Origin of the sequence: Curtobacterium sp. MCSS17_011 (assembly GCF_003224275.1) — a bacterium.
Classification (GTDB): domain Bacteria; phylum Actinomycetota; class Actinomycetes; order Actinomycetales; family Microbacteriaceae; genus Curtobacterium.
Genome location: NZ_QKLE01000026.1, coordinates 1 through 49,657 on the forward strand (window position 1 = coordinate 1; position 49,657 = coordinate 49,657).

General features: G+C 71.4%; 50 protein-coding genes and 1 pseudogene. 34 read left to right on the forward strand and 17 right to left on the reverse strand.

The annotated features are described in order from the left end of the window. Positions 1–448: 448 nt before the first annotated feature. Both DEJ17_RS14330 and DEJ17_RS14335 read right to left on the reverse strand, forming a co-directional pair. A complete protein-coding gene (locus DEJ17_RS14330) occupies positions 449–1,051 on the reverse strand; it encodes a DUF1992 domain-containing protein (RefSeq protein ID WP_110894874.1) in 603 nt (200 codons plus the stop codon). Between the two features lie 46 nt (positions 1,052–1,097). Continuing rightward, the gene (locus tag DEJ17_RS14335; protein WP_110894875.1) at positions 1,098–2,918 is read right to left on the reverse strand and encodes a glycoside hydrolase family 15 protein; all 1,821 of its coding nucleotides are present in this window, start codon (positions 2,916–2,918) and stop codon (positions 1,098–1,100) included. A gap of 504 nt (positions 2,919–3,422) precedes the next feature. Between DEJ17_RS14335 and DEJ17_RS18100 the strand changes: the two are divergent. The 4 genes and pseudogenes from DEJ17_RS18100 to DEJ17_RS14350 form a co-directional block, all read left to right on the forward strand. Further along, positions 3,423–4,586 (forward strand): annotated as a pseudogene (locus DEJ17_RS18100) (RtcB family protein); the annotation flags it as partial. Between the two features lie 129 nt (positions 4,587–4,715). Beyond that, entirely contained in the window at positions 4,716–5,549 is an 834-nt protein-coding gene (locus DEJ17_RS18105) for a DUF1206 domain-containing protein (protein WP_258366831.1), read from the forward strand. A gap of 58 nt (positions 5,550–5,607) precedes the next feature. Then, positions 5,608–6,483 carry an SMP-30/gluconolactonase/LRE family protein gene (locus DEJ17_RS14345; protein ID WP_110894877.1) on the forward strand — a complete coding sequence of 292 codons (876 nt, stop codon included), beginning with the start codon at positions 5,608–5,610 and terminating at the stop codon, positions 6,481–6,483. 70 nt (positions 6,484–6,553) lie between these two features. Then, positions 6,554–7,630: an alpha/beta fold hydrolase gene (locus tag DEJ17_RS14350; protein WP_110894878.1), complete on the forward strand. Its 1,077-nt coding sequence runs from the start codon at positions 6,554–6,556 to the stop codon at positions 7,628–7,630. 79 nt (positions 7,631–7,709) lie between these two features. Here the strand turns inward: DEJ17_RS14350 and DEJ17_RS14355 are convergent, their stop codons facing one another. The 5 genes from DEJ17_RS14355 to DEJ17_RS14375 form a co-directional block, all read right to left on the reverse strand. Continuing rightward, positions 7,710–8,903, reverse strand: a complete 1,194-nt coding sequence (locus DEJ17_RS14355) for an NAD(P)/FAD-dependent oxidoreductase (RefSeq protein WP_110894879.1) — start codon at positions 8,901–8,903, stop codon at positions 7,710–7,712. A 31-nt stretch (positions 8,904–8,934) separates the two neighbouring features. Continuing rightward, entirely contained in the window at positions 8,935–9,735 is an 801-nt protein-coding gene (locus tag DEJ17_RS14360) for an SDR family NAD(P)-dependent oxidoreductase (RefSeq protein WP_110894880.1), read from the reverse strand. An 8-nt stretch (positions 9,736–9,743) separates the two neighbouring features. After that, on the reverse strand, positions 9,744–10,250 hold the full coding sequence (locus DEJ17_RS14365; protein WP_110894881.1) for a Dps family protein: 507 nt from the start codon (positions 10,248–10,250) through the stop codon (positions 9,744–9,746). 113 nt (positions 10,251–10,363) lie between these two features. Next, on the reverse strand, positions 10,364–10,876 hold the full coding sequence (locus DEJ17_RS14370; RefSeq protein ID WP_110894882.1) for a MarR family winged helix-turn-helix transcriptional regulator: 513 nt from the start codon (positions 10,874–10,876) through the stop codon (positions 10,364–10,366). Positions 10,877–11,032: 156 nt separating this feature from the next. Beyond that, complete coding sequence (locus DEJ17_RS14375) at positions 11,033–11,599, reverse strand: NAD(P)H-dependent oxidoreductase (protein ID WP_110894883.1); 567 nt, start codon at positions 11,597–11,599, stop codon at positions 11,033–11,035. A gap of 104 nt (positions 11,600–11,703) precedes the next feature. Here DEJ17_RS14375 and DEJ17_RS14380 point away from each other — a divergent pair, with 104 nt between their 5' ends. From DEJ17_RS14380 to DEJ17_RS14405, 6 genes are all read left to right on the forward strand, one after another. Next, complete coding sequence (locus DEJ17_RS14380; protein WP_110894884.1) at positions 11,704–13,350, forward strand: alpha-amylase family glycosyl hydrolase; 1,647 nt, start codon at positions 11,704–11,706, stop codon at positions 13,348–13,350. Between the two features lie 198 nt (positions 13,351–13,548). Then, positions 13,549–15,462, forward strand: coding sequence for a DUF11 domain-containing protein (locus DEJ17_RS14385; RefSeq protein ID WP_181421218.1), 1,914 nt, complete (start codon positions 13,549–13,551; stop codon positions 15,460–15,462). Positions 15,463–15,604: 142 nt separating this feature from the next. Beyond that, on the forward strand, positions 15,605–16,264 hold the full coding sequence (locus DEJ17_RS14390) for a DUF308 domain-containing protein (RefSeq protein ID WP_110894886.1): 660 nt from the start codon (positions 15,605–15,607) through the stop codon (positions 16,262–16,264). Then, positions 16,261–16,524: a hypothetical protein gene (locus DEJ17_RS14395; protein WP_027464979.1), complete on the forward strand. Its 264-nt coding sequence runs from the start codon at positions 16,261–16,263 to the stop codon at positions 16,522–16,524. The genes DEJ17_RS14390 and DEJ17_RS14395 overlap by 4 nt, the downstream gene beginning before the upstream one ends. Positions 16,525–16,617: 93 nt before the next feature. After that, a complete protein-coding gene (locus tag DEJ17_RS14400; RefSeq protein WP_017886488.1) occupies positions 16,618–17,157 on the forward strand; it encodes an RNA polymerase sigma factor in 540 nt (179 codons plus the stop codon). Beyond that, the gene (locus DEJ17_RS14405) at positions 17,147–17,944 is read left to right on the forward strand and encodes a hypothetical protein (protein ID WP_146239731.1); all 798 of its coding nucleotides are present in this window, start codon (positions 17,147–17,149) and stop codon (positions 17,942–17,944) included. Before DEJ17_RS14400 ends, DEJ17_RS14405 begins: the two co-directional genes overlap by 11 nt. 72 nt (positions 17,945–18,016) lie before the next feature. Here the strand turns inward: DEJ17_RS14405 and DEJ17_RS14410 are convergent, their stop codons facing one another. Beyond that, a complete protein-coding gene (locus tag DEJ17_RS14410; RefSeq protein ID WP_181421219.1) occupies positions 18,017–18,895 on the reverse strand; it encodes a LysR family transcriptional regulator in 879 nt (292 codons plus the stop codon). A gap of 81 nt (positions 18,896–18,976) precedes the next feature. Here DEJ17_RS14410 and DEJ17_RS14415 point away from each other — a divergent pair, with 81 nt between their 5' ends. Together DEJ17_RS14415 and DEJ17_RS14420 are read left to right on the forward strand one after the other, a co-directional pair. Then, the gene (locus tag DEJ17_RS14415) at positions 18,977–20,266 is read left to right on the forward strand and encodes an MFS transporter (RefSeq protein ID WP_110894889.1); all 1,290 of its coding nucleotides are present in this window, start codon (positions 18,977–18,979) and stop codon (positions 20,264–20,266) included. A 71-nt stretch (positions 20,267–20,337) separates the two neighbouring features. Beyond that, positions 20,338–20,940 carry a hypothetical protein gene (locus tag DEJ17_RS14420; protein ID WP_110894890.1) on the forward strand — a complete coding sequence of 201 codons (603 nt, stop codon included), beginning with the start codon at positions 20,338–20,340 and terminating at the stop codon, positions 20,938–20,940. Between the two features lie 116 nt (positions 20,941–21,056). Here DEJ17_RS14420 and DEJ17_RS14425 read toward each other — a convergent pair whose 3' ends face one another. Continuing rightward, positions 21,057–21,971, reverse strand: coding sequence for a cation diffusion facilitator family transporter (locus tag DEJ17_RS14425; RefSeq protein ID WP_110894891.1), 915 nt, complete (start codon positions 21,969–21,971; stop codon positions 21,057–21,059). A gap of 47 nt (positions 21,972–22,018) precedes the next feature. On the opposite strand from DEJ17_RS14425, the gene DEJ17_RS14430 reads away from it, so the two are divergent. Continuing rightward, complete coding sequence (locus tag DEJ17_RS14430; RefSeq protein WP_110894892.1) at positions 22,019–22,696, forward strand: DUF4166 domain-containing protein; 678 nt, start codon at positions 22,019–22,021, stop codon at positions 22,694–22,696. Next, the gene (locus DEJ17_RS14435) at positions 22,696–23,670 is read left to right on the forward strand and encodes an epimerase (protein WP_110894893.1); all 975 of its coding nucleotides are present in this window, start codon (positions 22,696–22,698) and stop codon (positions 23,668–23,670) included. Before DEJ17_RS14430 ends, DEJ17_RS14435 begins: the two co-directional genes overlap by 1 nt. Here DEJ17_RS14435 and DEJ17_RS14440 read toward each other — a convergent pair. Then, a complete protein-coding gene (locus DEJ17_RS14440) occupies positions 23,639–24,601 on the reverse strand; it encodes an EamA family transporter (RefSeq protein ID WP_110894894.1) in 963 nt (320 codons plus the stop codon). The two genes, DEJ17_RS14435 and DEJ17_RS14440, sit on opposite strands and share 32 nt — an antisense overlap. Before the next feature lie 72 nt (positions 24,602–24,673). On the opposite strand from DEJ17_RS14440, the gene DEJ17_RS14445 reads away from it, so the two are divergent. Beyond that, positions 24,674–25,588, forward strand: a complete 915-nt coding sequence (locus tag DEJ17_RS14445) for a LysR family transcriptional regulator (RefSeq protein ID WP_110894895.1) — start codon at positions 24,674–24,676, stop codon at positions 25,586–25,588. A gap of 141 nt (positions 25,589–25,729) precedes the next feature. Here the strand turns inward: DEJ17_RS14445 and DEJ17_RS14450 are convergent, their stop codons facing one another. The 5 genes from DEJ17_RS14450 to DEJ17_RS14470 all read right to left on the reverse strand — a co-directional run bounded on the left by DEJ17_RS14450 (position 25,730) and on the right by DEJ17_RS14470 (position 30,244). Further along, positions 25,730–26,536, reverse strand: a complete 807-nt coding sequence (locus DEJ17_RS14450; protein WP_258366829.1) for a L,D-transpeptidase family protein — start codon at positions 26,534–26,536, stop codon at positions 25,730–25,732. 2 nt (positions 26,537–26,538) lie between these two features. After that, a complete protein-coding gene (locus DEJ17_RS14455) occupies positions 26,539–27,753 on the reverse strand; it encodes a hypothetical protein (protein WP_110894897.1) in 1,215 nt (404 codons plus the stop codon). Positions 27,754–27,903: 150 nt separating this feature from the next. After that, positions 27,904–29,289, reverse strand: coding sequence for an adenylosuccinate lyase (gene purB / locus DEJ17_RS14460; RefSeq protein ID WP_110894898.1), 1,386 nt, complete (start codon positions 29,287–29,289; stop codon positions 27,904–27,906). Next, positions 29,286–29,798, reverse strand: coding sequence for a low molecular weight protein-tyrosine-phosphatase (locus DEJ17_RS14465; protein WP_017886476.1), 513 nt, complete (start codon positions 29,796–29,798; stop codon positions 29,286–29,288). The genes purB and DEJ17_RS14465 overlap by 4 nt, the downstream gene beginning before the upstream one ends. A gap of 47 nt (positions 29,799–29,845) precedes the next feature. After that, positions 29,846–30,244 carry a phage holin family protein gene (locus DEJ17_RS14470; RefSeq protein ID WP_110894899.1) on the reverse strand — a complete coding sequence of 133 codons (399 nt, stop codon included), beginning with the start codon at positions 30,242–30,244 and terminating at the stop codon, positions 29,846–29,848. 61 nt (positions 30,245–30,305) lie between these two features. Here DEJ17_RS14470 and DEJ17_RS14475 point away from each other — a divergent pair, with 61 nt between their 5' ends. The 6 genes from DEJ17_RS14475 (at position 30,306) to DEJ17_RS14500 (ending at position 36,830) form a co-directional block, all read left to right on the forward strand. Further along, positions 30,306–31,385, forward strand: coding sequence for a histidinol-phosphate transaminase (locus tag DEJ17_RS14475; protein WP_110894900.1), 1,080 nt, complete (start codon positions 30,306–30,308; stop codon positions 31,383–31,385). A 23-nt stretch (positions 31,386–31,408) separates the two neighbouring features. Further along, a complete protein-coding gene (locus DEJ17_RS14480) occupies positions 31,409–32,545 on the forward strand; it encodes a thiamine pyrophosphate-dependent dehydrogenase E1 component subunit alpha (protein WP_110894901.1) in 1,137 nt (378 codons plus the stop codon). Between the two features lie 86 nt (positions 32,546–32,631). Next, positions 32,632–33,591 carry an alpha-ketoacid dehydrogenase subunit beta gene (locus DEJ17_RS14485; RefSeq protein ID WP_110894911.1) on the forward strand — a complete coding sequence of 320 codons (960 nt, stop codon included), beginning with the start codon at positions 32,632–32,634 and terminating at the stop codon, positions 33,589–33,591. A 41-nt stretch (positions 33,592–33,632) separates the two neighbouring features. Next, complete coding sequence (locus tag DEJ17_RS14490; protein ID WP_110894902.1) at positions 33,633–35,228, forward strand: dihydrolipoamide acetyltransferase family protein; 1,596 nt, start codon at positions 33,633–33,635, stop codon at positions 35,226–35,228. Between the two features lie 159 nt (positions 35,229–35,387). Then, complete coding sequence (locus tag DEJ17_RS14495) at positions 35,388–35,969, forward strand: GNAT family N-acetyltransferase (RefSeq protein WP_181421220.1); 582 nt, start codon at positions 35,388–35,390, stop codon at positions 35,967–35,969. 126 nt (positions 35,970–36,095) lie between these two features. Beyond that, on the forward strand, positions 36,096–36,830 hold the full coding sequence (locus DEJ17_RS14500) for a GntR family transcriptional regulator (RefSeq protein WP_017886466.1): 735 nt from the start codon (positions 36,096–36,098) through the stop codon (positions 36,828–36,830). A gap of 76 nt (positions 36,831–36,906) precedes the next feature. On the opposite strand, the gene DEJ17_RS14505 is transcribed toward DEJ17_RS14500, so the two are convergent. Both DEJ17_RS14505 and DEJ17_RS14510 read right to left on the reverse strand, forming a co-directional pair. Continuing rightward, positions 36,907–37,359, reverse strand: coding sequence for a glucose PTS transporter subunit IIA (locus DEJ17_RS14505; protein ID WP_110894904.1), 453 nt, complete (start codon positions 37,357–37,359; stop codon positions 36,907–36,909). Next, positions 37,356–37,592, reverse strand: coding sequence for a PTS transporter subunit EIIB (locus tag DEJ17_RS14510; protein WP_110864962.1), 237 nt, complete (start codon positions 37,590–37,592; stop codon positions 37,356–37,358). The genes DEJ17_RS14505 and DEJ17_RS14510 overlap by 4 nt, the downstream gene beginning before the upstream one ends. 178 nt (positions 37,593–37,770) lie before the next feature. Between DEJ17_RS14510 and DEJ17_RS14515 the strand changes: the two genes are divergently transcribed. From DEJ17_RS14515 to DEJ17_RS14575, 13 genes are all read left to right on the forward strand, one after another. Continuing rightward, complete coding sequence (locus DEJ17_RS14515) at positions 37,771–39,039, forward strand: PTS transporter subunit EIIC (RefSeq protein WP_110858671.1); 1,269 nt, start codon at positions 37,771–37,773, stop codon at positions 39,037–39,039. 128 nt (positions 39,040–39,167) lie between these two features. Continuing rightward, positions 39,168–40,079, forward strand: a complete 912-nt coding sequence (locus DEJ17_RS14520; protein WP_110894905.1) for a metal ABC transporter solute-binding protein, Zn/Mn family — start codon at positions 39,168–39,170, stop codon at positions 40,077–40,079. A 47-nt stretch (positions 40,080–40,126) separates the two neighbouring features. Further along, complete coding sequence (locus DEJ17_RS14525; protein WP_051596603.1) at positions 40,127–40,972, forward strand: metal ABC transporter ATP-binding protein; 846 nt, start codon at positions 40,127–40,129, stop codon at positions 40,970–40,972. Beyond that, positions 40,972–41,910 carry a metal ABC transporter permease gene (locus DEJ17_RS14530; protein WP_110894906.1) on the forward strand — a complete coding sequence of 313 codons (939 nt, stop codon included), beginning with the start codon at positions 40,972–40,974 and terminating at the stop codon, positions 41,908–41,910. Before DEJ17_RS14525 ends, DEJ17_RS14530 begins: the two co-directional genes overlap by 1 nt. Further along, positions 41,907–42,332 carry a Fur family transcriptional regulator gene (locus DEJ17_RS14535; RefSeq protein WP_027464954.1) on the forward strand — a complete coding sequence of 142 codons (426 nt, stop codon included), beginning with the start codon at positions 41,907–41,909 and terminating at the stop codon, positions 42,330–42,332. Before DEJ17_RS14530 ends, DEJ17_RS14535 begins: the two co-directional genes overlap by 4 nt. A gap of 10 nt (positions 42,333–42,342) precedes the next feature. Then, complete coding sequence (locus tag DEJ17_RS14540; protein ID WP_110894907.1) at positions 42,343–43,038, forward strand: alpha/beta fold hydrolase; 696 nt, start codon at positions 42,343–42,345, stop codon at positions 43,036–43,038. A 60-nt stretch (positions 43,039–43,098) separates the two neighbouring features. Next, positions 43,099–44,586: a lipase maturation factor family protein gene (locus tag DEJ17_RS14545; RefSeq protein ID WP_110894908.1), complete on the forward strand. Its 1,488-nt coding sequence runs from the start codon at positions 43,099–43,101 to the stop codon at positions 44,584–44,586. 301 nt (positions 44,587–44,887) lie between these two features. After that, a complete protein-coding gene (rpmB, locus tag DEJ17_RS14550; RefSeq protein ID WP_027464952.1) occupies positions 44,888–45,124 on the forward strand; it encodes a 50S ribosomal protein L28 in 237 nt (78 codons plus the stop codon). Next, the gene (gene rpmG / locus DEJ17_RS14555) at positions 45,124–45,294 is read left to right on the forward strand and encodes a 50S ribosomal protein L33 (RefSeq protein ID WP_017886456.1); all 171 of its coding nucleotides are present in this window, start codon (positions 45,124–45,126) and stop codon (positions 45,292–45,294) included. The genes rpmB and rpmG overlap by 1 nt, the downstream gene beginning before the upstream one ends. 2 nt (positions 45,295–45,296) lie before the next feature. Beyond that, positions 45,297–45,602, forward strand: coding sequence for a 30S ribosomal protein S14 (rpsN, locus tag DEJ17_RS14560; protein ID WP_017886455.1), 306 nt, complete (start codon positions 45,297–45,299; stop codon positions 45,600–45,602). Positions 45,603–45,892: 290 nt separating this feature from the next. Further along, positions 45,893–46,180, forward strand: a complete 288-nt coding sequence (locus DEJ17_RS14565) for an HU family DNA-binding protein (RefSeq protein WP_017886454.1) — start codon at positions 45,893–45,895, stop codon at positions 46,178–46,180. 197 nt (positions 46,181–46,377) lie between these two features. Next, positions 46,378–48,423: a cytochrome c oxidase assembly protein gene (locus DEJ17_RS14570; protein ID WP_110894909.1), complete on the forward strand. Its 2,046-nt coding sequence runs from the start codon at positions 46,378–46,380 to the stop codon at positions 48,421–48,423. Beyond that, a partial coding sequence (locus tag DEJ17_RS14575) for an ATP-dependent RecD-like DNA helicase (protein WP_110894910.1) occupies positions 48,420–49,657 on the forward strand: 1,238 nt, incomplete at its 3' end. The genes DEJ17_RS14570 and DEJ17_RS14575, both read left to right, overlap by 4 nt.

Sequence of the window (49,657 nt, forward strand, 5' to 3'; positions counted from 1 at the left end):
ACGCCGTCAAGCGCGGCCTGCTCGTCGGCACCGCCACCATCACCGCACAGATCAAGTAACACCCCGCACCACCACAGCCGGCCCGGACCACGCAGCAGCGCGGTCCGGGCCGACTTGCGTTGTGCATCGTGCGCCGAGCAGAACCGGGCGTACCTGGCGGAACCGGGCGTACCTGGCGGAACCGGGCGTACCTGGTGAGTTCTTTCGACCAGGTACGCCCGTTCTTGCGAACCAACGCGCGCGCGATGGGAAAGAAGAGGCTGACGGACGGTCGGGAGGCCCGGTGCCGGCTGACACCGGGCCTCCCGTCCGTCGTGTGCTGACGCCGGGTGGGCAGTCGTCGCCACGGGCTGGGCGACACCTCACGCGGTCGCGGAGGCGTGAACTGTCGCTCAGCGCGAAATCTCGCCCCCGCACCGCACCGGACCCCACCGCGGCACCGCGCAGCTCAGTGCCGCCGCCACCACCGCCGCGGCTTCGCCTCGAGCCGCGCCTGTTCCGCAGCCTGCGCGGCCGAAGCCATGCGCACCTCGCGGCGTTCCCGCCAGGCCTGCACCTCGGCCTCGACGTCGCGCATCGGCGTCACCACCGGCGGCCCGCCGAGCAGCTGCCGCCGAGCCTCCTTCACCCGTGCGTTGAAGTCCACGAGGACGTCCCGCACGTCGGTCTCGAGCGACAGGGCGTCGAGTGCGTCGTCGAGTTCGGCGTCCTCGGTCCGCAGCGCCAGGGCCGGCGGCGCGATGCCGCGGATGTCCTCACGCTCGATCTTCGACTTGATCCACCAGTCCGGGTCGTGCTGCCCGTCGAGGCCCGGCAGCGGCTTGCCGTGGTAGGGGTTGCCCTCGAAGACCCCGCGTCGCTCGGCTTCCTCGATCTGGGTCCGGGCGTGCGCGGCGACGTCGGCGGCCTTGAGCAGCCGACGTTCTTCACGTTCCGAGCGAACCTCGTCGGGGTCGAGCGACCCCCGCTCGATCTCCTGGTCGACGAGCTGCTGGTAGCGGTAGCGGGCGGCCCTGCGGAGCCGGTCCATCCGTGCATCGACGTCGTTCATCGTCAGACCATGATGCCCCGCGCCCCCGACGGGCCTTCCAGTCCGGTCAGGACTCCGCTGAGACCTCTTCGATGGTCAGCGCGGCCTGGATGAGCGCCAGGTGCGACAGACCCTGGGGGATGTTGCCCATGAAGTCCCCGTCGACGGCGCTCAGCATCTCGCTGAACAGACCGACGTCGTTCGCCTGCGCGACCATGTCGTCCATCAGCTGCTTCGCGTCGTCGATGCGTCCGACGCACGCGAGTGCGGCGGCGAGCCAGAACGAGCACGCCACGAAGGGGGATTCCTCGTCCTGGATGCCGGAGTACCGGTACACGAGCGGGCCGTGCTGCAGCTGCTCCTCGATCGCCCGGATCGTGGACTCCATGCGCGGTCCACGGTCGAACGCCGACATCGCGTGCAGCAGGATCGAGCAGTCGAGCGCGTCGCTGCCCGGGTGCATGACGTAGTGGCCGAGCTCCTCGTTCCACCCGTTCTCGGCGACCCAGTCCTCGATGAGCTCGCGGTTCTCGATCCACTTCTCGCGTGGGCCGTCGATCATCCCCGCGTCGTGCAGCTCGACCGCTGCGTCGAGCGCCTGCCAGCAGCCGATCTTGCTCGTCGTGTAGTGCTGCGCCTCCTGCAGCTCCCACATGCCCGAGTCGGGCTCCACCCAGCGGTGGCACGCGTCGTCGGCCAGGTCCTGCAGCACCGAAGCCGTCTTGCGGTCGAGCACGTTGCCGGCTCGGACGTACTGGCGCATGATCTCGAAGACGTCGCCCCAGACCCCGAGCTGCAGCTGGTCCCCGGCCCGGTTGCCGATCGTGACCGGCCCGATGCCGTTCCAGCCCGGCACGTCGCGCTCCTCGACGGTGTCGCTCTTCGACCCGTCGAGTCCGTAGAAGATCGGCATCGTCTCGTCGTGCTCGGCGATCGTGCGCATCACCCACGACACGGCGGCGTGCGTCTCCTCGCGCAGGCCGAAGCGGGTGAGCGCGTGCACCGTGTACGCCAGGTCGCGGACCCAGGCGAACCGGTAGTCCCAGTTCTTCCCGCCGGTGCGGTCCTCGGGCAGGCTCGTCGTCGGCGCCGCAGCGATGGCGCCGGTAGGGGCGAAGATCAGGAGCTTCAGGGCGAGGGCGCTGCGCTGGACGGCGTCGGACCACGGTCCGTCGTAGCTGAACTCCTTCGACCAGGTCGACCAGTTCTCGATCGTTCGGTCGACCCCTTCGAGCGTGCGCTCCGGCTCCGGCAGGAAGATCGGTTCGTCGTACGTGCCGACGATGGTCAGGATCGACTTCGAGCCCTCGGTCGTCGAGAACCGCCCCGAGAACCGGGGGCCGTCGTCGTGCACCGGTTCGAAGCCCTGCTCGACGATCGCGATGGTCACGCCGTCGATCCCGATGACGGTGCCGTTGGCGGTGTCGAGTCGGCGGGGTTCCGCGGTGTTCAGGATCGTGCCGGGCACGACCGCCCACTCCATCTCGACCGAGCCGTCGACCCCCTGCACGCAGCGGCCGATCTCGGCCCACGGCAGGCGACCGGCCACACCGGTGACCATGGCGTCGGTCACGGTGGCGGTGCCGGACGGGGTCGTCCAGGTCGTCACGAGCACGTTCGTCCCCGGCAGGTAGGCGCGGGACACCTGCGCGTGGTCGTCCACCGGCCGCAGGGCGACGTGTCCGCCGTGCTCGGCGTCGACGATGCTCGCGAACACCGGCGGCGAGTCCATCGACGGGATCGGCAGCCAGTCGATCCGACCGTCGAGCGCGATGAGGGCGACCGTCCGACCGTCACCGATCGCGCCGTACGAACGGAGCGGGACGTACCCGTTCGTCCGTTCCTCGTTCTCCGTCGCGTCGGGGGTGTCTCGCGTGCGCTCGGTCATGCGTCCAGCCTGCCCCGGCCCCGGCGGCGACCATCAGGCGGACGTACCCCTCGTGGAGAACGCACGCCGGGCCTCCAGCCTGTGGAGAACCGCCGGAGCACCCCCGGAGCACCGCCGGAGAACCGCCGGAGCACCCCCGGAGCACAGCCGACACGCCCACGCGACTTGCGCATCCCGGGCGTGTCGCACTAGCGTCGTGCTCCTGCCGATCGGCAGACCGCCCGCCCCGGGCACACCGGAAGGACCACGCATGCACGCCGTGCAGCACAACGAGGAACGCGTCGAGCTCCAGCTCGACGCGACCGTCGTGCTGCCCGAGCAGCAGTGGTCCCTCCGCTATCCCGCGTAGGCACGCGACGTCCCACGACGCCTGCGTGCCCACCCGGCCCGGGGCGTTCGTCAGCACCGCCTCCTTCCGTCCGCCACGTCCGGCGACGACCAGGAGGCCGGGCGTGCGACCGTCTCGGACCGTCACCTCGACGCTCACGAAAGCGAGACGACACCATGAAGAAGATCAACGACCGGTTGCTCAGCTGGGCTTCGATGCTCGAGGACAACACCGAGCAGCAGGCCCGCACGACCGCGCGCATGCCGTTCGTGTTCCCGCACCTGGCCCTCATGCCCGACGCGCACCTCGGCCTGGGGGCGACCGTCGGGTCCGTCATCCCGACCCTCGGCGCCATCATGCCGGCGGCCGTCGGCGTGGACATCGGCTGCGGCATGATCGCGGTCCGTACGCAGTTCACCGCCACCGACCTGCCCGCCGACCTGCAGGGGCTGCGCGAGCAGATCGAGCGCGCGATCCCGCTGTCGGCCGGTGCGTCGAACCGGAAGATCGTGGCGACCGCCGCACCGCGGATCGCCGAGCTCGAGGCGATGGCCGAGACCGCCGGGTTCGACCCCGACGGTGTGCACGGCGGCTGGCGCAACCAGCTCGGCACGCTCGGGTCCGGCAACCACTTCATCGAGGTCTCGCTCGACGAGCAGGACCGGGGCTGGCTCTTCCTGCACTCCGGGTCACGAGGCGTCGGCAACAAGATCGCGCAGCGGCACATCAAGGTCGCCAAGCAGGCCATGGAGCGGTGGTGGATCCAGTTGGCGGACCCCGACCTGGCGTACCTGGTCGAGGGCACGCCGGAGTTCGACCGGTACATCGCCGAGCTCCGGTGGGCCCAGCACTTCGCGCTGCTCAACCGCGAGGAGATGATGGACCGCGTCGTCCGGCAGCTGTCCGAGGTCGTCGGCACGCCCGTCGACGAGCGCGAGCGGATCAACTGCCACCACAACTTCACGCAGCGTGAGACGCACTGGGGCAAGTCCGTGTGGGTCTCGCGCAAGGGTGCGATCCAGGCGAAGGCCGGTCAGCCGGGCCTGATCCCCGGGTCGATGGGCACCGCGTCGTACGTGGTCGAGGGGCTCGGCAACAAGCCGTCGCTCGAGTCGTCCCCGCACGGAGCAGGTCGGCTGTTCTCGCGGAGCGCGGCCCGGCGGACCTTCACCCACGAGCAGCTGCGCGAGGCGATGGCCGGCATCGAGTACCGCGACACCGACGCGTTCCTCGACGAGATCCCGGCGGCGTACAAGCCGATCGACCAGGTCATGGCGGACGCCGAGGACCTCGTATCGATCCGGCACACCCTGCGGCAGCTCGTCAACGTGAAGGGCGACTGGGACGCCCCCACCGTCGGACCGGAGGCCCGTGGCGGCATCACCACGGGCCTCCGGTCCGACAGGGGGCGGCACCACCACCCGGCGCGCCCCGGACAGGACGGCGCGCGTCGGGCACGCTTGTCCGTGATGAGCGACACGGCGGAGCACGCAGCGAAGGAGACCGGACGACAGGTCCGGCGAGCGGCGGACAGCCGGTGGTTCGAGATCACGGCACGTGCCGGGTTCGTCGGCAGCGGCATCGTCCACCTGCTGATCGGGTACCTGGCGATCCTGCTCGGCATCGGCAACGCGTCCTCGGGCGGTGAGACGGACCAGTCCGGTGCGCTGCAGCAGATCGCCGCGGTCCCCGGCGGGGTGTTCCTGCTCTGGCTGATCGCCGTCGGCACGGCCGCACTCACCGTGCGTCTGGTCGTCGAGGCGATCGTCGGCGGCCGATCCGACACCACCCGGGGCTGGCTCGCCCGGTTGAAGGACGTCGCGAAGGCCGTGGTCTACGGCGTGATCGCGTACTCGGCCGCCTCCTACGCGCTCGGCGCCGGGTCGAGCTCGAGCAGCTCGTCCCAGAGTGCCGCCGCGAAGACCCTGGCGACGCCGGGCGGGGTGTTCGTGCTGCTCCTCGCCGGGGCCATCGCGGTCGCGGTCGGCATCGGCCTCGTGGTGATCGGCTGCCGTCGGTCCTTCCGCAAGCAGATCACGCGACCGTCGGGCCAGCTCGACCGCGTGGTCACCGTGCTCGGCGTGGTGGGGTACATCGGCAAGGGCATCGCCGTGGTGATCGTGGGCGTGCTCATCGCCGTCGCGGGGCTGCAGAGCGACCCCGACCAGGCCACCGGCCTCGACGCCGCGTTCGACGCCGTCCGGAGCATGCCCGGTGGGGTGTTCGTCCTCGTCGCGATCGGCATCGGGTTCCTGGCCTTCGGCGTCTACAGCTTCTTCCGCGCACGGTTCGCCCGCCTCTGACCCGCGGACGCCGCCACGCCTGAGCGGGCACGGACCGCCCCCGCGGTAGACGGGGTCGATGAGCACCAACGTCACGACCGGCCCCGCGACCGTCTTCGCCGACGCCCGAGCGGTCCTCGCCGAGAGCATCGTCTGGGACCCGTCGGCACAACTGCTCCGGTGGGCCGACATCACCCTCGGCACCCTCAACACCGCCGAGGCCGACGGTGCCGTGCGGTCGAGCGTGCCGCTGCCGCCCCCGCTGGCGAGCTTCCAGCCCCGGGCCTCGGGCGGGTTCGTCGCGGCCCTCGGCGACACCGTCGTGGTGACGGACGAGCAGGGTTCCGTGGAGCGCGAGATCGCCCGCGTCACCCACAGCACCTCGGGCAACCGGTTCAACGAGGGCAAGTGCGACCCGTTCGGCCGGTTCCTGGTCGGCAGCATGAACGTGACCACCGGCGAACCCGACGCGGCGCTCTACTCGATCGAGGCCGACGGCACGACCCGGGTGCTCCGCGGGGGCTTCGGCGTGACGAACGGCATGGAGTGGTCGGAGGACGGCAGCACGATGTACGTCACCGACACCAGCGCCTCGACGGTCTTCCGCGGGTCGTACGGCCCGGACGGCGAGCTCGGCGAACTCGAGCCGTTCATCGTCGGTCACGCGCACGACGGCCTGGTCCGCGACGACGAGGGCTGCTTCTGGAGCGCGATCTACGGCGGGTCCCGCGTCGAGCGCTACGGGCCCGACGGCTCGCACCTGGAGACGGTGGAGCTCCCGGTCGCCAACCCGACGTCGGTGGCGTTCGGCGGACCGGACATGTCGACGCTCTTCGTCGGGACGGCCCGCGAGAACCTCTCCGAGGACGACCTGGAGCAGGCACCCCGATCCGGCGCCGTCTTCGCCGTGCCGACCACGGTGCACGGCTTCCCCGCGAACACCTTCAGCGGCTGACCACGTCGCCGCCGCCCCCGTGGCCGGCGGCCGGGTATCCTGGGCGACCGCCCGACCGGAGGAGACCCACGTGGACGACGAACGCCAGGCACCCCGGCCGGACCCGGCCGGCGAGCTCGCCCAGGCCGAAGACGCCGACGTCACGGTGCGGGTGGACCGGGTCGCTGTCGACGGCACCTACGTCCGGGTGAGCTCGATCGGCGAGCCGGGCGCGCGGGCCTTCGTGCTCGTCGCGGGCCTGGGCATCGCGTCGACCTACTACGAGCGGCTCGCCCCGCACCTCAACGAGAACGGTCCGGTGCACGCGCTCGACCTCCCGGGCTTCGCCGGTGTCCCGCGGTTCCGGGGCACGGTCACGATCGAGCGCTACGCCGACGCGGTCGAACGGGTCATCGACGACCTCGGGCTCCAGGACCCGGTCCTGGTCGGGCACTCGATGGGCACGCAGGTCGTCACCGAGGTCGCCGCCCGCCGTCCGGGGATCTCCGACCTCGTGCTCATCAGCCCGGTGGTCGACTCGTCGGCACGCACGGTCCGGCAGTCGGCCTTCCGGTTCCTGCGGTCGACGCTGCACGAGCCCGCCGCGGTCCGGTGGCACGGCATCACGGCGTACGTGCTGTGCGGGTGGCACTGGTTCCGGAAGGTCCTGCCACGGATGATCGCGTTCCCGATCGAGGAGCGTGCCGCGCACGTGCAGGCCCGCACCCTGATCGTCCGCGGGGAGCACGACGCGATGGTGCCACGCGACTGGGTGCGTCGGCTGGCGCGGGTGTTCCCCTACGCGGTCCTCCGCGAGGTCGTCGACGGCGCGCACTCGGTCATGCACGCACAGGCCGACGCCGTCGCGCGGCTCGCGGTGGCACACGTCGACCACCGGATCCCCGACCGGGGCGTGTCGTCGCTGCAGCGGGTGCGCGACGACTCGACGTCGTCGGACCTGGCGCGACTCAGCGCGGGGGACGCCTGGCTGCTGGTCAAGTCGCGGTTCATCGAGCTGTTCGGGATGGCCCGGAACGACGACGAGACGCTCGAGGCGGCCAAGTCCGCGCACGCCGTCGCGATGGCGGACGGTGACGACCTGCCGGTCGACCCGGCGGACCGCCGGGCGGTCGTCGACGAGGTCGCGCCGGAGACGAAGGAGCGGTGACCGCCTGGAGGCCCGGTGCCGGTCCTCGGAACCGGCACCGGGCCTCGAGAGCATCGCGACCACCGCGACGGGCGCGCGGTCAGGGCGTGATGCGGCCTGGCAGCATGTCGGGCGTCAGGGCGCTCGCCTCGGCGAGGACCTTGCGGGCCTCGTCGGTCTTGTCCCACACGTTCCAGAGCAGCACGCCCCGGACCGTGTCGTCGTCGTCCAGGTAGTAGACGACGCCGGTCACGGTGGGGTCCTGCCAGTCCTCGACCGTGCGGAGCTTCGAGCTGACCTGCCCCACGGCCTCGTACCCCATGTCGAAGACGTCTGAGTAGAACATCGGGGTGTGGTCGTAGGTCTCGTCGGCGTCGGCCAGGTTGCGGCCGGCCTGTCGACCCTGCTGCTGGGCGTTGTCGACGTGCTCGACCCGGCGGGTGCCGAGTATCCGGTCCGGGTACTCGGCGACGTCACCGGCGGCGAACACGGAGTCGTCGTCGGTGAGCAGCGTCGACGTCACCAGGATGCCGTCGCGCACCGTGAGTCCGGCGTCGGCGGCGAGCTGCGTCGCGGGTTCGATGCCGAGTCCGGCGACGACCGCGTCGGCCTCGACCACGGAGCCGTCGTCGAGCGTCAGCCGAACGCCGTCCGCGGTCTCGGTGCCCTCGGACACCCGCCGGCCGGTGCGGAGCTCCACACCGTGGTCGACGAAGCGCTGCTGGAACGCCCGTGCCAGGTCCTCGGGGAACATCCGTCCACCGACGACCTCGTCCGGGTCGACCAGTGTGACGCGCGCACCGTTCTGCACGATGCCCGCCGTGATCTCCTGGCCGATGTACCCGCCGCCGACGACGGCGACGTGTGCCCCGGCGTCCGCGAGTTCGCGCAGCCGGCGGTAGTCCGACGCGCTGCGGTAGTCGAGCACGCGTGCCGACGGGGACAGCCCCGGCAGCCCGCGGGGCTTCCCGCCGGTCGCGAGCAGGAGCCGCTCGTAGCCGTGGGTCGCGCCGTCCGCCGTCGTGACGGTCTTCGCGGCACGGTCGATCGCGGTCACCGTGGTGCCCAGGACGAACTGCGCCCCGGTCTCCTCGGTGTGCAGGTCGACCTTCTCGTCCCAGCTGAAGTCCGGGTCGGTCCAGAGCTTCTTCGACAGCGCGGGCCGTGCGTAGGGCCGGTCGACGTCCTCGCTGAGGATCCCGATCGACCCGTCGGTGTCGAGCTCGCGGATGCCGCGGGCAGCGGCGTCGGCGACCATCCCGCCGCCGACGATGAGGTAGCGGAAGTCGGTCATGACGCCTCCTGGCGGTGCTGTGGCGCCACGATCAGATCGTGGCGACCGAGCCGGAGTCGACCCGGTAGTTGGCGCCGTTCACGAAGCTGGCCAGCTCGGAGCACAGGAAGGCCACGACGTTCGCGACCTCTTCCGGCTCGCCGCGGCGCTTGAGCTCCATGTACGGCCGCTCTTCTTCGAGGAAGCTGCCGATGGCCTCGTCGAACGAGGTCCCGCGCTGCTCGGCCCGCTTGTCCATCATCGCGTCGGTCATCGGCGTGTGGATGAACGCGGGGGAGACCGTGTTCACCAGCAGGCCCTCGGAGGCGTAGGAGCGCGACAGGCCCTTCGCGAACGAGAGCACCCCGGCCTTGGCGGCGCAGTAGGGGAGCTCGTCGTCGTACGGCTGCGAGGCGTCCTCGGACACCAGGTAGACGATGCGGCCCCAGCCGCCCTGGCGCAGGTCGCCGATGAACTCGCGGGTGATCCGCACCGGCCCCATCAGGTCGATGTCGATCGTCTCCGCCCAGCCGGCCTCGTCGATCTCGTGGAACATGCCCTGGGCACCGGTGACGCCCGAGGACTGCACCAGGATGTCGATCTCACCGACGGCCTCGCGCACCCTGTCGTGCAGGGCGGCGAGGCTCTCGGCGCTCCGGACGTCGGCGGCGAAGGCGTGCAGCTTGCCGATCGGAGCCTCGAGCTGGTCGGCACTGGTGTCCAGACGGCTCTGGTCGATGTCGGTGACGACCACGGTCGCACCCTCTGCCAGCAGGATGCGCGCCGTGTTCCAGCCGATGCCGGAGTCACCGCCGAAGACGAGTGCGGTCTTCCCCTGGATACCGAGGTCCACCCGGGCCCCTACGCGTGCGCCGACGCGTCGGCGACGGCTGGCGTGGTGGCGGAGGCCAGCGGGGTGCTGGGCGCGCGGTTCTCGGCGGAGACCATCCACGCGAGCTGCTCGAGGCGCTCGATGAAGCCGTGGAGCAGGTCCGCGGTCGTCGGGTCCTCTTCGTCGACCTCGTCGTGGACGTCGCGCATGGTGCCGGTCACCTGGTACAGCCGGAGCGTGACCTGGTCGATGGCGTCGTGCGTGGTGATCTCGCCCGAGGGGAACGCGTCGAGGTGGCTGCCCGCGGCGACGGTCGCCGAGCGGCCGTCCGGCACGAGGTACAGCGCGCGCATGCGCTCGGCGGTGTCGTCGGCGAACTCACGAGCGGCGTCGACGATCTCGTCGAGCTGCAGGTGGAGGTCGCGGAAGTTGGTGCCGAGGATGTTCCAGTGGGCCTGCTTGCCCTGCAGGTGGAGGTCGATGAGGTCCACGAGGACCGCTTGGAGGTTCTTGGCCATCTTGTCCGAAGCGTGCATGGTTGTGGCTCCTTTCGCGTCGGTGTGACCGTTCCGGTCTACGCGGTGCCGCAGTGCACGCTCTCAGTGCGCTCGGAGGCAGCGTCCCCCGAGGTCGTCCGGTGCGGCGCCGCTCAGTGCGACGGCGCGGGGTCGACCTGGTCGACGGCTTCGCGCATCTGCTCCAGGAAGCCGGCGACGATCCGCGCCTCGGACGCGGGGAGTCCCTCGGCGATCGACATCATCCGGCGGTGCATCACGCCGAGCGTGGCGCGGACCTCGTCGTCGGTCTCGGTCGTCGGCGTGATGACGAGGGCCCGGCGGTCGGTGGGGTGCGGGTCGCGGCGGACGTGGTTCGACTTGACCAGGCGGTCGATGAGGATGGTCGTCGACGCCGACGAGATCTTGAGGTACGCGGCGAGGTCCTTCGGACTCACGGCGGTGCCGGAGCGCTGCGCCTGCAGCAGGTAGCGCACGGCGAGCAGGTCGGTCTCGCCCATGCCCATCGAGTCACGGGTCCGGCGGCGCATGGCCGTCTCGGCGGATCGGTACCGGCGCAGGGCGTTGAGCACCGCGACCCCGCGTTGGGTCGCGTCGTCGTCCGGGAACCAGTACCCGGACGCCTCGGTGATCTCCTGCGTCGACATGGCGTTCAGGGTAACCCGTCTCGTATCTCGGCCGTCTAGCGAACTCCCGGGTTCTGCGGTGACCGATGCGTCCGCACCGTCCGATGCGTCCCCACCTGACGGACAGGAGGCCCGTGGCGGGGTCGCCACGGGCCTCCTGTCCGACGGTCGGTCGCGTTACGCGGCTGCCTGCTCGTCGGTGCCGGCTGCGGCCTCGGCGAGCGCGGTGAGCGCGCCCTGCACGAGCGTCGTGACCTCGGCGTCCTCACGCGGGTGGGTCTCCGCGAAGCGGACGACCGACTGCGGGATGGCGACCTTGACGTCCTCCAGGACCTTCGCACCGGCGATGCCGGCGGCCTTGCGGGCGTCGTCGTGCGCCCAGACGCCGCCGTACTGGCCGAACGCCGAGCCGATCACGGCGAGGGGCTTGCCGGACAGCGGCGAGGCGCCGAACGGGCGCGAACCCCAGTCGAGCGCGTTCTTCAGGACGGCGGGGATGGTGCCGTTGTACTCGGGAGTGATCAGCAGGACGGCGTCCGCGGCGGCGACGGCGTCACGGAACGCGACGGCAGCGGCGGGCGGGGTGTCGCCGTCGATGTCCTCGTTGTAGAACGGCAGGTCGACGATGCCGTCGAAGGTGTGCAGCTCGATGCCCTCCGGCGCGTGGTGCGCGGCGGCCTCGGCGAGCTTGCGGTTGATGGAGTCGGCGCGCAGGCTGCCGACGAGGACGAGGACGTTCGTCATGGAGCTCCTTCTGTTGTTCGATGTTGTTGCTGGACGGAAAGGTGTCAGCGACAACCAATGCAATCGTCGGGCGCGCTATTCCCGACGCTGGGTACGGTGGCGTCGTGACCTCGCTTCGGACCCCGGCCAGCACGCCTCGAACCACCGACCCGGACTGGTGGCGCGACGCCGTCGTCTACCAGGTCTACCCGCGCAGCTTCGCCGACACGGACGGCGACGGGCTCGGTGACGTCGCGGGCATCACGAGCCGGGTGCCGTACCTGGCATCGCTCGGCGTCGACGCCCTGTGGCTCTCCCCGTTCTTCCCGTCGCCGCTCGCGGACGGGGGCTACGACGTCGCCGACTACCGCGCCGTCGACCCGAAGCTCGGGTCCCTCGACGACCTGGACGCGCTGGTCCGGGCCGCCCACGAGCACGACCTGAAGGTCATCGTCGACATCGTGCCGAACCACACCTCCGACCAGCACGAGTGGTTCCGGGCCGCACTGGCGTCCGCGCCGGGGTCGGCCGAGCGTGCGCGGTACGTGTTCCGCGAGGGGTCCGGCGCCTCCGGGGAACTGCCGCCGAGCGACTGGATGTCGAACTTCGGCGGCAGCGCGTGGACCCGGGTGCCCGACGGGCAGTGGTACCTGCACCTGTTCGCCCCCGAGCAGCCCGACCTGGACTGGTCGAACCCCGAGGTCCGCGCCGACTTCGAGGACACCCTGCGCTTCTGGTCCGATCGCGGTGTCGACGGGTTCCGCGTGGACGTCGCGCACGGGTTGGCGAAGGACCTGTCGACCCCGTACCGGTCGTCGAACGAGCAGGACCTGCCGCTCGACGGCTCCGACCCGCTGTACGACCGCGACGAGGTGCACGAGATCTTCGCCACCTGGCGCCGGGTGCTCGACGAGTACGACCCAGCCCGTGCCGCCGTCGCGGAGGCCTGGGCCCCTGCACCCCGCCGCGTCCTGTACGCCCGGCCGACGGAACTCGGGCAGGCCTTCAACTTCGACCTGCTCGAGGCGCCCTTCGAGCCGGATGCCTTCCGGCGGATCATCGAGCGCAACCTGGCCGCCTCGGAGCAGTCCGGCGCCTCGAGCACCTGGGTGCTGTCGAACCACGACGTCGTGCGGCACCCCACCCGGTACGGCCTGCCGGACGGCACCGACACCGACGCCTGGCTCATGACCGACGGCACCTCGCCGGAACTCGACCGCGCACGGGGGCTCCGCCGGGCCCGGGCCGCGACGATGCTGATGCTCGCACTGCCCGGCTCGTCGTACGTCTACCAGGGCGAGGAGCTCGGGCTGCACGAAGCCGCCGCGATCCCGCGCGACCTGCTGCAGGACCCGAAGTGGCTCCGTACCGGGCACACCGCGAAGGGCCGGGACGGCTGCCGGGTGCCGATCCCGTGGACGCGCTCCGGACCGTCGTTCGGCTTCGGGGACGTCGCACCGCACCTGCCGCAGCCGCAGGACTTCGGGGAGTCCTCGGTCGAGGCCGAGGACGGCGATCCCGACTCGACCCTGTCGCTGTACCGCGAGGCGCTCGCCGCCCGCCGTCGGCTGCAGCGGGGGGAGACACTGACGTGGCTGGAGGCCGGTCCCGAGGTCGTGGCGTTCGCCCGGCACGACGGATGGCGGTCGGTGACGAACTTCGGCACCGCGCCGGTGCCCCTGCCGCACGGGACGGTCGTCGTCGCGTCGGGACCGCTGGACGGGGTCGCACCGGGACTGCTGCCGGGTGAGACGACGGTGTGGTTGGCCTGAGCGGTCCGGTCCGGTTGCGTCGTTCTTCCTCCACAGCCGGGAGGCCCGTGGGGGCGTTCCACAGATCATCCCGCCACCGCCCGTGGGTGACGTCCCGGTCGCGAGCATCGGGGCATGACAGATCCCACTGCTCCTGCTCCTGCTCCTGCTCCTGCTCCACCTTCGGCCCCTGGTCCGCGATCGCTCCGGTCGCGGGTCGTGCGTCGCCTCGCCGCGGCCTGCGCCTCGCTGACGGCGCTCGGCGTGCTCGCGGCGCCCGCCGTCCTGCCGTCCGGGTCGAGTGCCGCCGCCCTCGACTTCCCGTACGTCAACCAGTTCTCCAGTGCGTCCGGCGGTGCCCTGCACGGTGACGCCGCCGTGACGGGCGGCCGGTTGCGGCTCACCGACGACGTCAAGAACCAGGCGGGGGCCTGGTCGACGAACGACACGTTCCCGTCAGACACCGGGCTCGAGATCGAGTTCACCTACGCGATGTACACGTCGAAGGACGACCCCGGCGCCGACGGCCTGTTGCTCTACCTGGCCGACGGCTCCGCAGCACAGGGCGTCGGGTCCTTCGGTGCCGGCCTCGGGTACGCCTGCCGCAAGGAAGCGACCGAGGGCGGCGGACGCGTGTGCGACCTGCCCGGTGTGCCCGGGGGCTTCGCCGCCGTCGCGATCGACCACTACGGCAACTTCTCGTCGCGCATCAACGGATCCGGTCCCGGAGCGCAGCCCGACCACGTCGTGGTCCGGGGCTCGGGCAACGGGACCGAGGGCTACCGGTACGTCGCCGGCGCCACGGCACCCGGCGGCACGGTGACCGCCGGTTCCGCGCCCCGAACGGTCCGCATCACCCTGCTGCCCGACGACGACGGCGGACTCTCCGTCACCGTCCGGCTCCAGGCCGGCTCGTCGACGCGCACCGTGCTCGACGCGGTCCCGCTGCACGGCGACGGGCAGGCCCCGCTGCCGAGCTCGCTGCGCCTCGGGTTCGCGGGAGCCACGGGCAGCCACGTCGACAAGCACGAGGTCGACGCGCTCCGGGTCTGGAAGCCGGCCGACCTGTCGGTCGAGCACGACCTGCCCGCGACCGCGACGGCCGGCGAGCCGCTCCGCTACACCGTGACGGCGCGGAACCCCGGCCCGAACGTCGCGGACCCGAGCCCGTTGCAGGTCGACGTGCCCGACGGCGTCGAGGACGTCACCTGGACCTGCACGGCCGCGGACGGCTCCGCATGCGCCACCGGGTCGGGCACCGGGGACGTGGCGACCGACCTGTCGTTGCCCCGAGGGGGTTCGGCCGTCGTCACGATCGAGGGACGGGTCGCCGAGGGCACGTCCGGAGCGCTGGAGAGCGTGGCGACCATCGCTCCGCCGACGTCGTTGTCCGACACGAACGAGGCCGACAACGCCTCGCGGGCGACCACCACCGTGACGGCCCCGGTGGTCGAGGCCCACGTCGAGACGGACAAGTCGGTGTCGCCGTCGACCGTGCAGCCCGGCGACGAGGTCGAGTACCTCGTGACCGCTCGGAACCGCGGGCCGTCGGTGGCCCAGCAGGTCGGTGCGGTCGACGACCTGCCACAGGCCATGCGGTTCGTGGGCTCCGACGACGGCTGCACGGCCGAGGGCCAACGGGTGACCTGTCGTTCCGAGGTGTCGCTGGACGTGGGCGAGACCCTGGACTTCCGGATCCGCGCCGTGCTCGACCCCGGGTACCAGGGGGACGGGTCCGACGTGGTCAACGTGGCCACGGCGACCTCGCCCACCGACCCGGACGGCGGGGATCCGTCGACCGGGGTCGCGATCGTCATCGGCCCGGACGACGAGGGGCCGGAGCCGACACCTGTGCCGACGACCGGACCCGTGCCGACGACCGGCCCAGCTCCGGACGACGGGGACGGCGACGCCGGTGGTGGCGTGTCCGGCCCCGACGGCGGTGCCGGCGACCCCTCAGGCGATCGTGGGCTGGCTTCCCCGGTCGGGGCCCTCGCCTACACCGGCGCCGACGGGCTCGGCGTCGCCGCCGCGCTCGCCGCGCTGGCCGCCGCCGTGGGTTCCGTGTGCTGGTGGCTCGCCCGACGTCGAGCCCGCCGGACCGTTCCCACCGACGACCCGCAGCGGTCCTGACAACGCCGGGACGGCACCGGAGGACGGTGCCGTCCCGGCTCACGGGTGTGGACGTCCACAGGGGTCGAGTCCGCTCCGGTCGGGCGCTCACCCCACCGGCGGTAGGATCGGATCCACGATCCGCATGCCCGAAAGAGGTCTCGTGTCCGACACCGTGGACGACGCCACCACCGTGGAAGACGCGACCCAGCGCGCGCGGTACTGGCCGATCCCGATCCTCCGGGCGGTCCCCGCAGCGGTCGTCGCGATGGTGATCACCTTCTCGACCAACCACGCCGCGGGCTACGGTCTCCTGCTGTTCGGCGGCTTCGCCCTGGTCGAGGGCCTCGTGCTCCTGTTCGCCGGGATCTCCCGACTGCCCCTCGACGGCCGTTCACGTCGCACGACCCTGCTGCAGGCCGTCATCACCCTGCTCGCCGCGGTCGCCGGGTTCGCGTGCAACGGGCTCGGGCTGCCGGCCTTCATCACGGTCATCGTCGCCTTCGCGGTGCTGACCGGAGCCCTCGAGCTGTCGCAGGGGCTCCGTGCCCGCAGTCGCTCGCCCTTCGCCCGCGACTGGTCCACGATCGGCGGTCTCACGCTGCTGCTCGCGGTCGCCTTCCTCGTCACGCCGCCGGACTACTCCCAGCAGCTCGGTGGCGTGGAGCAGGTCACCGGCACCCTCGACGCCTCGATCGTGCTCGTCGGCCTGCTCGGCGCGTACCTCGCCATCACGGCCGTCTTCCACGTGATCGCCGGCCTCTCGCACAAGTGGGGCACGGCCACGCCGGCCGTCGCCCCGGACGGAGCACCACACGCATGACCACCCCCAGCCGCCGTGACCGTCTGCGCCCGGTCGAGCTCCTCGGGATCTCCGCGATCGTCGCGGTGTTCACCGGACTCGTCGTGCTGTTCTCGACGCGGGAACTGCAGCTGGCCGTGATCTTCCTCGGCGTCGCGTTCATCGTGGTCGTCGTCGTGCTCGCGATGCTGCAGCTCGCCTCGTCGAGCGAGCAGGACGACAACGACATGCTCGGCGGGCACAAGACGCCGGGCGAGGGCGACGGCGACGACTTCCACTGAGGCTTGACACGCCCGAGGTCACGAATCCGGAACGGTCCTGTCAGGATCGCGGGTCCCGCCGACACCTCTGAGTGAAGGGGGTGGGATGTGGATGTGACGACCGGCACCGACACGGACGAAGGACTCGTCCGTGCGATGGCACAGGGGGACACCGGCGCGCTCGCCCGGGCGTTCGACCGGTACGCCGCCACCCTCACCCGCTACGCGTGGGCGCTGGTCGACGACCGGTCCGATGTCGAGGAGATCGTGCAGGACGCGTTCCTGACGCTCTGGCAGCGCGCCGCGACGCTCGAGCTGCCGGCGGACACGGTGCTGCCGTGGCTGCTCGTCGTGTGCCGCAACCACGCCTTCAACACCGGGCGCAAGCAGGCGCGGCGCCGCACGGACGAGCTCCCCGAGCACCTCGCCTCGCCCGCCGACCACGACGAGGCCCGCGAGACCCTCCGCTGGGTCCGGGCCGAGATCGCCGCGCTCCCCGACCTCGACCGCCGCATCTGCGAGCTCTGCCTGCTCGAGGGGCACTCGTACGCCGAGGCCGCCGAGCTCCTCGGACTCACGGTCGGCGCGGTCACCCAGCGGGTGTCCCGCAACCGTCGACGACTCAAGAAGGTGGTGATGCACGATGAACACTGAGCCTCCGCAGGGAGACGACCTGCAGCGCATGCTCGTCTCGATGAAGCAGAACGTCCTCGAACGTGCCACCCCGCTCCCGAAGCGTCGTCGTGGTCGGTCTGGGATCGTCATCGGCGTCGTCGCGCTGCTCGCCGTCGGCACCGCGACCGGCGCCGTCGCCCTGACCCTGTCGCAGCAGAACGCCGACCCGGTCGCCGCTCCCACCCAGACCCAGCAGCCCGAACCGTCGCCGTCCGCGACGACGCCGAGCTCCGCCCCGATCACGGGTGCCCCCGTCCCGAAGCCCACCCCGACGCCGACATCGTCCCCGACGGCCACGGCGAAGCCCGCTTCGAACGTGCTCATCCCAGGCGACTGCTACCAGCTCGTGCCGGACGCCGACTACGCCCGCTTCTTCGGCGCCGCGACCCACACCGCGACCGTCTTCGGCCCGGGGGCCACCCGCGAGCCCGACGGCAACGACCGCGTCCAGGGCCACCTCCGCGATCCACACGAGTGGCTGTACTGCACGTGGCAGAACTCCGGAGTCGAGGCGAACATCACGATCCGGGTCAGTCACACGGCGGACATCGCACAGGACACCCCCGAGGAGTACGCGGAGCAGGCCGGGACGTGCGCGGACGACCTCGGCGGTCGGATGTGCCAGTTCACGACCGGTGCGGAGCGCGTCCGACCGCTCACGGTGACGACGCTCGTGCGCGACGGTGTCACGATCCAGATCAACCAGACCGACTTCCCGACCGATGGGCTCCTCGCAGCGATCGTCGGGGAGATCTGGGGGGACTGACGGCCGGGAGGCACGCGGCGGACCCGCCCCGTGCCTCCCGTCCGTCGGTGGGGCTCACCGGCCAGCACAGGGTCACCCGAGCCGCGCCGCCACGATGTCGAGCGCCAGCGTCCGGACCGCGCGGCTCGGCTCCGGGGACGTCCGGACCGCCAGACCGATGCGGAGCGGGTCGACCTCGTCCTCCAGATCGAGCACCGCCCCGTCGTACCGCACGCCCGAGTCCGGCACGACCCCGACGCCGAGCCCGGCCGAGGCGAACCGGATCACTGCGGGCATGTCGTTCATCTCCGCGACGATCCGCCGACGGATGCCGAGCCGCTCGAGTGCCCCGTCGAGGATGATCCGGTTGCCGAACCCGTGCGCCGTGTCGACGAAGGGCTCGTCGGCGAGTTCGGCGAGCGACACCGACGACCGGCCGGCGAGCGGGTGGTCCGACGCGGTGAACACCCGGAACGGCATCTCCCGCAACGGCTCCACGACGACCCCGGCGGGCACGGTGGGCAGGCCCGTGTAGGCGATGTCGAGCCGCCCGGCGACCAGGTCCTGCACGAGGCCGGTCGTCCCCGACGGCGAGGTCATCAACTCGACGGCGACGAGCGGGTGCTGCCGCCGGAACCGCTGCAGCACGCCCGTCAGGTCGACGATGTCCATGCTCGTGAAGATGCCGAGCCGCACCCGGCCCCGCAGGTCGGCGTCGTCGGCGGTGGCGAGGTCGCGCATCCGGTCGAGCGTCTCGAGCACCGCGCGGGCGTGCGGGAGCAGGTCCTCGCCCGCGGGGGTCAGGACGAGCTGCCGGCCAGTGCGATCGAAGAGCCGCACCCCGAAGCTCCGCTCGAGCGAGGCGATCCCTGCGGACACCGTGGACTGCGCGGCCCAGAGCCGTTCCGCCGCCCGGGTGACGCTGCCCTCGGCGGCGACGGTGACGAACTGTTCGAGCAGTCGGGTCTCCATCGTCAGAGTATCGAGCAGATCGATCGTGCACATCAAGCGCATCCGTTGGACTCGATGTACCGCGAGCGCGATCATCGGAGCATGTCAACCGTCACCGACACCCCGACGGGCACCGTCCCCGCCACCACCGCGGCTCCCGCATCGGCGAGCGACCGTGTCGTCGCTCCGCGCGGACGCCGTGTCCACACCCGTCGGCGCCACGGTTTCGGCTTCTGGGTCGTCGCCTTCGCGTTCCTCGCGGTGATGGCCTTCGCGACCGTCCCCGCGCCGCTGTACGTCATCTACCAGGCCCGCGACGGGTTCCCGACGTTCACCACGACGGTGATCTTCGCGGCGTACGGGGTCGGCGTCGTCGGGTCGCTGTACCTGGCGGGACACCTCAGCGACGTGCACGGCCGACGCCCCCTCATCCTGGTGTCGATCGCGCTCGAACTCGTCGCCGCCGTGCTGTTCCTGCTCTGGAACGACGTCACCGGCCTCATCGTCGCCCGGCTCGTGACGGGCCTCGGCGTCGGGACACTGACCGCGACCGCGACGGCGCACCTCGGTGAGCTCCGGGTCCGTGCCACCGGCTCGAGCGACTCCGCGAAGGGCGCGAGCGTCGCCGCCGGGGCCGTGAACCTCGGTGGGCTGTCGCTCGGCGCCCTGGTCGGCGGCGCGCTCGCCGAGTTCGTCGGGCAGCCGCTCATGGTCCCCTACGTGGTGTTCGTGATCGCGCTGGCGATCGCCTTCGTGCTGGTGCTGGCCGCGCCCGAGACGGTCGACCGCCCCGAGCAGCCCGTGGCCTACCGCCCGCAGCGCATGCAGGCTCCCGAGGGACAGGGCGCCGCGTTCTGGGCCGCCGGCGCAGCCGCGTTCGCCGCGCTCGCCGTGCAGGGCCTCTTCACCTCGGTCGCGCCGAGCTTCCTCGGCACCACCTTCCACGTCACCGACCGCCTCGCCGCCGGCGCGACGACCTTCGGGGTCTTCGCGGCGAGCGCCCTGTCGCAGATCGTCTTCGCCCGACTGTCGCAGCGTGCGCAGATCCGACTCGGCATGGCGCTGCTGGTCGTCGGACTGGTCGTCCTGGCCGTCGCCGCGGTCCTGCTGCAGGTCGCCGGGTTCATCGGCGGCGGGGTGGTCGCGGGTGCCGGCGTCGGCCTGCTCTTCCGCGCCGCGATCGGCAGCGCCGCAGCCCTCGTCGGCCCGGAGCGTCGGGGCGGCGTGCTCGCCGCCACGTTCCTCATCGCCTACGCCGGGCTCACCGGGCCGGTCGTGGCCGTCGGGGCGGCGCTGCTGGTGATCCCGACGCTCCCCGTCCTGATCGGGTACGTGGTGCTCGTCACCGTCCTGGCCGTCGTCGCCGGCACCCGGCTGGCCGCGCGCGCCTGACGCGTGGCGGGCCTCCCGTCCGGCGCGCGCACCGGCCTGGAGGCTCGTCCCACCTCCGCCATACTGGGCCGGTGGCCCAGAAGAAGCGTTCCGTCATCACCGGCGTCGCGGCGGTGCTGGCCGCCGGACTCCTGGCCGGCGGCGTGTTCCTGACGGTGGAGCGGGGAGCCGATGACCCGACGCTCGGTGGCGGCCAGACGTCCGGGACGACGCAGCCGGCGACCGATGCCCCGGGTGACGGCACCGTCACGATCACCCGCACCGGGCCGGACATGCCCGGCAGCACCGCACTCGGCCGGTGCGACAGCACTGCCCAGGCGGCCGTCGCGCAGTACGAGACCGAGGCCCTCGGCCGAGTCACGCTGCAGTGCGGCACCGCTGCCCAGGGCTACGAGCACATCCGGGTGCGGCACACCGCCGACTGGCAGGACGTCGTCACCGGGCACGGCTCGCGCGACTGGGACGACGCCATGCTCACCGCGGTGCAGACGGCGCTCGAGGACCCGCGCCCCGGGTTCCCGCTCGACGCCGGTGACGGCAAGGTCTGCTACGCCGCACCCGTCCGGTTCGACGACGGTTCGCGCCCCGACGACGAGCCGTACGTGAAGGTCATCGTCTCGGCCACCACCGACCGGGTGATCACGGCGTACCCCACGCGCACCGACGACTGCTGACCCGGCGGGCGGCGGCGCGGGCGCGGACACCCGTTCTGCGACAGAGCACGCGTCGATCACCTGGTGGATCGTCGCGGAACCGGAGCGGCGACGCCCGCACGACCGAGCGCAAGACCCTACGCGTGCACCTCGTACTCGTGCCGCCGGTGCGACACCGGCTCCAACTGGAACGTCGAGTGCTCCACCGGCACGTCGAAGTGCTCCGCAACGCACCGCTGCAGCTCGTCGAGGATCGCCGGGGCGTGCGCCGTCGAGAAGCAGTGGTCGTCGACGACCACGTGCGCGGTCAGGTTCGGCACCCCGGTCGCCACGAGCGTCGCGTGCAGGTCGTGCACCGCGATGACGTGGTCGAGCTCGAGGATGTGCCCACGCACGTCGTCGAGGTCGAGCCCCGGCGGCGTCGACTCGAGCAGCACGTTCGCCGTCTCGCGCAGCAGCCGGATCGCCCGCGGCAGGATGAGCAGGCCGATCAGGATCGCGGCGACGGAGTCGGCCCGCTGCCACCCGGTGAGCATGAGCACGATCGCGGCGATGATGACGGCGACGGACCCGAGGGTGTCGTTGAGGACCTCGAGCCGGGCGGCGCGCGAGGTGAACCCCTCGCCCGACGCCCGCAGCAGCACCGCGTAGGCCACCAGGTTGCCGACGAGTCCGACGACGCCGAAGACGAGCAGCGGCCCGGAGTGGATCTCCTCCGGCACGAACAGCCGCTGGACCGCCGAGATGATCACGTAGACCCCGACGGCGAGCAGGATCGCGGCCTGCGCGGTTGCCCCGAGGACCTCGGCCCGCTGGAAGCCCCAGGTGCGCTGCGCGGTCGGCGAACGGCGGGCGAGCCGTGTGGCGACGAGTCCGATGCCGAGCCCGCCGGTGTCGACGACCATGTGCCCGGCGTCCACGAGCAGCGCGAGGGAACCGGTGACCACGGCGCCCACGACCTCGGCGAGCAGGATGCCCGCCGAGATGCAGAACGCGACCTGCAGGGCGCGCTCCGAGGCGTGCCCGACGCCGTGCCCGTGGTCGTGTCCCATGTGCGACATCGTAGGGATCAGCACTGACGACATGCCAGGATCGAACCGTGAGCCGGTCGCCCTACGAGCTGTCCGCACCACCCGAGGTGCTGGCCCGGCTGCACCCCCGGCTCCGGACGTACTTCGGCCCCGTCCCGCCCGGGCACGTCGGCCGCGGCGAGGGCGTGTTCAGCGTCGTCGGCACCCCGCGCCGCTGGCTGTGGCCACTGCTCGCCGTGTTCGCGCGCGACGGCATCATGTTCCCGGTCTGGGAGCGGGACGTCCCCTTCACGGTCGAGAACTGCGCGGCTCGCGTCCATCGTGGATCCGGCACCGGCCTGGAGGCCCGCCCCGCGGTCCGCGCGCACCGCACCTTCCACTTCCGCTCCGGGGTCCGAACGATGGTGGACGCCATCACCGCCGAACCCGACGGCCTGGTCGACCACCTGGGTCGCCACGGGCGCGTCAGCGCCCGGCTCCGGGCGCAGGTCGACGCGGACGGCCCGGACGCGGGCGCCCTGCGCCTGGTCTCCACGCGAGTGACGTTCCGTGCGCTGGGACGCGATCTGGGCCTCCCGGCGTTCCTGAGCCCGCGTGTGACGCTCACAGAACGATTCGATGACGAAGCGGACGTGCAGCGCGTGTCCCTGGTGCTCGCGGCGCCGGTGCTCGGCACCCTGTACCGGTACGAGGGGGCGTTCCGGTACGCCGTCGTGCCCGATGCCGGTCCTGAAGGGGGACGTTGATGGTCGAGCAGCAGAAGGTCGTGATCGCGGGAGCGAGCGGCTTCGTGGGGCGGTACCTGCGGGACGCCTTCGCGGAAGAGGGCTACCGGGTCGTCACCATCGGCCGGACCGGCGACGCCGTGTGGGGCAACACCATGCGCATCCGGGAACTCGTCGACGGCGCCGCCATGGTCGTGAACATGGCGGGCAAGAGCGTCAACTGCCGCTACGGACGACGCAACCGCGCGGAGATCATGCGCTCGCGGGTGGACACCACGCTCGAGCTCGCCGAGGCCATCCGCACGTCCGAGCACCCGACGCCGCTGTGGATGAACGCCTCGACCGCGACGATCTACCGGCACGCCGACGACCGCCCGCAGGACGAAGCCAGCGGTGAGCTCGGCGAGGGGTTCTCGGTCTCCGTGGCCCGCGCGTGGGAGGACGCCTTCTTCGGCGCCGACCTGCCCGGTACCCGTCGTGTGGCGCTCCGGATGGCGATCGTGTTCGGCGACGGCAGCGCGCTGCTGCCGCTCCTGCGGCTCGCGCAGGCCGGCCTCGGTGGGCCGCAGTACGACGGGCCGTGGGTGCCGACGAGCTCCCGGCTCCGCGCCGGCACGTACCACCACCACCGGCCGACACACGGACGCCAGCGGTTCAGCTGGGTGCACATCGCCGACGTCCTGGGGTCGATCCGGTTCCTCCGCGACCACCCGGAGATCGAGGGGCCGGTGAACGTCTCGAGCCCGAACCCGTCCGACAACCGCACCGTGATGGCGACCATCCGCGACGCAGTGGGGCGCCGGTTCGGGGTGCCGACCTGGCGGTGGATGCTCGAGTTCGGGTCGTTCGCGATCCGCACCGAGACCGAGCTCGTGCTGAAGAGCCGGTGGGTGGTGCCGACCCGGTTGACCGAGGCGGGCTACGAGTTCCGGTACCCGCACCTGCATGGAGCGCTCGCCGGGATCATCGCGGAGCGCCGCCAGCACCGGGGCTGAGCACCGGTACCGGGACCCCGTCGACCGGGGCCGGGGCCGGGTCGAGGCCCGGTCGCGGCCCGCGGTCCCGCGCCGGTCGCGACGACCACAGCACGGCGGCCACGACGACCGCGCCGGCGAGCACCTCGACCAGGTCGGGCACCTCGCCGAAGGCCGCCCACGACGCGAGCACCCCGACCACCGGCACGAGCATCGAGAACGGCGCGACGGTGCTCGAGGGGTAGGCCGCCAGCAGCCGTGACCAGATGCCGTAGCCCACCAGGGTCGCGACGACCACGATGTAGAGCAGGCCGAGGTCCGCGGGCAGCGCCGCCGCAGTGAACGCGGTGCCGAGCGCGGCACCGATGCGTTCCGGCCCCTCGACCACGAGCGACAGCACCGCCATCGGCACGGGCGGCACGACCGACCACCACAGGGTCAGGTGCAGCGGGTTCGCGGCCCCCGCCCGCCGGGTCGCGACGTTGCCGATCGCCCACCCGAGCGCACCGCACAGCGCGAGCACCACGGGCAGCAGCGCGGCGGTCTGGGAGCGGTGCAGGGCGATCGCGGCGAGGGCGGCCACGGCGACGGTGACCCCGACGACCTGCCGACCGGTCAGCCGCTCGCGCAGGAACACCCCGGCCAGCACCACCGTGAACGGTGCCGAGGCCTGCAGCACGAGCGAGGCCAGCCCCGACGGCATGCCGGACGCCATGCTCAGGTACAGGAACGAGAACTGCAGCACGCCGAGCCCCAGACCGACGAGCAGCAGCCGCCCGAACGGGATCCGCGGCCGCGGCACGAACAGCAGGGTCGGGACCGCCAGGATCGTGAACCGCAGCGCCGCGAGCAGGAACGGCGGGAAGTGCTCGAGCGCCAGTGCCGTCGCGGGGAAGTTCAGCCCCCAGACCACGGCCACGACGACGGCGAGGAGGCGGTCACGAGTGGTCATGCCCCTCATCGTCCCGGTCCCGACGTTGTAGGTCCATCGAAACTCTGGCAAACCAGGATGTAGTGTCGCTGCATGGTTGCCTTCGACGTGCAGCTGCTGGCGGTCCTGCGCGAGCTCGCCGAACGGGGCAGCGTCACCGCCGTCGCCGAGGCCACCCACCGCACGCCGAGCGCCGTCTCCCAGCAGCTGCAGACCCTGCAGCGGCAGGTCGGGGTCCCGCTGGTCGAACGCGTCGGCCGCGGCGTGCGGCTCACCGCCCACGGCGAGGTGCTCGCCGGCTTGGCGTCCGGGGTCGCGACCGCCATCGCGCGGGTGGACGCGGCGTGGCAGGAACACCTCGGCGGCGCGACCGGGCCCGTGTCGCTGGCGATCTTCCCGTCGGCCGCCGAACTGCTGCTGCCCGGTGTGCTCACGCGGATGCAGGCGCACCCGGGCATCGCGCTGACCCTGGTCGACGTGGACGTCAGCGAGGGGGAGTTCGCGCCGCTCGCCGCCGACCACGACGTGGTCGTCGGGCACCGGTCGGACGGCGTGCGACCGGCCGATCAGGGGTCGGTGGACACCGTGCCGCTGCTCCGTGAACCCCTCGACGTGGCCCTGCCGCCCGGGCATGCCCTGGCCGGCCGCGCACGCGTGGGCATCGACGAGGTCGTCGGGGAACGCTGGATCGGCGTGCCGCAGGGCTACCCGATCGACCGGGTGCTGCATGCGATGGCCGCGGCGACGGACACTCCGCCGAGCGTCGCGTACCGCACGATCCACCTGCCGGTCATCGAGAACCTGGTGGCGGCCGGCCACGGCATCGCACTCGTCCCGCGGTACACGTCGGGCACGCGGGCCGCCGGTCGCTTCCACCTGGCGGAACTCGCCGACGTCCGTGCCGGCCGTCGCATCGAGGCACTCGTCCGCCCCGAGCGTGCCGTCCGTCCTGTGGTGCGCACCGTCCTGGAGGCGCTGGTCGCCGTGGCCCTGGACGTCACCACCTGAGACGGTCGCGCCCACTGCCGGGCGCGCGCCGTGCCTCCAGGCCGCGCGTGTCGCGGCAGACGCGCTTCGTGAGCAGCAATGGTCGGGCCCCGATGCGGAACCCGACCATTGCTGCTCACGAACGGTGGCGGGGTGGCCGCGTCAGCGCACCTGGAACGGCGTGCCGAGCGGCAGGCGCTCCGCCAGCGCCGTGATGTCGGCGTTGTGCATGCGGATGCAGCCGTGCGAGGCGGCGGTGCCGATGCTCGACGTGTCCTCCGTGCCGTGCAGCCCGATCTGGCCGGGGCCACCGCCGAACGAGTTGAGCACGTCCGAGAACGCCGTCGTGCCGTACGCGTACGGGCCGTAGCCCTCGTTGGTCGGCGCGAGCAGCTCGGTCAGCGCGAACCGACCGGTCGGCGACGGGGTGCCGCCGGTGCCGGTGGCGACGGGGTAACTGTCGATGACCTTGCCGTCCTTGTACAGGTCGAGCGTCTTCGTCGAGCGGGTGACGACGATCGCGTACGGGTCCTCAGTCAGGGTGACGGCGCTGGTCGGCACCCAGCCGGTGCTGCCGTTCGGGCGCTGTGCGAGCTGCACCTCCGCCCAGCCGTCCTGCTGGTCGACGACCCGGAAGACGAGCGGGGCACCGGACGCCTGCGGGTTCTCGAGGGTCTGTGTCGCCTTGCCGCCCGCGCTCGCGCTGACCGGGACGGACGCGCCGGTGACGGCGGCGACCGTGGTGCTGGCCGGGGCGTCGACCGCGTCGACGGGCGCTGCCGACCGGGTCGGCTTCGGTGTCGTCGTGGGGGTCGGCGTCGGCGCTGCGACGGATCGGGTCGGGGTCGGGGCGGGCGCGGCTGACAGGGGACCGAGCGCGACGAACGCGACGGCCCCCGTACAGACGACGGCCACGGCGGCGGCGATCACAGTCGCACGCCGCCGTGGCTCGGTCGGGAAGATCGGCAAGATCAGCCCGTGAAGTTCGCCGTTCCGGGCACCGGGACGGCGACCGGAGCAGTGCCCGGGTCACCCGCAGCGGCCGGGTCGGCCGTGACGGTGAGTTCGACCTGTGCGGCCTGCGCCGACGAGGCGCCGACGAGACCGACGCTGTACGCGCCGGCGGTGTTCACGAAGTCGGCCGGCAGGACGATGGTGCCGGACACGTTGCCCTCGGCGTCGGCGCGGAACGCGACCCCGGGGATCTCGGTGCCCTGGGCGCCGGTGCCGACACCGGCGCCGACGAGCTCGTTCGGGGCGAAGCCCGAGCCCTGGATGCGGACACCGGTGGTGGTCGCCTCGGTCAGGGTCGCCGTGGGGGTGAGCAGCTTCGCGGCGGCGGTGGGCTGCGGCGTGAAGTACGTCGTGGTGTCGTCGATGCGGAGCGCGGAGATCGAACCACTGGCGTCGGCGGCGAGGGCCTGGTCGTTCGCCTGGAGCGGCGCGGCGAGGCTCTTCAGCTCGGCGCCGGGCGCCTCGGCGGTCGGAGCCGGAGCACCGTCGACGGTCGGGGCGGCCGGGGTGGGCGTGTCCGTCGGGTCCGGGGTCTCGGTGGGCGGCGCGATGACCTCGCCGGCGATGTCGATGCCGACGTAGACGACGTAGCCGACGACCTGCGCGTCGGCGGCCTCGAGGTCGGCGGTGAGCGTCGTCGTCGACTCGACCTCGCCGGTCGAGGGGTCGATCCAGTTGCTGGCGCCGTCCGAGATGCCGTCGTCGCTGGTCTCGTCCGTGGCGAAGACCACGGTCTGCGCGCTGTCGTCGCCACCCTCCTGGACCGCGATGCCGAAGCTCGTCGCGCCGGTGGTCGTGGTGCTGATGCCAGCGGCGAGTGCGGGGAAGTTGCTCGCGACGACGGGCTTGTTCAGCCCACGGACCAGGCCGACGGCCTCGCCCTCGGAGACGGACAGGCCGTCCTCGTCGATCGTGGCGTGGTCGGTGATCGTGCCGCCGGCGCCCAGGTCGGTCACCGACGCCCAGTACCACTGGTCGGTCAGCGGGAAGGTCCCGGTCGGCGCGGCGGTGAAGTCGTCGGCGGAGTCGGTCCAGGTGACGATCGCCGAGGCGGCCCCGGTGGACACGCTGGCCGTCGAGACGGTGGGGACGAGGGCGGCGGTGACGCCGAGCACGGTGACGCCGACGGCGGCCGCGGTGATGCGAGAACGAAGCACGGTGTGGAGATCCATCCGGTCAGTGGACAGGGTGCATCCACTGCGACGCCCCCCGTACTGAGATGTACTCAGCACGACGAACCTATCGAACTGCTCAGGATTCCGCACCCCCCGGCTGGGGATCCGGCGACGGACCGTCGACTTCCGGCCGCCGGTCCGTCGTGCTCAGACGTCGAGGTGGTCGACCAGCTCGTCCGCCAGGCCCGTGTAGGTCGCCGGCGTCAGGTTGGTCAGCCGGGCCTTCGCGCCGTCCGAGATGTCCAGACGGTTCACGAACACGATGAGGTCCTGCTGGCTCACCCGCTTGCCCCGCGTGAGCTCCTTGAGCATCGCGTAGGGGTCCTCGATGTTCGACTGCCCGGCGGTGACCTCGGCGCGGATGACCGTCTGGATGGCCTCGGCGAGCACCTCCCAGTTGTGGTCGAGGTCGTCGGCGAGCTTGGCCTCGTTCACGGCGATCTCGCCCAGGCCGCGGCGCAGGTTGTCGAGCGCGAGCAGCGAGTGCCCGAACGCGACGCCGATGTTCCGCTGCGTGGTGGAGTCGGTCAGGTCGCGCTGCAGGCGGCTCGTCACGAGGGTCTCGGACAGCGTCGAGAAGAGCGCCGACGAGATCTCGAGGTTCGCCTCGGCGTTCTCGAACTTGATGGGGTTGATCTTGTGCGGCATGGTCGACGACCCCGTGGCACCCGCGACGGGGATCTGCGTGAAGTACCCCATCGAGATGTAGGTCCACACGTCGGTGGCCAGGTTGTGCAGGATCCGGTTGGCGTGACGCACCCGGTCGTACAGCTCGGCCTGCCAGTCGTGCGACTCGATCTGCGTGGTCAGCGGGTTCCAGGTCAGGCCGAGCCCCTCGACGAACTCGCGGGACAGTGCGGGCCAGTCGGCCTCGGGGTCCGCGGCGAGGTGCGCCGAGAAGGTGCCGGTCGCGCCGGAGAACTTGCCGAGGTACTCACTGCCCTCGATCTGGGCGAGCACGCGCTCGAGCCGGTAGACGACGACCGCGAGCTCCTTGCCGAGCGTCGTCGGGGTGGCCGGCTGACCGTGGGTGTGCGAGAGCATCGGCACGCTCTTCAGCTCGACGGCGAGCGCCCGGAGCTTCTCGAGCACGGCGCGGAACCCGGGCAGCCAGACCTGGTCGACGGTGTCCCGCACGGTCAGTGCGTAGGACAGGTTGTTGACGTCCTCGCTCGTGGCGGCGAAGTGGGTGAGCTCGGCGATCGCGTCGAGCCCGAGCTCGGACAGCCGGCGGCGCACGAAGTACTCGACGGCCTTGACGTCGTGACGGGTCGTCGCCTCGATCTCGGCGAGTTCCGCAATCTGGTCGTGGCCGAAGGTTTCGACGATCCGGCGCAGTGCGGTCTTGTCGTCGACGCTGAGCGGCGACGTGGTGAACATCGCGTGGTCGGTCAGGAAGATGAGCCACTCGACCTCGACCACGATGCGCGCGCGGTTGAGGCCGGCCTCGGAGAGGTGCTCGCCCACCGTGTGCACGATCGGGTAGTAGCGCCCGTCGAGCGGGCTGATCGGCTGCGGGGGAAGGGGGGTCATGGGGCTCCCTGACGGACTGCCGGCTCGAGCTGGTGGAAGAGCGCCCGGCAGGCCCGTTCGACGGTCGAGAGCACTCGGTCGAACTCGTGCCGGTCCGCGTAGTACGGGTCCGGCACGTCGGCCTGCTGGGGCCAGGCGGCGTCGTACCGCAACAGGAGCGTCACCTTGGCGGAGTCGTCCATGGTCGGGGCCCACGAACGCAGGATGCGCTCGTGGGAGCGGTCGAGTGCGACCACCAGGTCGAGGTCCGGGAACCGGTCCGGGTCGAACTGACGGGCGCGATGCCTGCTGCCATCGTATCCGCGTGCCGCCAGCGCTGCGATCGTGCGCTCGTCGGCGGGTTCGCCGACGTGCCAGTCACCGGTGCCGGCCGACTCCACCTGGAACCGGTCGGCCAGACCGGCGTCCGCGGCGATCTGCGCGAACACGACACCGGCCATGGGGGAGCGGCAGATGTTGCCGCTGCAGACGAACGAGACGCGGAACGGGGCGTCGACGTCCTGGGTCATGAGCACATCATGACGCAGGGCGGGGTCCTCCGCGAGATCCGCCGGGGTCACGCCCGCTGACGGTTGAGCACCGGGCGGGCGAAGAGTCCGATGAGCCAGGCGAAGACCGCGAGCACGAAGGCGCCGACGATGCCCCAGCCGAAGGAGTCCACCTCGAGCCCGAAGCCGAACGCCTCCGAGATGCCCGCGACGATGAGCAGCAGGATCGCGTTCACGACGAACGAGATGAGCCCGAGCGTGAGGATGTAGATCGGGAACGCCACGATCCTGATCAGCGTGCCGATCATCGCGTTCACGAGGCCGAACACGAACGCCACGAGCAGGAAGGTGAGCACGGTCGCGGTGGTCCCGCCGTCACCGAACGGCGTGACGGAGACGCCGCTGACGATCAGCGTGGTGAGCCAGAGCGCGAGGGCGTTGACGACGAGGCGGACGAGGAATCGCATGCGCCCATGATGCCCTCGGTTCCCCTCCCGGGTGCCGTGAAGGTGCCGGTAGCCTGAACCCGTGAGCGAGCAGCGTGTGCACATCCGGCCCGAGGTGGCCGTCCTTCCCGCGTACAAGCAGGGGCGACAGGCGTCCGACTCCGCCTTCAAGCTGTCGAGCAACGAGAACCCGTTCCCGCCGCTCCCCGGTGTCGTCGAGGCCGTGCAAGCCCAGACCTCGTACAACCGCTACCCCGACGCCACCGCCCTCGCCCTGCGCGCCGTGCTGGCCAACCGCTTCGGGCTGACCGCCGAGCAGGTGCACGTCGCCCCGGGCAGTGTCGCGATCCTGCACGAGCTCGCCCGCGCGACCTCCGGCCCCGGCGACGAGGTCGTCTACGCGTGGCGCTCGTTCGAGGCGTACCCCGGCGTCGTCACGGTCGCCGGTGCCACCAGCGTGCAGGTGCCGAACCGTGCGGACGGCGGGCACGACCTCGACGCGATGGCCGCGGCCGTCACCGAGCGCACCCGCATGGTGCTCGTCTGCTCGCCGAACAACCCGACGGGGCCGATCGTGACCGCTGCGGAGTTCGACGCGTTCATGGCGGCGGTGCCGCAGTCGGTGCTGGTCGTGCTCGACGAGGCATACGCCGAGTTCGTGACCGACGAGGCCGCCGTGCACGGCCACCCGTTGCTCGCCGCGCACCCGAACCTCGTGGTCCTCCGCACCTTCTCGAAGGCGTACGGGCTCGCCGGCCTCCGGGTGGGCTACGCGCTCGGTCCGGACTACGTGCTCGACGCCGTCCGTGCGTGCGCCATCCCGCTGTCCGTGACCGCCCAGGGCCAGGCGGCGGCGCTCGCCAGCCTGGAACGCGAGGCCGAACTGCTCGAGCGCGTGACCGAGATCGCGACCCTGCGCGACCGGATCGTCGTCGAGCTCCGGGCACAGGGTTGGGACGTCCCCGATGCCCAGGGCAACTTCCTCTGGCTGCCGACGGGCGACCGGACGGCCACCGCGGCGGCTGCGTTCGAGGACGCCGGCATCATCGTCCGGGCGTTCCCACCCGAGGGCATCCGCATCTCGATCGGCGAGCACGAAGCTGTGGAAACACTCCTCGAAACGGCCCGCTCACTTGTGGGGGACCTCCAGGTGGCCGACTAGTGCCTGGCGCTACGCTGGCCCGCATGTCATTCCGCGCCGCGGCCCCCGCGACGACCACCGTCCGGCTCCTCGACCCCCAGGGTCGGTTCGTGGAGACCGACGAGAACGCCGAGTTCGCCGCCGCCGCGCGGGCGATCCCGGACGAGACCCTGCTGGCGATGCACCGCCGCATGGTGCTCACCCGTCGGTTCGACCACGCCGGCCACAACCTCCAGCGCACCGGTCAGCTCGGCCTGTGGGTGCCCAGCCACGGGCAGGAGGCCGCGCAGACCGGCTCGGCCTTCGCCCTGCGCGCCCAGGACCACGTCTTCCCGTCCTACCGCGAGCACGCCGTCACCATGCACCGCGGCGTCAAGCCGATGGAGATCATCGCGATGTACCGCGGGCAGACCCACGGCGGGTGGGACCCGGACCAGCGTGGCAACACCCACATCTCCACCCTGGTGATCGGCTCGCAGACCCTGCACGCCACCGGGTACGCGCTCGGCCAGAAGCTCGACGGCGACGTCGGCACGGGCGACCCGGACCGCGACGCCTGCTCGATCGTCTACTTCGGCGACGGTGCCACCAGCCAGGGCGACGTGAACGAGGCCTTCGTGTTCTCCGCGTCGACCAAGGCCCCGGTCGTCTTCTTCCTGCAGAACAACCACTGGGCGATCTCGGTACCGGTGTCGGTGCAGTCACCGACGCCGCTCGTCGACCGCCCGCGCGGCTTCGGGATCCCGAGCGTCCTGATCGACGGCAACGACATCCTCGCGTCCTACACGGCGTCGGTCGTCGCGACCGAGCACGCCCGCAGCGGCCAGGGTCCGGCCTTCATCGAGGCCGACACCTACCGCATCGGTGCGCACACCAGCTCCGACGACCCGAGCCGGTACCGCGCCGACGGCGAGCTCGAGGAATGGGTCCTCCGCGACCCGATCGTCCGGTCCGAGGCGTACCTGCGTTCGAAGGGCGCGACGGACGAGCAGTTCGCCGCGTTCGACGCAGAGGGCGAGGACATCGCCGCCGACGTCCGGCGCCGCACCGTCGCGCTGACCGCACCGTCCGTCGACGTGATGTTCGACAACGTGTACCGCGAGCCGCACCCGCGGATCACCGAGCAGAAGGCCTGGCTCGCCCAGTACGAGGCCGGCTTCGAAGGGGGCGCCCACGCATGAGCACCACCGAGCAGCTCTTCGACTACACGCTCCGCGCCCACCCGGGCGCCGGCGAGGTCCCGAGCGACCCCACCCCGACCCTGCCGATGGCCAAGGCGCTCAACGCCGGGCTCGCGGCGGCGATGGAAGCGGACGACAAGGTCCTGCTGATGGGCGAGGACATCGGCCAGCTCGGCGGCGTCTTCCGCATCACCGAGGGCCTGCAGGACCGCTTCGGCGCCGAGCGCGTGCGGGACACCCCGCTCGCCGAGGCCGGCATCATCGGCACCGCGATCGGCCTCGCCCTGCGCGGCTACCGCCCGGTCGTCGAGATCCAGTTCGACGGCTTCGTGTGGCCCGGCTTCGACCAGATCACGTCGCAGCTCGCGAAGATGGCGAACCGCCTGCCGGCGCACATGTCGCTGCCGGTCGTCATCCGCATCCCCTACGGCGGGCACATCGGTGCCGTGGAGCACCACCAGGAGTCCCCGGAGGCGTACTTCGCGCACACCCCGGGCCTGCGCGTGGTCAGCCCGAGCACCCCGAACGACGCGTACTGGATGATCCAGGAGGCCATCGCGTCGAAGGACCCGGTGATCTTCCTCGAGCCGAAGTCGCGCTACTGGCCGAAGGGCCAGGTGGACCTCGTCGAGGGCCACGTCCCGATGCACACCACCCGTGTCGCGCGCACCGGTACCGAGGTCACCCTCGTCGGTCACGGCGCGATGGTCGCGACGCTGATGCAGGCTGCGGACATCGCCGAGGCCGAGGGCACCAGCTGCGAGGTCATCGACCTCCGCTCGATCTCGCCGATCGACTGGGAGCCGCTGCTCGCCTCCGTCCGCAAGACCGGTCGCCTGGTCATCGCGCAGGAAGCGTCCGGTTTCGTCAGCGTCGGCAGCGAGATCGCCGCGACCGTCGCCGAGCGGGCGTTCTACACGATGCAGGCACCGCCGCTGCGGGTGTCCGGCTTCGACGTGCCGTTCCCGGTCTCGAAGCTCGAGCACCTGCACCTGCCGGATGCCGACCGCATCCTCGAGGCCGTCGACCGCGCCCTCGCCTACTGACCCGTCCGACCGAGCTCGACCAGATCCGCGAAGGAGCCGTAGTGGCCGCCGCCGAATTCCCCCTGCCCGACGTGGGTGAAGGTCTCACCGAGGCCGAGATCGTGCAGTGGCGCGTCGCGATCGGGGACGAGATCGCCGTCGACCAGGTGCTCGTCGAGATCGAGACCGCGAAGTCGCTCGTCGAGCTGCCGTCGCCGTTCGCCGGCACCGTCACGGGACTGCTCGTGTCCGAGGGCGACACGGTCGAGGTCGGCAAGCCGATCATCCGCGTCGACTCGGACGCGTCGGTCGCGTCCGGAGCGGCCCTCACGCCCCCTGCGGAACAGCCGGGAGGCACGGCGCCCGTCGCTCAGACCGCCCCGGTCTCGCCGTTGGTCGCGTCCACGCCGCCGGTCGCTGCCGCACCGTCGGCTCCGGTCGCGCAGACCCCTCCAGCTCCCGCTCCTGCGCCGGCGCGCGCCGCTGCACCCGCGCCTGCCCCTGCTGCCGCCCCCGCACCCGCGGCGCCGGCCCAGCCGGTCGCGGTCGACGCCTCCGTCCAGGGCACGGACGAGTCCTCCGGCGCCGTCCTCGTCGGCTACGGCTCGGCGACGTCGTCGCCCTCCCGTCGCAAGCCGGGCGCGCGCCGGGCCGCAGCGCTCGCAGCCGAGGCGAGCCGCGCCTCCAGTGTGGACACCGCCGCGGCTGCCGAAGCCTCCGTCGACCCGGGCGAGGAGAGCACCGCCGAGGCGATCAGCGCCCTCGGCACGGGTTCCGCGCACAAGCAGAGCACCGCGACCAACGTGCTGGCGAAGCCGCCGATGCGGAAGCTCGCGAAGGACCTCGGCGTCGAACTGGCCGAGATCGTCGCGACCGGTCTGGCCGGCGAGGTCACCCGTGACGACGTCATCCGGCACGCGAAGCAGGCCAGCGTCTTCCGGAACATCGAGACGCCCGAGTGGGGTGAGGTCCGCAGCGAGACGATCCCGGTCAAGGGCGTCCGCAAGGCCATCGCGACCGCGATGACGACGTCCGCGTTCACGGCACCGCACGTGTCGCTGTTCGTCGACGTCGACGCGACCCACACGATGGAGTTCGTCAAGCGGCTCAAGGCCTCGCCGACGTTCGCCGGCGTGAAGGTCTCGCCGCTGCTCATCGTCGCGAAGGCCGTCATCTGGGCCGTCCGCCGGAACCGTTCGGTGAACTCGACCTGGACCGACCGCGAGATCATCGTCCACCACTTCGTGAACCTCGGCATCGCCGCGGCGACCCCCCGCGGGCTCATCGTGCCGAACATCAAGGACGCGCAGGACATGTCGCTGCTCGAGCTGGCGCAGGCCCTCGAGGAGCTCACCCTGACCGCTCGCGACGGCAAGACCACGCCGAAGCAGATGGCGAACGGCACGGTGTCGATCACCAACATCGGTGTGTTCGGCATGGACACCGGGACCCCGATCCTGAACCCGGGCGAGGTCGCGATCGTCGCGATGGGCACGATCAAGCCGAAGCCGTGGGTCGTCGACGGCGAGGTCCGCTCGCGCATGGTGACGACGATCGGTGCCTCGTTCGACCACCGGGTCGTCGACGGTGACGTGGCGTCCCGCTTCGTGCACGACGTCGCCTCGGTGCTCGAGGAGCCCGCGCTCCTGCTCGACTAGTCGCTCCGCGGGCCGGCGTCGGTCGGGGCGGTGACTTCGTGAGCAGGAATGGTCGGGTGGCTCCGTGCCACTCGACCATTCCTGCTCACCATCTGCGGGCTTCCGCAAACGTCGCGTGGTGTTCACGGGGATGTCGGTGGGTCACGGCATGATCGGTCCATGGTCCACCAGCTCCTGACCCCCTCGCAGGAGATCCGAACGGATCGCCTCCTGCTCACCCCGCTGACCCCGGCCGACATCGACCACGTGCACGCGCTCTTCTCGGACGCCCGCACGTGGCAGCACCTGCCCACCGGCCGGCACGTGGCGCGGAGCTCGAGCGTGGACATGGTGCAGCGCAAGATCGGCGGTCGTGCACGCCACGGCCTCGGGTCCTGGGCGGTCCGCAGCGCTTCCGACCACGCCTTCGTCGGTGTCGGTGGCGTCGACATGACCGCCGGTGGGGTCTGGAACCTCGGCTACCGCCTGGCGCCGACCGCCTGGGGACAGGGCTTCGCGTCCGAGATCGCCCTCGCTGCCGCCCGTGCCGCCGCCGACACCGCGCCGGATGTCCCGGTGACCGGCCGCGTGCTCACGAACAACCCTGCATCTGCAGCTGTGCTGCGTCGTGCCGGTCTGTCGCTGGTGTGGCAGGGGGCTCCCGCCCCGCAGAACCGAGCGGCCGCCGGAGTCGAGGGGCAGGTCTGGACCAATCGGCTGCTCTCCGACGAGCAGTTCGCCTGGCTCGTCGCCAACGCCTGAGCACCGGCGCCGTCCCTTCGTCACCGCGCACGTTGGTCTTCCCGGCCTGACTCGCTACTGTGATGGGAACTGGTCATGTCCGCGCATGACCACCACCCAGGACCAGCAACGGAGCACGAGGGACGCATGACGAGCCGCATCACCGAGGGTGCCGAACCGAAGCACCAGCAGTTGCGGCGCATCCTGCTCGACCTCGTCACGACGCGCCTGGCTCCCGGTGCCGCGATCCCGTCCGAACGCCAGCTCATCGCCGAGTACGGCGTCTCCCGGATCACCGTGCGTGAAGCGCTCGGGCAGCTCGTCAACGAGGGTTACCTCGAGCGCGTCCGCGGCAAGGGCACCTTCGTCGCGCACCGGCCGGTGCAGTCAACGCTGCACCTCGCGTCGTTCACCGAGGAGATGCGGGCGATGGGGCACGAGCCGACCACCGTCGTGCTCGTGCGCGAGGAACGCGTGCCGCCGGCCGACACCGCCGCGGCCCTGCGGATCGATCCGGACGTGCCGGCCTTCCACGTGAAGCGCCTGCGGATGGCCGACGGCGCCCCGGTCTCGATCGACGACGCCTGGCTCGTGGCCGACGCGTTCCCGGGCCTGCTCGACCACGACCTGTCCGGGTCGGTGTACTCGATCATCGCCACGGAGTACGGCACCCCCATCGACCGCGCGCAGCAGACCGTCGCCGCGAACCCGGCGGCCGACGACGTCGCGACGCTGCTCGGCACGAAGACCGGAGCGCCGGTGCTCGAGTTCGACCGGGTGTCGTACGCGGGGGAGCGCCCCGTGGAGCACACCCGCAGCTGGTACCGCTCGGACCGCTACCGCGTGCAGATGGAGGTCACCGCGACCCCCGCGGTCGCGTAGCGCGCCACGAACGCGAAAGCGACTGTGTGCTGCGGGTGTTTCGCAGCACACAGTCGCTCTGGCGAGGAAGAACCCCTCAGACCTCGAAGAGGGTGTCGCCGTCGAGCACCGTGGTGCCCACCGTTCCCTGGTCGACGCTGTCCGGCGTCGAGCCGAGCACGACCACGGGGCAGATCGGCGAGTACCCGGCGGCCGAGATGACCGAGGGGGTGAACCGGACGACCGGGTCTCCGGCGGTGACGGTGTCGCCCTCGGTCGCGAGGAGCTCGAAGCCCTCGCCGGAGAGCTTCACGGTGTCGATGCCGACGTGCACCAGGACGTCGGTGCCCGCGGTGCCCTGCAGCGCGAACGCGTGCGGGTGGAGCTTCACGATGGTGCCGTCGACCGGGGCCACCGCGGTGACCGCGCCCTCGACGCCCGTCGGGTCGACCGCGACGCCGGCACCGACGAGCTGCCCGGCGAACACCGGGTCGGGCACGTCGGCGAGGGCGACGACCGGTCCGCCGAACGGGGTGCGGACGACGGTCACAGTTCGTCCTGGATGTCCTGGGCGAGGTTGTCGGCGATCGTGCCGACGATGACCTGCCAACCGGTGCCGCCACCGACGACGGCCTGGGCCCCGGCGGCCTGCAGGGCAGCCTTGTCGACCAGGTCCCCGTCCTCGACCTCGACGCGGAGGCGCGTGATGCAGCCCTCGACCTCTTCGATGTTCTCGGCACCGCCGAGTGCGGCGATGATGTCGGCTGCCTTGATGTCGGCCATCGTTTCCTCCTCGTTAAGGGTTTGCGTCGCAGGTTGACACCGGACCGCTCGCGGATCAGACTACGGAACTGGTCATGACCGGACAGGACCGGACCTGGCGACACCGCCGAGGTTACCTGCGCTGGCTGCACGACTCAACTCACCCCGACAGCTCCACCCAATGACGAGAGGACCTCCGATGAGCGCCACCACTGCCACGGATGTGCCGGAGAAGAAGCCGAAGAAGAAGCAGTCCAGGTTCTTCGCGAACGCCCAGCGACTCGGACGGAGCCTGCTCCTGCCGATCGCGGTCATGCCTGCCGCGGGCATCCTGCTCCGCCTCGGCCAGTCCGACATGCTCGGTGCGATCCCCGGCTTCGAGCAGGGCGCGACCATCATCGCGGCCGCCGGACAGGCCGTGTTCACATGGCTTCCGCTGCTCTTCGCGGTCGGCATCGCGATCGGCTGGGCCAAGAAGTCCGACGGCACGACCGCGCTCGCGGCCGTCGTCGGCTACATGGTCATGTACCAGGTGTTCGCCGCCATGTCGCCGATCGTGCTCGACGGGGTGAAGGACGCCGCCGGCAACCCTGCCACCATCAACTTCGGTGTCCTCGGCGGCATCGTGATGGGTCTCGTCTCCGCCGTGCTGTGGGAGAAGTTCCACCGCACGAAGATGCCCGACTTCCTCGGGTTCTTCTCGGGTCGCCGTCTGGTGCCGATCATGACCGCAGCCGCCGGTCTCGTGATCGCGGTCCTGATGTCCTTCGTGTACCGCTACTTCGACATCGCGCTCACCGCAGCCGGTCAGGCCGTCGCGGACAACGCCGTCATCGGTGGTGGCATCTTCGGGTTCGCGAACCGCATGCTCATCCCCGTCGGCCTGCACCAGCTGCTCAACTTCTTCCCGTGGTTCCAGCTCGGCAGCTTCACCGGCGCGGACGGCCTCGCCGTGCACGGCGACGTGAACCGGTTCCTCGCTGGCGACCCGACGGCCGGCACGTTCATGACCGGCTTCTTCCCGATCATGATGTTCGCGCTGCCCGCCGGCGCCCTGGCGATCTGGCGCAACGCGAAGCCGCAGAACCGCAAGCTCGTCGGCGGCATCATGCTCTCTGCCGCCCTCACCTCGTTCGTGACCGGCATCACCGAGCCGCTCGAGTACTCGTTCATGTTCGTGGCGTTCCCGCTGTACGTCATCCACGCGGTGCTCACGGGTACCTCGCTCGCCCTGGTGAACGCCCTCGGGATCCACGACGGGTTCTCGTTCTCGGCTGGTGCGATCGACTACGTGCTGAACTTCGGCAAGGCGGACGGAGCGATCTGGCTCATCCCGATCGGCCTCGGCTACGCGGTCGTCTACTACTTCCTGTTCAGTTTCGTGATCAAGAAGTGGAACCTCCGCACGCCCGGGCGTGAAGAGGACACGATCGCCGAGAACACGATCGACGCGGCCACCAAGCCGTAGACGCGAGCGTCGTTCGAACGGGAGGCCCGGTGCCAGCTGGCACCGGGCCTCCCGTCCGTCTTCCTGTCGCGCTGAGAGCCCTCATAGCGGTTTTGACAATCGTTATCAGTAGGCGTTAGCGTCGTGCCATGCACAACCGCCTCCTCGCCCTCCCGCTCGTCGCCGGCGCCGCCGCGCTCGCCCTGACCGGGTGCGCCACCTCGTCCGCCTCGGGGGAGGCCAGCGGTGACGGCACGATCAACGTCGTCGCCTCCACCAACGTCTACGGCTCGATCGTCAAGACCATCGGTGGCGACGCCGTCACCGTGACGAGCATCCTGAGCGACCCGTCGCAGGACCCGCACTCCTTCGAGTCGAGCGCCCGCACGCAGCTCTCCGTGTCGAAGGCCGACCTGCTCATCGAGAACGGTGGCGGCTACGACGACTTCATGACGACGCTCGCGGACGCCTCGGACACCAAGGCCGACACGATCAACGTCGTGAAGCTCTCCGGGCTCGACAAGGGCGGCGACGCCGAGTTCAACGAGCACGTCTTCTACAGCTACCCCACCATGGTGAAGCTGGTCGACGCGGTCACGAAGGACCTCAGCGCGCTCGACGAGAGCGGCAAGGACGCCTTCGAGAAGAACGCCGCCACGCTCACCACCAAGCTCGAGGACCTCGAGTCCCAGACCGACGCCGTCAAGCAGCAGGACTCCGGCGACGAGGTCGCGTACACCGAGCCGGTGCCCGGGTACCTGTTCGACGCGATGGGGCTCGAGAACGAGACCCCGCCGGACTTCTCCGAGGCCATCGAGGAAGGCGACGACGTCCCGCCGGCGGCCCTCCGCGACACCCTCGCGCTGTTCACCGGCAAGCGCGTGCAGCTGCTCGCCTACAACAACCAGGCGTCGAGCCCCGAGACCGAACAGGTCCAGAAGGCGGCCGAGCAGAACGACATCCCCGTCGTCGGTGTCACGGAGACGCTCCCCGAGGGGCAGGATTACGTCTCGTGGCAGCAGGCGAACATCGACGCGGTGAAGGCAGCGCTCCAGAAGTGACGACCTCGACCGCAGCAGCGGCGACCCACGGCCCGGCGACCACCACGGTGGACGACCGGGCTGCGGCTCGTCCGGTCCTCGCGCTCCGCGACGCCGGGTTGTCCTACGGCGCCCGGAAGCTCTGGGCAGGCCTCGACCTCGACCTCGCGCCGGGGGAGTTCGTCGCGGTCCTCGGCCCGAACGGCGCCGGCAAGACCTCACTGCTCCGTACCGTCCTCGGGCAGCAGCGGCTGACGAGCGGCACGATGTCGTTCCTCGGGCAGCCGGTGCACCGCGGCCACCGGAAGATCGGCTACATCCCGCAGCAGCGTCTGATGGAGGCGGGGACGCCCCTGCGCGCGCGGGACATGATCGCCCAGGGCGTGACCGGGCATCGGTGGGGCATCCGACGTGCGTCGAAGGCGGACCGGATGCGCATCGACCGGGTCCTCGACGAGGTCGGCGCCACCGCCTTCGCGGACGCCCCCGTCGCCGAGCTCTCCGGCGGCGAGCAGCAGCGCACCCGCGTCGGGCAGGCCATCGCCGCCGACCCCGCCCTGCTGCTGTGCGACGAACCCCTCATCTCGCTCGACCTGCGGCACCAGCGCGGGATCACCGAGCTCATCGACCGCGAGCGCCGGCAGCGCGAGGCCGCCGTGCTCTTCGTGACGCACGACGTGAACCCGATCCTCGACGTCGTCGACCGGGTGCTCTACATCGCCGGGGGTCGGTTCCGGATCGGTTCGCCGGACGAGGTCCTGCGCGCCGATGTGCTGAGCGACCTGTACGGCACGCCCGTCGACGTCGTCCGCACCATGGGGCGCATCGTCATCGTCGGGGCGAACGAGGCCCACGAGCACCACCCGGGCGAGGTCGACCCGCACGCCGACCAGCCCGACGAAGGGCGGATCTGATGGACCTGCTGTCGACCGTCTTCTCGTTCCAGGACTACGGCGAGCTCCTCGTGCTCGTGCAGAACTCGATCTGGGCCGGCGCGGTGCTCGGCATCGTCGGCGGGCTCATCGGCCCGTTCGTCGTCGCCCGGAACATGCCGTTCGCCGTGCACGGCATCTCGGAGCTCTCGTTCGCCGGGGCCAGTGCCTCGCTGCTGCTCGGGGTGAACGTCGTCTCCGGCTCGCTCGTCGGGTCGGTGATCGCCGCCCTGCTCATCGGCGTCCTCGGGTCGCGTGCCCGGGAACGCAACTCGATCATCGCCGTCCTCATGCCGTTCGGGCTCGGGCTCGGCATCCTCTGCCTGGCGCTCTACAAGGGCCGGGCCGCCAACAAGTTCGGGTTGCTCACCGGGCAGATCGTCTCGGTCGACAACCCGCAGCTGACGTTCCTGATCGTGGTCGCCGCGATCGTCGTGGCGACACTGCTCGTCATCTGGCGTCCACTGATGTTCGCCTCGGTCGACCCCGACGTGGCCGCGGCCGCGGGGATCCCGGTGCGCACCCTCGCGATCGTGTTCATGCTCGTGCTCGGACTGGCCACCGCCGTGTCGGTGCAGATCGTCGGCGCCTTGCTCGTGCTGTCGCTGCTCGTCACACCGGCGGCCGCGGCGCTGCGCCTCAGCTCGCACCCGGTCGTCGTGCCGGTGCTGTCGACGGTGTTCGCGGTGACGTCGGTCGTCGGTGGCATCCTGCTCGCACTGGGCGGCGGCCTGCCGATCAGCCCCTACGTGACCACCATCTCGTTCGCGATCTGGGTGGTCTGCCGGGTCATCGGGTCGCGACGCGACAAGCGGGGACGCAACCGTGTCGCCGGCCGGGGCCAGCGTGGCGGGGACGAGCCGGGCCTCCCGGCAGGGACGACGTCGACAGCCGGTCGGAAGGAAGAGGTGCCAGCATGAACGCCGTGCAGAAGACCAAGCGGAACACGTGGCAGCGCGAAGCGGTGCGCGGCGCGCTCGACTCCACCGAGGGGTTCGTCAGCGCGCAGGCGCTGCACCAGCACCTGCGGGACGAGGGCTCGACCATCGGTCTGGCCACGGTCTACCGGGCGCTCGCCGACCTGGCCACCGAGGGCGACGCCGACTCGCTGCAGCAGGACGGCGAATCGCTGTACCGCGCGTGCACGACGGACGCGCACCACCACCACCTGATCTGCCGGAACTGCGGCCGGACCGTCGAGATCGAGGCGGACCCGGTGGAGCAGTGGGCGCAGGACGTCGCCGCCGCCAACGGGTTCACCAACGCCAGCCACGTCGTCGACATCTTCGGCGAGTGCGCCGTCTGCACGGCAGCCCGCGCGACCGCCGCCACCGACGAGTAACCTGCCCCGCATGCACGTCATCCTGGTCCCCGGGTTCTGGCTCGATGCGAGCGCGTGGGACGACGTCGTCCCGGTGCTCCGGGGAGCCGGGCACTCGGTGCAGGCGGTCACGCGTGACGGTGACACGCTCGACGAGCAGGTCGCCGCGCTGGTCGCGATCCTGGACGACGTCGCGTCCGCCGACGAGCCGGTCGTGCTCGCCGGACACTCGGGGGCCGGCCCGATCGCGTACATGGCCGCCGACCAGCGTCCGTCGCTCGTCGCGCACCTGCTCTACGTCGACACGTTCCCGGGGCCCGAGGGCGGGTGCGTCAACGACGAGCTGCCCGTGGTCGACGGGGTCGTGCCGCTGCCGTCGTGGGACATCTGGGAACCCGCCACCGTCCGGGGCATGACGCCCGAGGTCCGGCAGGACGTCGAGCACCGGGCGATCCCCGAGCCGGCCTCGGTGCCGTCCGACCGGTTCCACTACGCCGACCCCGCACGGCACACGATCCCCGCGACGATCATCACCTGCGAGATCCCCGCCGCCGAGCTGCTGGCGATGGTGGCGGACCACCAGGCCTGGGCGGCGGAGCTCGTCGCGACCGAGGAACTCTCCATCGTCGGGCTCGAGACGGGGCACTGGCCGATGTTCACGGCGCCGCGGCAGCTCGGTGAGCTGATGGTGCAGGCGCTCGCGCCCCGGCCGACACAGGCGCCGTAGGCGACACGTCGGGCGTGACGCCGAGACGGGCCGCAGCCAGCCCCGCGTAGCGTCCCGCCCGTGGACCTCGCAGCCTGGACGCAGTGGGCGGGCGCGTCCGACTACGACGTCGCCCGGTTCGTGGTGCAGCGCGGCGTCGCGGCGATCGCCTGCCTCGCCTTCCTGTCCGCCCTCGCCCAGTTCCCGGCGCTCGTCGGGGAACACGGCCTGCTCCCGGTGCCCCGGTTCATGGAGCGCCCGTACGCCCGCCGACTGCCGGTGGTCTGGCGGTGGTGGCGCTACACCGACGAACGGTTGCGGCTGCTCGCCGGCGGGGGAGCCGTGGTGTCCTTCGCCCTGGTGCTCGGGCTGCCGCAACGGGCGCCGTGGTGGGTGCCGATGCTGTGCTTCCTGCTGCTCTGGCTGGCGTACCTGTCGATCTCCGACGTCGGGCAGACCTTCTGGGCCTTCGGGTGGGAGTCCCTGCTGGTCGAGGCGCTGTTCACGGTCGCGTTCCTCGGCTCCGACGACGTCGCACCGCCCGTCATCGTGCTCGTCGCGCTGCGCTGGCTCGTGTTCCGGCTCGAGTTCGGCGCCGGGATGATCAAGATGCGCGGGGACCGCTCCTGGCGAGACCTGACCGCCCTGTACTACCACCACGAGACGCAGCCGATGCCGAACCCGGTGTCGCGGACGGCCCACCTGCTGCCCCGACCGGTGCACCGGTTCGAGACCCTCGGCAGCCACGTCGTGCAGCTGGTCGTGCCGTTCTTCCTGTTCGCGCCGCAGCCCGTGGCGTCGGTCGCCGCCGCCCTCGTCCTGCTCACCCAGCTCTGGCTGGTGGTCTCCGGCAACTTCGCCTGGCTGAACTGGATCACCCTCGTCCTGACCTTCGCCGCGATCGACGACCGGTCGGTGGCGACCGTGCTGCCCTGGTTGCACGACTCCGTCGAGGCCGGACCGTCCGCCACCCCGGTGTCGTTCGTCGCGGTGACGGTCGCGGTCGGGGTCCTGCTCGCCTGGTTGTCCTGGCCGGCCGCGAGGAACCTGGTGTCGCGACGGCAGCTCATGAACGCCTCGTTCAACCGGTGGCACCTGGCCAACGCCTACGGGGCCTTCGGCAGCGTGACGCAGCAACGCGACGAGGTGATCGTCGAGGGGACCCTGGCCGAGGACCCGTCCGACGAGGACTGGCAGCCGTACGAGTTCCGCGGCAAGCCCGGCGATCCCCGGCGTCGGCCCGGGCAGTTCGCGCCGTACCACCTGCGGCTCGACTGGTTGATGTGGTTCCTGGCCCTCGGCGCCGACGACCGGTGGTTCCGGGTGTTCGTCGTGCGGTTGCTCGAGGCCGACCGGCCCACGCTGCGGCTGCTCGCCCACGACCCGTTCGACGGCGAACCGCCGCGCTGGGTCCGTGCGCGGATGTTCCACTACCGGTTCGCCACCCGGGCCGAGCGGCGGAGGACGGGCCTGTACTGGATCCGGCGGGAGCGGTACGTGCTCATGGCGCCCGTCGGGCTCCCGCGCGGTCGTGCCGCGGGTGTTGAGGGCGACCACGCTGGTGCGTGAGCGGTCTCGTCCGGCCACCACGGGCCTCCAGGCCTGGAGGCGCGGCTTGCGACACGCCCGGTCCTCGCGTAACGTGGACCCCTGGTTCTCCGCGTCCGCGCGGCGGACCCGTTGTTCCAAGCCCTCCGACCGTCGCGAACGCCGCGGTCGCGCGGTGTCCGGCTCTCCTTCGACAGGGGATGCGGACCTGGGCGGTGCACACAACCCCCTCGCACGGCCACCCCGGTGGCAGTGCGCGTGTGCACCAGGCAAGTGAACTTGGGTGCGGCCGTCCGGTCGCACGGTACCTCAGGAGGAAACCATGGCAGCAGTGTGCCAGGTGACCGGCGCCGTTCCCGGCTTCGGTCACAACATCTCGCACTCGCACCGCCGGACGAAGCGTCGCTTCGACCCGAACGTGCAGAAGAAGACGTACTACGTGCCCTCGCTTCGTCGTAACGTCACGCTCACGCTCAGCGCGAAGGGCATCAAGGTGATCGACGCACGTGGCATCGAGTCCGTCGTCAAGGATCTCCTCGCCCGTGGGGAGAAGATCTGATGGCGAAAAAGGGTCAGGACATCCGTCCGATCATCAAGCTCCGCTCGACGGCGGGCACCGGGTTCACCTACGTGACCAAGAAGAACCGTCGGAACAACCCCGACCGACTCGTGCTGAAGAAGTACGACCCGGTGATCCGCAAGCACGTCGACTTCCGTGAGGAGCGCTAAGCATGGCGAAGAAGAGCAAGATCGCGAAGAACAACCAGCGTGCCGTCATCATCGCGCGCTACGCCGAGCGTCGTCTCGAGCTGAAGAAGGCCCTCGTGGACCCGAACGGCACCGACGAGTCGCGCGAGGCCGCCCGCGTGGGCCTGCAGAAGCTGCCCCGCGACGCATCGCCCATCCGGTACCGCAACCGTGACGCCATCGACGGCCGGCCCCGTGGCCACCTCGGTGAGTTCGGCATCAGCCGTGTCCGTTTCCGTGACATGGCCCACCGCGGCGAGCTCCCCGGCATCACGAAGAGCTCCTGGTAAGCACTCGCAGGACACGACGCCCCGTCACCTCATGGTGGCGGGGCGTTCGCTGTGTACGGGGTACATGCGAGCCGTCATTCGTCACATCTGCCCCTCCAGCACCCCTCCGGAGCCCCGACAACCCCGGAAATCCGGGCGAGTCGGCGGTTTTCACCCCCGGCGGCTGGTAGGTTCAACTCCGGTTCCGCCGGGCCCTCGGCCCACTGGCACCGTGGCACGGGGCAACCGCTCCGGGCGCCGGACGACACGTGCGTCCGACCGATACTGCAAGAAGTCCGAGGAGGACATCCATGGCTGACAAGTCACTGAACCGCACCGAGCTCGTCGCTGCCGTCGCCGCTGAGTCCGGCCAGAGCCAGGCCACCGTCAACGGCGTCGTCGACGCGCTCTTCAGCGTCGTCTCGTCGTCCGTCGCCGACGGCACGAAGGTCACGATCCCCGGTTGGATCGCCTTCGAGAAGACGCACCGCGCCGCCCGCACCGGCCGCAACCCGCAGACGGGTGACGCCATCGAGATCGCCGCGAGCGACTCGGTCAAGGTCAGCGCCGGCTCGAAGCTCAAGGCTGCGGTCAAGTAAGACTGTTCCGCGCATCGGGAGGGACGGCTCCGGCCGTCCCTTTCGTCGTTCCCGGGGCCGTCCGTCCGCGCGGGCGCTCGCTCGGCGGGTGTGCGTGCCTGCGTCCGGTGCCGCGTCCTGCCTGGAGGCCCGTGCCGGTCTGCACAGATCGGCCCGCCCCGTTCGGTGGCCGGGTGGGCACCACCTAGGCTTGACGGGTGAATCGGATCGCGCGCATCGCCGGTCCCGCCGTGCTCCTGCTCGTCGGGTTCGTGGCGCTGCTCACGGCACTGGTCATCGGCGGGGGCGCGGACCCGGCGCTCATCGCCGACCCGGGGCCCGTCGTCCGCTTCGGGCTGCCGATCGCCCGGCTCGTCGTCGACCTGTCCGCGGCCACCGCGATCGGTGGGCTCGCGCTCGCGACCATCGGGCTCTCCCGGTCCGGCTCCGAGTGGAACCGCGCGATCGACGTCGCCGCCGGGGCCAGTGGTGTCTGGACGGTCGCGTCGGCGGTCGCCACGTTCTGCACGTTCCTCAGCGTCGCCGGTTCGCGCATCAGCATCGACGAGCAGTTCGGGCAGTCGATGGGCGTGTTCCTCACCGGCACCGAGCTCGGGCTCGCCTGGCTCGTGACCGTCCTCGTCGCCGCGGCCGTCACGGTGCTCTGCTTCGCCGTCCGCTCGCGGGGCATGGTCGCCCTGACCACCGGGGTGTCGATGATCGGCCTCATCCCGCTCGCACAACAGGGCCACGCCGCCGGTACCGCGAGCCACGACGCTGCCGTGACGGCGCTGGGGCTCCACCTGGTCGGTGCGGCGCTGTGGGTCGGTGGGCTCGTCATGCTCGTGCTCCTGCGCGGGGTGCTGCGCGGTGACCGGTTGGCCGCGGTCGTGGGCCGGTACTCGAGCATCGCCCTCGGCTGCTTCGTGCTCGTCGCCGTCTCCGGCACCGCGTCGGCGCAGATCCGCGTCGGGGCGCTGGCGAACCTGTTCACCCCGTACGGCACGCTCGTCCTGGTGAAGATCGGCGCGATCGTCGCCATGGGGGTCCTCGGCGCAGTGCAGCGTCGTCGGGCCATCCGCGCCCTCACCACCTCGCCCGGACGGCAGCGGCCCTTCTGGACCCTGATCGTCGTCGAGCTCGCGGTGATGGGTGTGGCGTCGGGGTTCGCCGCGGCCCTCGGGCGGACCGCGACCCCGACCGACCAGATCGCCCTGAGCAAGACCACCGACCCGAGCCCGGCGGAGCTCCTCACCGACGACCTGCTGCCACACGCACCCGGCACCTGGGGCTGGCTGACGCAGTGGAACATCGACCTGTTCTGGCTGATGGCCGCCGTGCTGCTCGCGACGACATACGCTGCCGGCGTCGTGCGGCTGCGTCGGGGTGGCCTGCAGTGGCCGGTGCGACGCTCGATCGCCGCGGCCCTGGCGATCGTGACCCTGGTGGTCGCGACCTCGGGCTCGTTGCACCAGTACGACCGGTTCCTCGTCTCGGCGAACGTCGGCGCCCACGTGCTGCTCGGCCTGGTGGTCCCCGCCCTGGTGTGGGCGGCGGCACCCGTCGCGCTCATCCGGGCCGCTGTGCGCCCCCGGAACGACGACAGCACGGGTGTGCGCGAGTGGACGGACGTCATCGTCGAGCACCCCACGGTGCGGTACCTGGCGCAGCCGTTCCCCGCCTTCGTGCTCGCAGCGGCCCTGTGGTGGGCGTTCTTCGCCACCGACGCCGTTCGCTGGTCGGTGAGCGACCCCACCGGCCGCACCGTCAGCGACGCCGTGTTCCTGCTGGTCGGGCTGCTGGCCGTCCCGACCCTCTGCACGCCGATCCCGGCGGGGCAGCGTCGTCCGACCACGGCTGCCGCCGTCGTCCGGATCGTCGGGGCCGTGGTGATCGCGGCGGGCACGGTCTCGCTCGGGATCGCCATGCGCGGGCCGCTCGGGCTGCTGCAGGCCTCGTGGTTCGGTGCGATGGGCCGGACGTGGGGGCCGGATCCGCTCGTCGACCAGGCCCGGGCCGGCCTCGTGCTGATCATCGCCGGGGTGCTGCTCCTGGTGACCGTGGTCGTGGTGGTGCTCGTGCGGCTGCGGCGTGACGGGGGAGACCCGGTCGACGCGGCAGCCCCCAGCGCCCGGGCTGCCTTCGGGGCCGCCGCCGGCGCGACCGTCGCCGCCGAGCCCGCTGCCCGGGCCGACCAGGACGACCTGGACTTCGACGACGGCAGCGACGACCTCGAACCCTCGCCCGGGGCGGACGCCCGATGAGCATCGAGCTGAGCGACGAACAGCGCGCGGTCTTCGAGTACATCGAGCACACCCGTGACCACGTGTTCATCACCGGCCGGGCCGGCACGGGCAAGTCCACGCTGCTCAACCACCTGTCCTGGAACACCGAGAAGCAGGTCGTCATCTGCGCCCCGACGGGGGTTGCCGCGCTCAACGTCGGTGGCCAGACGATCCACTCCCTGTTCCGGCTGCCGATCGGGCTCATCGCCGACGCCGAGCTGCGGCAGGGCCCGGACACCCGCAAGCTCCTGAACACCATCGACACGCTGGTCATCGACGAGGTCTCGATGGTCAACGCCGACCTGCTCGACGCCATGGACCGCTCGCTCCGCAAGGCCCGCGGACGGCAGTTCGAGGCCTTCGGTGGCGTGCAGGTCGTGATGTTCGGCGACCCGTACCAGCTGCCCCCGGTGCCCGGCGACGCCGACGAGCGCGCCTACTTCACCGACCACTACCGGTCGATGTGGTTCTTCGACGCCAAGGTGTGGCTCGAGACCGAGCTCAACATCATCGAGCTCGCCACCGTGCACCGGCAGCGCGACGACGCCTTCGCTGCGATGCTCACCGCCGTCCGGCACGGTCGGGTCACCGCGGACATCGCCGAGCAGCTGAACACTGCCGGCGCTCGCCCGGCACCGGACGACGCCATCACCCTGGCGACCCGCAACGACACGGTGGCCCGGATCAACAAGGCGGCCCTCGAGCGGCTGCCGGGCAAGGTGAAGACCGCGAAGGCCGATGTCAACGGGGACTTCGGCGGCCGGAACTTCCCGGCCGACGAAGCCCTCGAGCTGAAGCCCGGCGCGCACGTGATGTTCCTGCGCAACGACGCCGACCAGCGCTGGGTGAACGGGACCCTGGGCATCGTGACGGCCATCCGCGACACGGTGTGGGTCGACGTCGACGGTGAGTCGTTCGAGGTTCAACCGTCGGTGTGGGAGAAGTTCAAGTACTCGTACGACCCGGACAAGAAGGAACTCAAGAAGGACACCGTCGGGGAGTTCCAGCAGTTCCCGCTCCGGCTCGCCTGGGCCGTGACCATCCACAAGTCGCAGGGCAGCACCTACGACCGGGCCGTGGTCGACCTCGGCAACCGGGTGTTCAGCGCCGGCCAGACGTACGTGGCGCTGTCACGGCTGACCTCGCTCGAGGGGTTGTTCCTCACCCGGCCGCTCCGGCCGCAGGACATCATCGTGGACCTGGACGTCCGGCG

Coding starts and splice junctions, on each gene's coding strand:
- DEJ17_RS14330 (WP_110894874.1), bottom strand. CDS start 1,051: ATGAACGACGTCGATGCACGGATGGACCGGCTCCGCAGGGCCGCCCGC.
- DEJ17_RS14335 (WP_110894875.1), bottom strand. CDS start 2,918: ATGACCGAGCGCACGCGAGACACCCCCGACGCGACGGAGAACGAGGAA.
- DEJ17_RS18105 (WP_258366831.1), top strand. CDS start 4,716: ATGAGCGACACGGCGGAGCACGCAGCGAAGGAGACCGGACGACAGGTC.
- DEJ17_RS14345 (WP_110894877.1), top strand. CDS start 5,608: ATGAGCACCAACGTCACGACCGGCCCCGCGACCGTCTTCGCCGACGCC.
- DEJ17_RS14355 (WP_110894879.1), bottom strand. CDS start 8,903: ATGACCGACTTCCGCTACCTCATCGTCGGCGGCGGGATGGTCGCCGAC.
- DEJ17_RS14365 (WP_110894881.1), bottom strand. CDS start 10,250: ATGCACGCTTCGGACAAGATGGCCAAGAACCTCCAAGCGGTCCTCGTG.
- DEJ17_RS14370 (WP_110894882.1), bottom strand. CDS start 10,876: ATGTCGACGCAGGAGATCACCGAGGCGTCCGGGTACTGGTTCCCGGAC.
- DEJ17_RS14375 (WP_110894883.1), bottom strand. CDS start 11,599: ATGACGAACGTCCTCGTCCTCGTCGGCAGCCTGCGCGCCGACTCCATC.
- DEJ17_RS14395 (WP_027464979.1), top strand. CDS start 16,261: ATGACCACCCCCAGCCGCCGTGACCGTCTGCGCCCGGTCGAGCTCCTC.
- DEJ17_RS14405 (WP_146239731.1), top strand. CDS start 17,147: ATGAACACTGAGCCTCCGCAGGGAGACGACCTGCAGCGCATGCTCGTC.
- DEJ17_RS14410 (WP_181421219.1), bottom strand. CDS start 18,895: ATGGAGACCCGACTGCTCGAACAGTTCGTCACCGTCGCCGCCGAGGGC.
- DEJ17_RS14415 (WP_110894889.1), top strand. CDS start 18,977: ATGTCAACCGTCACCGACACCCCGACGGGCACCGTCCCCGCCACCACC.
- DEJ17_RS14425 (WP_110894891.1), bottom strand. CDS start 21,971: ATGGGACACGACCACGGGCACGGCGTCGGGCACGCCTCGGAGCGCGCC.
- DEJ17_RS14435 (WP_110894893.1), top strand. CDS start 22,696: ATGGTCGAGCAGCAGAAGGTCGTGATCGCGGGAGCGAGCGGCTTCGTG.
- DEJ17_RS14440 (WP_110894894.1), bottom strand. CDS start 24,601: ATGACCACTCGTGACCGCCTCCTCGCCGTCGTCGTGGCCGTGGTCTGG.
- DEJ17_RS14445 (WP_110894895.1), top strand. CDS start 24,674: ATGGTTGCCTTCGACGTGCAGCTGCTGGCGGTCCTGCGCGAGCTCGCC.
- DEJ17_RS14455 (WP_110894897.1), bottom strand. CDS start 27,753: ATGGATCTCCACACCGTGCTTCGTTCTCGCATCACCGCGGCCGCCGTC.
- purB (WP_110894898.1), bottom strand. CDS start 29,289: ATGACCCCCCTTCCCCCGCAGCCGATCAGCCCGCTCGACGGGCGCTAC.
- DEJ17_RS14465 (WP_017886476.1), bottom strand. CDS start 29,798: ATGACCCAGGACGTCGACGCCCCGTTCCGCGTCTCGTTCGTCTGCAGC.
- DEJ17_RS14470 (WP_110894899.1), bottom strand. CDS start 30,244: ATGCGATTCCTCGTCCGCCTCGTCGTCAACGCCCTCGCGCTCTGGCTC.
- DEJ17_RS14480 (WP_110894901.1), top strand. CDS start 31,409: ATGTCATTCCGCGCCGCGGCCCCCGCGACGACCACCGTCCGGCTCCTC.
- DEJ17_RS14485 (WP_110894911.1), top strand. CDS start 32,632: ATGGCCAAGGCGCTCAACGCCGGGCTCGCGGCGGCGATGGAAGCGGAC.
- DEJ17_RS14495 (WP_181421220.1), top strand. CDS start 35,388: ATGGTCCACCAGCTCCTGACCCCCTCGCAGGAGATCCGAACGGATCGC.
- DEJ17_RS14500 (WP_017886466.1), top strand. CDS start 36,096: ATGACGAGCCGCATCACCGAGGGTGCCGAACCGAAGCACCAGCAGTTG.
- DEJ17_RS14510 (WP_110864962.1), bottom strand. CDS start 37,592: ATGGCCGACATCAAGGCAGCCGACATCATCGCCGCACTCGGCGGTGCC.
- DEJ17_RS14515 (WP_110858671.1), top strand. CDS start 37,771: ATGAGCGCCACCACTGCCACGGATGTGCCGGAGAAGAAGCCGAAGAAG.
- DEJ17_RS14520 (WP_110894905.1), top strand. CDS start 39,168: ATGCACAACCGCCTCCTCGCCCTCCCGCTCGTCGCCGGCGCCGCCGCG.
- DEJ17_RS14530 (WP_110894906.1), top strand. CDS start 40,972: ATGGACCTGCTGTCGACCGTCTTCTCGTTCCAGGACTACGGCGAGCTC.
- DEJ17_RS14535 (WP_027464954.1), top strand. CDS start 41,907: ATGAACGCCGTGCAGAAGACCAAGCGGAACACGTGGCAGCGCGAAGCG.
- DEJ17_RS14540 (WP_110894907.1), top strand. CDS start 42,343: ATGCACGTCATCCTGGTCCCCGGGTTCTGGCTCGATGCGAGCGCGTGG.
- rpmB (WP_027464952.1), top strand. CDS start 44,888: ATGGCAGCAGTGTGCCAGGTGACCGGCGCCGTTCCCGGCTTCGGTCAC.
- rpmG (WP_017886456.1), top strand. CDS start 45,124: ATGGCGAAAAAGGGTCAGGACATCCGTCCGATCATCAAGCTCCGCTCG.
- rpsN (WP_017886455.1), top strand. CDS start 45,297: ATGGCGAAGAAGAGCAAGATCGCGAAGAACAACCAGCGTGCCGTCATC.
- DEJ17_RS14565 (WP_017886454.1), top strand. CDS start 45,893: ATGGCTGACAAGTCACTGAACCGCACCGAGCTCGTCGCTGCCGTCGCC.